This is a genomic window from Streptomyces sp. NPDC104307 (assembly GCF_055584045.1).
Map to the genome: position 1 here is coordinate 343,720 of NZ_JBVJMU010000002.1, position 57,212 is coordinate 400,931.

The 57,212-nt window shown below is 69.4% G+C and carries 48 protein-coding genes, 1 tRNA gene and 3 pseudogenes (2 of these 52 only partly in view); 26 read left to right on the forward strand and 26 right to left on the reverse strand.

All coding sequences use genetic code 11. The annotated features are described in order from the left end of the window. Positions 1–959, reverse strand: the 5' portion of a protein-coding gene (ettA, locus tag ACZ601_RS08160; protein WP_440574239.1) for an energy-dependent translational throttle protein EttA. Its footprint begins 706 nt before the window's first position; only the first 959 of its 1,665 coding nucleotides appear in the window; the start codon lies at positions 957–959; the stop codon falls past the left edge of the window. A gap of 311 nt (positions 960–1,270) precedes the next feature. On the opposite strand from ettA, the gene ACZ601_RS08165 reads away from it, so the two are divergent. Next, positions 1,271–1,744, forward strand: a complete 474-nt coding sequence (locus ACZ601_RS08165; protein WP_469534508.1) for a DUF4240 domain-containing protein — start codon at positions 1,271–1,273, stop codon at positions 1,742–1,744. 25 nt (positions 1,745–1,769) lie between these two features. Here the strand turns inward: ACZ601_RS08165 and ACZ601_RS08170 are convergent, their stop codons facing one another. Continuing rightward, positions 1,770–2,525, reverse strand: a complete 756-nt coding sequence (locus tag ACZ601_RS08170) for a GntR family transcriptional regulator (RefSeq protein ID WP_469534511.1) — start codon at positions 2,523–2,525, stop codon at positions 1,770–1,772. A 77-nt stretch (positions 2,526–2,602) separates the two neighbouring features. On the opposite strand from ACZ601_RS08170, the gene ACZ601_RS08175 reads away from it, so the two are divergent. The 5 genes from ACZ601_RS08175 to ACZ601_RS08195 all read left to right on the forward strand — a co-directional run bounded on the left by ACZ601_RS08175 (position 2,603) and on the right by ACZ601_RS08195 (position 5,518). Then, positions 2,603–2,881 carry a hypothetical protein gene (locus tag ACZ601_RS08175; protein WP_469534514.1) on the forward strand — a complete coding sequence of 93 codons (279 nt, stop codon included), beginning with the start codon at positions 2,603–2,605 and terminating at the stop codon, positions 2,879–2,881. A 12-nt stretch (positions 2,882–2,893) separates the two neighbouring features. Beyond that, the gene (locus ACZ601_RS08180; RefSeq protein WP_469534517.1) at positions 2,894–3,190 is read left to right on the forward strand and encodes a hypothetical protein; all 297 of its coding nucleotides are present in this window, start codon (positions 2,894–2,896) and stop codon (positions 3,188–3,190) included. 420 nt (positions 3,191–3,610) lie between these two features. Next, positions 3,611–4,342, forward strand: coding sequence for a GntR family transcriptional regulator (locus tag ACZ601_RS08185; RefSeq protein WP_469534520.1), 732 nt, complete (start codon positions 3,611–3,613; stop codon positions 4,340–4,342). Continuing rightward, entirely contained in the window at positions 4,339–4,686 is a 348-nt protein-coding gene (locus ACZ601_RS08190; protein ID WP_469534522.1) for a hypothetical protein, read from the forward strand. The genes ACZ601_RS08185 and ACZ601_RS08190 overlap by 4 nt, the downstream gene beginning before the upstream one ends. A 127-nt stretch (positions 4,687–4,813) precedes the next feature. After that, positions 4,814–5,518, forward strand: a complete 705-nt coding sequence (locus ACZ601_RS08195) for a hypothetical protein (RefSeq protein WP_469534525.1) — start codon at positions 4,814–4,816, stop codon at positions 5,516–5,518. A gap of 6 nt (positions 5,519–5,524) precedes the next feature. On the opposite strand, the gene ACZ601_RS08200 is transcribed toward ACZ601_RS08195, so the two are convergent. From ACZ601_RS08200 to ACZ601_RS08210, 3 genes and pseudogenes are all read right to left on the reverse strand, one after another. Further along, positions 5,525–8,980 (reverse strand): glycosyltransferase, encoded by a 3,456-nt coding sequence (locus ACZ601_RS08200; RefSeq protein WP_469534527.1) that lies wholly within the window; start codon positions 8,978–8,980, stop codon positions 5,525–5,527. Between the two features lie 457 nt (positions 8,981–9,437). Continuing rightward, positions 9,438–9,608, reverse strand: coding sequence for an e9imm peptide (locus ACZ601_RS08205; protein ID WP_469534529.1), 171 nt, complete (start codon positions 9,606–9,608; stop codon positions 9,438–9,440). A 62-nt stretch (positions 9,609–9,670) separates the two neighbouring features. Further along, positions 9,671–9,814: pseudogene (locus ACZ601_RS08210) on the reverse strand (NUDIX hydrolase); the annotation flags it as partial. A 210-nt stretch (positions 9,815–10,024) separates the two neighbouring features. Between ACZ601_RS08210 and ACZ601_RS08215 the strand changes: the two are divergent. Beyond that, on the forward strand, positions 10,025–10,525 hold the full coding sequence (locus ACZ601_RS08215) for a hypothetical protein (RefSeq protein WP_469534532.1): 501 nt from the start codon (positions 10,025–10,027) through the stop codon (positions 10,523–10,525). A gap of 238 nt (positions 10,526–10,763) precedes the next feature. Here ACZ601_RS08215 and ACZ601_RS08220 read toward each other — a convergent pair whose 3' ends face one another. The 4 genes and pseudogenes from ACZ601_RS08220 to ACZ601_RS08235 form a co-directional block, all read right to left on the reverse strand. Beyond that, positions 10,764–12,221, reverse strand: coding sequence for an LAETG motif-containing sortase-dependent surface protein (locus ACZ601_RS08220; RefSeq protein ID WP_469534535.1), 1,458 nt, complete (start codon positions 12,219–12,221; stop codon positions 10,764–10,766). A 429-nt stretch (positions 12,222–12,650) separates the two neighbouring features. Beyond that, a pseudogene (locus ACZ601_RS08225) lies at positions 12,651–13,064 on the reverse strand (single-stranded DNA-binding protein); the annotation flags it as partial. Positions 13,065–13,167: 103 nt separating this feature from the next. Next, positions 13,168–15,246 (reverse strand): GTPase, encoded by a 2,079-nt coding sequence (locus ACZ601_RS08230; RefSeq protein ID WP_469534538.1) that lies wholly within the window; start codon positions 15,244–15,246, stop codon positions 13,168–13,170. Beyond that, positions 15,243–16,895, reverse strand: coding sequence for a dynamin family protein (locus tag ACZ601_RS08235; RefSeq protein WP_469535272.1), 1,653 nt, complete (start codon positions 16,893–16,895; stop codon positions 15,243–15,245). Before ACZ601_RS08235 ends, ACZ601_RS08230 begins: the two co-directional genes overlap by 4 nt. A gap of 316 nt (positions 16,896–17,211) precedes the next feature. Here ACZ601_RS08235 and ACZ601_RS08240 point away from each other — a divergent pair. Further along, a tRNA-Arg gene (locus ACZ601_RS08240) sits at positions 17,212–17,284 on the forward strand. Positions 17,285–17,525: 241 nt separating this feature from the next. Here the strand turns inward: ACZ601_RS08240 and ACZ601_RS08245 are convergent. Beyond that, positions 17,526–18,722, reverse strand: coding sequence for a hypothetical protein (locus ACZ601_RS08245; RefSeq protein WP_469534541.1), 1,197 nt, complete (start codon positions 18,720–18,722; stop codon positions 17,526–17,528). 54 nt (positions 18,723–18,776) lie between these two features. On the opposite strand from ACZ601_RS08245, the gene ACZ601_RS08250 reads away from it, so the two are divergent. Then, entirely contained in the window at positions 18,777–19,919 is a 1,143-nt protein-coding gene (locus tag ACZ601_RS08250; RefSeq protein ID WP_469534544.1) for a Fic family protein, read from the forward strand. Between the two features lie 223 nt (positions 19,920–20,142). On the opposite strand, the gene ACZ601_RS08255 is transcribed toward ACZ601_RS08250, so the two are convergent. Together ACZ601_RS08255 and ACZ601_RS08260 are read right to left on the reverse strand one after the other, a co-directional pair. Then, positions 20,143–21,603 carry a hypothetical protein gene (locus ACZ601_RS08255; RefSeq protein ID WP_469534547.1) on the reverse strand — a complete coding sequence of 487 codons (1,461 nt, stop codon included), beginning with the start codon at positions 21,601–21,603 and terminating at the stop codon, positions 20,143–20,145. A 158-nt stretch (positions 21,604–21,761) separates the two neighbouring features. Next, a pseudogene (locus tag ACZ601_RS08260) lies at positions 21,762–22,652 on the reverse strand (IS5 family transposase). 613 nt (positions 22,653–23,265) lie between these two features. Between ACZ601_RS08260 and ACZ601_RS08265 the strand changes: the two are divergent. The 9 genes from ACZ601_RS08265 to ACZ601_RS08305 all read left to right on the forward strand — a co-directional run bounded on the left by ACZ601_RS08265 (position 23,266) and on the right by ACZ601_RS08305 (position 32,236). Then, complete coding sequence (locus tag ACZ601_RS08265) at positions 23,266–23,721, forward strand: MarR family winged helix-turn-helix transcriptional regulator (RefSeq protein ID WP_469534551.1); 456 nt, start codon at positions 23,266–23,268, stop codon at positions 23,719–23,721. After that, a complete protein-coding gene (locus ACZ601_RS08270; protein WP_469534554.1) occupies positions 23,718–24,578 on the forward strand; it encodes an ABC transporter ATP-binding protein in 861 nt (286 codons plus the stop codon). Before ACZ601_RS08265 ends, ACZ601_RS08270 begins: the two co-directional genes overlap by 4 nt. Continuing rightward, positions 24,538–25,392 (forward strand): ABC transporter permease, encoded by an 855-nt coding sequence (locus ACZ601_RS08275; RefSeq protein WP_371629207.1) that lies wholly within the window; start codon positions 24,538–24,540, stop codon positions 25,390–25,392. The genes ACZ601_RS08270 and ACZ601_RS08275 overlap by 41 nt, the downstream gene beginning before the upstream one ends. Before the next feature lie 413 nt (positions 25,393–25,805). Further along, positions 25,806–27,347, forward strand: a complete 1,542-nt coding sequence (locus ACZ601_RS08280; protein WP_469534557.1) for a sugar ABC transporter ATP-binding protein — start codon at positions 25,806–25,808, stop codon at positions 27,345–27,347. Then, positions 27,344–28,399 carry an ABC transporter permease gene (locus tag ACZ601_RS08285; protein WP_469534562.1) on the forward strand — a complete coding sequence of 352 codons (1,056 nt, stop codon included), beginning with the start codon at positions 27,344–27,346 and terminating at the stop codon, positions 28,397–28,399. Before ACZ601_RS08280 ends, ACZ601_RS08285 begins: the two co-directional genes overlap by 4 nt. Continuing rightward, positions 28,383–29,435 (forward strand): ABC transporter permease, encoded by a 1,053-nt coding sequence (locus ACZ601_RS08290; protein WP_440574232.1) that lies wholly within the window; start codon positions 28,383–28,385, stop codon positions 29,433–29,435. The genes ACZ601_RS08285 and ACZ601_RS08290 overlap by 17 nt, the downstream gene beginning before the upstream one ends. A gap of 40 nt (positions 29,436–29,475) precedes the next feature. Beyond that, positions 29,476–30,561, forward strand: a complete 1,086-nt coding sequence (gene rhaS / locus ACZ601_RS08295; protein ID WP_469534564.1) for a rhamnose ABC transporter substrate-binding protein — start codon at positions 29,476–29,478, stop codon at positions 30,559–30,561. Positions 30,562–30,594: 33 nt separating this feature from the next. Continuing rightward, positions 30,595–30,909 carry an L-rhamnose mutarotase gene (locus tag ACZ601_RS08300; RefSeq protein WP_469534567.1) on the forward strand — a complete coding sequence of 105 codons (315 nt, stop codon included), beginning with the start codon at positions 30,595–30,597 and terminating at the stop codon, positions 30,907–30,909. A gap of 205 nt (positions 30,910–31,114) precedes the next feature. Beyond that, complete coding sequence (locus ACZ601_RS08305) at positions 31,115–32,236, forward strand: hypothetical protein (protein ID WP_469534569.1); 1,122 nt, start codon at positions 31,115–31,117, stop codon at positions 32,234–32,236. A gap of 12 nt (positions 32,237–32,248) precedes the next feature. On the opposite strand, the gene ACZ601_RS08310 is transcribed toward ACZ601_RS08305, so the two are convergent. From ACZ601_RS08310 to ACZ601_RS08330, 5 genes are all read right to left on the reverse strand, one after another. Beyond that, positions 32,249–32,806 (reverse strand): anthrone oxygenase family protein, encoded by a 558-nt coding sequence (locus ACZ601_RS08310; protein ID WP_469534572.1) that lies wholly within the window; start codon positions 32,804–32,806, stop codon positions 32,249–32,251. A 126-nt stretch (positions 32,807–32,932) separates the two neighbouring features. Further along, positions 32,933–33,811, reverse strand: a complete 879-nt coding sequence (locus ACZ601_RS08315; RefSeq protein ID WP_469534574.1) for an ABC transporter permease — start codon at positions 33,809–33,811, stop codon at positions 32,933–32,935. Further along, positions 33,808–36,468, reverse strand: a complete 2,661-nt coding sequence (locus ACZ601_RS08320; RefSeq protein WP_469534576.1) for an alpha/beta fold hydrolase — start codon at positions 36,466–36,468, stop codon at positions 33,808–33,810. The genes ACZ601_RS08315 and ACZ601_RS08320 overlap by 4 nt, the downstream gene beginning before the upstream one ends. 132 nt (positions 36,469–36,600) lie before the next feature. Then, positions 36,601–37,377 carry an alpha/beta fold hydrolase gene (locus ACZ601_RS08325; RefSeq protein WP_469534577.1) on the reverse strand — a complete coding sequence of 259 codons (777 nt, stop codon included), beginning with the start codon at positions 37,375–37,377 and terminating at the stop codon, positions 36,601–36,603. A 24-nt stretch (positions 37,378–37,401) separates the two neighbouring features. Next, complete coding sequence (locus ACZ601_RS08330; RefSeq protein WP_469534580.1) at positions 37,402–38,034, reverse strand: DUF4291 domain-containing protein; 633 nt, start codon at positions 38,032–38,034, stop codon at positions 37,402–37,404. A gap of 220 nt (positions 38,035–38,254) precedes the next feature. Here ACZ601_RS08330 and ACZ601_RS08335 point away from each other — a divergent pair, with 220 nt between their 5' ends. After that, positions 38,255–38,986, forward strand: a complete 732-nt coding sequence (locus ACZ601_RS08335) for a VC0807 family protein (RefSeq protein ID WP_469534582.1) — start codon at positions 38,255–38,257, stop codon at positions 38,984–38,986. Positions 38,987–39,085: 99 nt separating this feature from the next. Here the strand turns inward: ACZ601_RS08335 and mmsA are convergent, their stop codons facing one another. The 5 genes from mmsA to iolC are packed head-to-tail and all read right to left on the reverse strand — an operon-like array spanning position 39,086 to position 45,328. Then, entirely contained in the window at positions 39,086–40,585 is a 1,500-nt protein-coding gene (gene mmsA, locus ACZ601_RS08340) for a CoA-acylating methylmalonate-semialdehyde dehydrogenase (protein ID WP_469534586.1), read from the reverse strand. A gap of 12 nt (positions 40,586–40,597) precedes the next feature. After that, positions 40,598–42,475, reverse strand: a complete 1,878-nt coding sequence (gene iolD, locus ACZ601_RS08345) for a 3D-(3,5/4)-trihydroxycyclohexane-1,2-dione acylhydrolase (decyclizing) (RefSeq protein ID WP_469534588.1) — start codon at positions 42,473–42,475, stop codon at positions 40,598–40,600. Next, on the reverse strand, positions 42,472–43,368 hold the full coding sequence (iolB, locus tag ACZ601_RS08350) for a 5-deoxy-glucuronate isomerase (RefSeq protein WP_469534590.1): 897 nt from the start codon (positions 43,366–43,368) through the stop codon (positions 42,472–42,474). The genes iolD and iolB overlap by 4 nt, the downstream gene beginning before the upstream one ends. Beyond that, positions 43,365–44,288: a Cgl0159 family (beta/alpha)8-fold protein gene (locus ACZ601_RS08355; RefSeq protein ID WP_469534593.1), complete on the reverse strand. Its 924-nt coding sequence runs from the start codon at positions 44,286–44,288 to the stop codon at positions 43,365–43,367. Before ACZ601_RS08355 ends, iolB begins: the two co-directional genes overlap by 4 nt. After that, positions 44,285–45,328: a 5-dehydro-2-deoxygluconokinase gene (gene iolC / locus ACZ601_RS08360; protein ID WP_469534597.1), complete on the reverse strand. Its 1,044-nt coding sequence runs from the start codon at positions 45,326–45,328 to the stop codon at positions 44,285–44,287. The genes ACZ601_RS08355 and iolC overlap by 4 nt, the downstream gene beginning before the upstream one ends. A gap of 147 nt (positions 45,329–45,475) precedes the next feature. Here iolC and ACZ601_RS08365 point away from each other — a divergent pair, with 147 nt between their 5' ends. Beyond that, positions 45,476–46,411, forward strand: a complete 936-nt coding sequence (locus ACZ601_RS08365; protein ID WP_469534599.1) for a sugar phosphate isomerase/epimerase family protein — start codon at positions 45,476–45,478, stop codon at positions 46,409–46,411. A 24-nt stretch (positions 46,412–46,435) separates the two neighbouring features. On the opposite strand, the gene ACZ601_RS08370 is transcribed toward ACZ601_RS08365, so the two are convergent. Continuing rightward, complete coding sequence (locus ACZ601_RS08370) at positions 46,436–47,242, reverse strand: DUF3626 domain-containing protein (RefSeq protein ID WP_469534601.1); 807 nt, start codon at positions 47,240–47,242, stop codon at positions 46,436–46,438. 186 nt (positions 47,243–47,428) lie between these two features. Beyond that, the gene (locus tag ACZ601_RS08375) at positions 47,429–47,794 is read right to left on the reverse strand and encodes a hypothetical protein (protein WP_469534603.1); all 366 of its coding nucleotides are present in this window, start codon (positions 47,792–47,794) and stop codon (positions 47,429–47,431) included. A 314-nt stretch (positions 47,795–48,108) separates the two neighbouring features. Here ACZ601_RS08375 and ACZ601_RS08380 point away from each other — a divergent pair, with 314 nt between their 5' ends. The 3 genes from ACZ601_RS08380 (at position 48,109) to ACZ601_RS08390 (ending at position 51,296) form a co-directional block, all read left to right on the forward strand. Beyond that, positions 48,109–48,306, forward strand: a complete 198-nt coding sequence (locus ACZ601_RS08380) for a helix-turn-helix transcriptional regulator (protein ID WP_440578998.1) — start codon at positions 48,109–48,111, stop codon at positions 48,304–48,306. A 139-nt stretch (positions 48,307–48,445) separates the two neighbouring features. Beyond that, positions 48,446–48,766 carry a heavy-metal-associated domain-containing protein gene (locus ACZ601_RS08385; RefSeq protein WP_440578997.1) on the forward strand — a complete coding sequence of 107 codons (321 nt, stop codon included), beginning with the start codon at positions 48,446–48,448 and terminating at the stop codon, positions 48,764–48,766. A 112-nt stretch (positions 48,767–48,878) separates the two neighbouring features. Beyond that, complete coding sequence (locus tag ACZ601_RS08390) at positions 48,879–51,296, forward strand: heavy metal translocating P-type ATPase (RefSeq protein WP_469534606.1); 2,418 nt, start codon at positions 48,879–48,881, stop codon at positions 51,294–51,296. A 534-nt stretch (positions 51,297–51,830) separates the two neighbouring features. Here ACZ601_RS08390 and ACZ601_RS08395 read toward each other — a convergent pair. Then, on the reverse strand, positions 51,831–53,120 hold the full coding sequence (locus tag ACZ601_RS08395; RefSeq protein ID WP_073739591.1) for a citrate synthase: 1,290 nt from the start codon (positions 53,118–53,120) through the stop codon (positions 51,831–51,833). A gap of 129 nt (positions 53,121–53,249) precedes the next feature. Continuing rightward, positions 53,250–55,580, reverse strand: a complete 2,331-nt coding sequence (gene recD2 / locus ACZ601_RS08400) for an SF1B family DNA helicase RecD2 (protein WP_469534610.1) — start codon at positions 55,578–55,580, stop codon at positions 53,250–53,252. Positions 55,581–55,683: 103 nt separating this feature from the next. Here recD2 and ACZ601_RS08405 point away from each other — a divergent pair, with 103 nt between their 5' ends. The 3 genes from ACZ601_RS08405 to ACZ601_RS08415 all read left to right on the forward strand — a co-directional run. Further along, the gene (locus tag ACZ601_RS08405; protein WP_469534613.1) at positions 55,684–55,962 is read left to right on the forward strand and encodes a type II toxin-antitoxin system Phd/YefM family antitoxin; all 279 of its coding nucleotides are present in this window, start codon (positions 55,684–55,686) and stop codon (positions 55,960–55,962) included. Further along, entirely contained in the window at positions 55,959–56,216 is a 258-nt protein-coding gene (locus tag ACZ601_RS08410) for a Txe/YoeB family addiction module toxin (protein WP_469534616.1), read from the forward strand. Before ACZ601_RS08405 ends, ACZ601_RS08410 begins: the two co-directional genes overlap by 4 nt. Before the next feature lie 281 nt (positions 56,217–56,497). After that, positions 56,498–57,212, forward strand: the 5' portion of a protein-coding gene (locus ACZ601_RS08415; protein ID WP_469534618.1) for a tetratricopeptide repeat protein. 116 nt of this gene lie beyond the right edge of the window; only the first 715 of its 831 coding nucleotides appear in the window; it begins with the start codon at positions 56,498–56,500; its stop codon lies beyond the right edge, outside the window.

The following is a 57,212-nucleotide window of genomic DNA, read 5'->3' on the forward strand; positions in this document are numbered from 1 at the left end:
ATGGAACCGAGCCTCGGGCCCGGCGGGATCTGGATCTCCTCGAAGTCCAGCTTCCGCATCTTGTCCGCCTCGGCCGCCATCTCCTCGTACCGGGCGAGACGTGCCTTGGACTTGGTCTGCCGGCCCTTGGCGTTGGAGCGGACCCACTCCAGCTCTTCCTTGAGCCGCTTCTGACGCTTCTCGTCCTTGCGGCCCTCGACCTTGAGGCGGGTGGCCTTCTTCTCCAGGTACGTGGAGTAGTTGCCCTCGTAGGGGATGGCGCGGCCGCGGTCGAGCTCAAGGATCCACTCGGCGACGTTGTTCAGGAAGTACCGGTCGTGGGTCACGGCCACCACGGCGCCCGCGTACTTCGAGAGGTGCTGCTCCAGCCAGTTCACCGACTCGGCGTCGAGGTGGTTGGTGGGCTCGTCGAGCAGCAGCAGGTCCGGCGCCTCGATGAGCAGCTTGCAGAGCGCCACGCGGCGCTTCTCGCCACCGGAGAGCGTGGTGACCGGCCAGTCGCCGGGCGGGCAGCCCAGGGCGTCCATGGCCTGCTCCAGCTGAGCGTCCAGGTCCCACGCGTTGGCGTGGTCCAGGTCCTCCTGGAGCTTGCCCATCTCGTCCATGAGCGCGTCGGTGTAGTCGGTCGCCATTTCCTCCGCGACCTCGTTGAACCGCTTCAGCTTGCCCATGATCTCGGCGGCGCCGTCCTGCACGTTCTGCAGCACGGTCTTCGACTCGTCGAGGTGGGGCTCCTGCATGAGGATGCCGACGCTGAACCCGGGCGACAGGAAGGCGTCACCGTTGGACGGCTGCTCCAGTCCCGCCATGATCTTCAGCACCGTGGACTTACCGGCACCGTTGGGACCCACCACACCGATCTTCGCGCCGGGCAGGAAGCTCAGCGTGACGTCGTCAAGGATGACCTTGTCGCCGTGCGCCTTGCGTGTCTTGCGCATCGTGTAGATGTACTCAGCCAAGAGAAACCGTCCGGCAATCGATGAGTGGGCAGATACACCCCATCTTGCCTGACGGCCACCTCTTGACGGAAACCCGTATCGGGGGGTGGGCCTGACCTGGCCCTACGCCGGTCCGCGCTTGTAGGTGATCTGTCACTGGCTGTCGCCGCCGATCGCTGTTGAGCGCCCTCGCACGGCCCAGGGACGGCCCAGGAACGATCACTGGGAGGAGCGTCAAGATCGCCCGGAGCGGAAAGGCTCAAGACCGTCTTCGACAGACAACTTCTCGGCAGGCCCGGGACAGTCGGCTCCCCACCTGGCATCCTGCGTCCGTGAGAATCATATGGGCCGACTTCTGGGCACTTATAGACACCTTGAACGGTGAGGCCAGCGAGCTGAACTGCCAGCGGCTCGCTGAAGAGCTGGGTCGTCGCCCGGTTGCAGACATCGTGGGCTTCGCTGAACGCCATGCCGAGGCTCTCTACCGTCTGGACCAGGAAAAATTCGGCGTCCTGCCGGTCGTCGACCTGACGGATCGCGACGGGAGTCCGTTCCCTATGTCGGCCGACCATTTCCTGTACACGCGTTGCGCCGTGGTCGCCGCCGGTCGAGCCGTCTGGGAAAGCGTCTTCTTCGACGTCGACAAGTTCGCCCCGTACACCTCCACCAAGTACGACGCCGAGTGGCTGCTCTACGTGCCGGACAAGGCGTACGAGCTGGCCACCGGCCAGGAGTGGCACCGCTCAACTCGGTACTGGGTCGAGACCTTCTCCAACAAGGACGGCTGGCCGGACCTGCAGGACTGAGGTCCGCACAGCCTCAGCCACCCCGCTACCGCCCGGTGGGAATCTCGTAAACGATCTCGCACAAGGCGGCAGGCGCGACGATGTCCGCAGTCTCCACGGGCCGGCCCTCGTCGCTGTAGTACGTCCGCCTGATGTGGGTAACGAGAGCTGCCTTCTGGATGCCGAGGAGAGACGCCTCCTCGGTAGTCGCCTGCCGCGGCTCCGGCTGCTCGACAGCATGGCTGACCGTGACACCGATCGCGGCCATACGGTTCACGACGCCTGCCCCGGCGTGCGGCCCTCCCTCGGGAAGGACGACGAGCGTGCCGGCGGTGAGGTCGTACGGCTCCCAGCTCGTCGACAGCTGCACCGGCTTGCCGTCGGCCAGGAACTCGTACACGGTCCGGACACACAGATCGCCTTCGCCGACACCGAGCCGCGCCGCGATCTCGGCCGGCGCCGGGACTTTGGCCTCGGTCCGGCTCTCCCAATCCCCGCGCCTGCCCACAGCCTGCATGTCCGCACGGAACGGGGAATCGTCACGCTGCTCGCGGGCCGAGGATCGCACCACCCGGACGCGCCGACGGGGCTCGGCAACATAGGTGCCGGACCCCGCACGGCCTTCCAGAACTCCCTGCGAGATCAGCAGCTCCTGCGCGCGACGGACGACGTTCTCGCCGACGCCGCACTCCTCGGCGATCTGGGCACGTGAGGGCAGCCGGTCCCCCGGCGTCCACTCGCGCTCCGCGATCCGTCGTCGGAGAACGTCCGCGATGCGGAGATAAGGCGGCTGCTCAGGCATATGGAAAATCTAGTCCACTAGCTCTAACCTAGTTAACTAGCTTCACGTAACGTGATCACACGGCGACGGAGATACCTGTGCCCGCTTCCGAACTGAGCGCCGAGGACCTCGCCGCCAGGTTGTCCGCCGCCGGACTGACCACGCACGTGGTGCAGCACGCGCACCGCACATCCATCAGAGCGGAGGTTCCGAACGACTTCCCCGCCGACTCATGGCGGGAGGTCCTGGACGCAGTGGCGACAGCCGATCGATTCGGCCTCGTCGCGAGCAACGTGGACGGCCTCGTCTTATGGGCCGCCGTACGCAAAGAGGTCCCCGCGACGGGCGATGTCCGGGGACCTGGCCATCAGCGTTAGGAGCTGATCAGCGTGTTCAACCGTATCCGCGGTGCCGTCTCACGCACCAGTGAGCGGTACTTCCCGATGGGCCGGCACCGCCGCGCCTTAACCGCGCTCTGCCCGCGGGCCGTCCCGCTCGACCTCGCCGACGCCCCCACGCTGCACATGGGGCAGCTTCGGCACGGAATGGACGTCCTCGCCGACGAGGACAGCCAGCTCGTGCGCCCGTACGTGCTAGCCCGCCGCGAAGGCGCGAAGCAGCAACCAACACCCGTAGCTCACACACCGCTCGCGCGAGCCCGGCTCGCACCGAGGGGGACGAACTGATGCCAACTCATAAGCGGCCAGGTGTGACGAACGCGAAAGCCACGCCCTACAGGTCGAGCTCGTGCCTCATTGGAACGCACCGTCAGTGCGCGCATTCCTCCCCCGCCGTGGCACCGATCGGCATCCCCGTGGTCTACGAAGCCTGCGACTGCCCCTGCCACCCCTCCACTTCAGGAGAGGTGCCCCAGTGAACAGATGGACGCCTGGCGGCGCACTTGCCGCAACTGTCGAGATCACCGCAACCAGCGTGCAGAGGGGCGATGTGATCCAGATCGGAGGCCAACCGTGTCGCGTAACCGACCTCCTCCAGCTCGCAGGTGCGGCAAAACGGCTTCGCTTCGAGTCGGGAGAGCTGCTGACCATGCACTCCCAGACTCGATTCGTCGCGCTTCGGGTCCTGAGGCGGAGGTGATTCAAGCCGTGGCTTCACGCCGCCATGTCATCGCCGACGACCTCCGGAGCCAGATCTCATCCGGTCGATTCAAGGCCGGCGAACGTCTCCCTTCCGAGGCACAACTCGCCGCACGCTATGCGGTCAGCACGCCGACCCTGCGGAACGCCCTCGCCGTACTCCAGGGCGAAGGGCTCGTCGAGAAGGTTCACGGCAGAGGGAACTTCGTCCGCCATCCCATCCGAAGAATCACGTACGTCGGCGGCGGCCGCACGCCCGACGCTCAGACCGCGGCCGATGCGGCTCTCCGTATGACGGTCCGCACGACGCATCTCCCGGCGCGAGGGGATCTGACCGCTCTTCTGAGGGTGTCAGCAAGCAGCCCACTGACCGAATTCCTCTGCATCAGCTACGCGGAGAAGTCACCGCACAGCCTGGCCAGGATCTACGTCCCCCGCGACTTGGCGCCGGCCAATGGTCCAGGCGAGTCGGCCCTACGCAAGGGGGTGTGGGCAAGGTTGTCGGAACTGCACCCGCCGCTGGCCGAGGTACAGGAGCGGATCAGCGCACGCTTCCCAACCCCGCGAGAAGCGGCAACCCTGCGCATCAGCTCAGCCCTGCCCGTTCTGGCGGTCATCCGCGTAGCGACCGACACAACCGGACGCGTCGTCGATGCAGCGCGGCTGGTGCTTCCTGGCGATCGCGCCGACGCGCTCTTCACGCACCACACGATGAGCGGAGACAGGAGCACAGAAGGATGACACCCAACAACGAACTGCGGCTCCTCCCATGGCCGGGCCCCGAGGGCAAGCCCTGCTACCTGAGCACCGACGACAACAGCGGCCACCTGTCCCGCCTGGCAGACAGCATCGAGGCGGCACAACTCGGCATGGCAACCGACCTCCTGGAGCGCGCATCCGAAACACTCGACGACGAGGACACCGAGAAGGAAGAGCTGCGCCACCTTGCGACGGCCCTGGCTGAAGCCCTTCACGAGGTGCTCCGCGTGGCCACAAGCCGCGGCCACCGCCTACCAATATCGGATCTCACCGCTCGCGGCGGGGGCAACGAGGGCCCGAGACTGCAGGCAGCGGCCTTCGGGTAGCAGCAATTCAGTTCCAAACAGAGGAGCTCCAGATTCAGCCTGGGGCTCCTCTGCCAGGATCGCCTGGCGAGAGTTCCCCGGCCGTGAAACGATGCCGGCCAGAGAGTGGGGGGACATGATTCAGTCAGTGCTCACGAACATCGCGATCGGGCTGGTGACCAGCTTCCTCGGCGGTGGGTTCGTCTGGTCGTGGGAGCGAGCCAAGCGTGCTCGGACGGTAGCCAGAAGGGCTGCGTTCTTTGGCGTGCGGCCTGGGCAGACCTGTCTGTTCGTGCTGGGCAGTAAATATAACTCGCCTGGTACCGCCCATTACCGCGACGTAAGGGCGGTTGTGGAACTGGGCCTACTCGCAGGCGAGTTGCAATGCCACGTCTCTTTGGAATCGGGTGCATTCCGTGGGGGCAACGACGATCGCACGGAATTCTGTGTCGGTGGGCCCACTGGGAGCGCCAACCTCCGCACTGGCGGTCACCTCGCCGCCCACCTCCCAGGAGTTGTCATTCATCCATACGACGACACCCGACCAGACTCGGTGGCTATTGAAGTTGATGGAGAGAAATTCCTGTTCGATCGGGGAAACCAGGAATACGCGCTCGTTGCAAAGTTCACACCGGCGGAGTCCGTTCGCCCAGTCTTCCTGGTAGCTGGGCAATCATCGGTGGCCAACCTGGCCGCGATCCACTTCCTCCGGCGCGAGTACGCGCAAGTGAGCAGACATCTGTCGTCGGTGGAGCGCTTCTGCGTGCTTATAAAGGTCTCCGGCATCAGGACGTATGAGTTCCACCGCGCGGAAATGGAACGGGAAGTCACCGCGGCCGCGTTCACACAGTGAGCGCGCTCACCGGTCCAAGATCTCACCGAGGACCACTGCAGCAGCACGGCTCCATGTCACCCGTTGGGTCATCTCGTCGCGAAGCTCGGCTGCCTGACGGAAGGCGCCTTCACAGTCCCGCAGCTTCCTGTCGATGGCCCGAGCCCACTTCTCAACGTCAACTTCGTCGTCTCTGGACAGTTCGACGACGAACCGGCTCGCTCGCTCGTGTCCCAAGGTCTCTCGGAGCAAATCAGCCAGTCCGCTCTCTGAGCTGATCAGGACCGGGATGCCCTGAGTGATCGCCTCAAGTCCAACCAGACCAAACCCCTCCCTACGCGAAGGCATGATCACCAGGCTGGCGGTCTTCAGATCTTCGTCAATGCGGGGCTGTGACGACGTGTAGGCACGGACTACGACATCCAGCCCGGGACTCGCCGCCCATGTCACGATTTTCCTCCGCTCCTCATCCACCGCAGATGCTGGGGCACCACGCACCACCAGTCGGACGCTTCTCAGGCCATCCTCGCGTAGCCAAATCGCGACTCGACCGCATGCTGCGGCGGCCAAGTCCACGCCTTTGAGTTCTGCATCCTCTACACGGCCCAAGAGCATGACTCGACATGGGGAACCCTGAGGCGGACCAAGATCCGCACCTTGACCAGCGCCGTCGAACCCCGGATCGAGCCTCAGTGGAGAAAGGCCCTCGGGCTTCCTGAACTCGTCGACGTATTGCTCGTGCAACCGAGGTCCGACCGTGACCACACGGTGCGCGGTCCCGCCGAGGGCCCGCTCGACACTGGTTCGTTCCTCGGCCCGCAGGCCAAGGTCATTGCCGCGATCAGGCTTATACCATTCAATCTCGTCCGGAGCCATGTGAACGAAATGCAGGCGACGGGCGGTGGGGAAGAAGTCGTCGGCTAGTTTCTGCGCTGCGGGCCCCGTGATCCGGCCGTGCCCCAAGACCAAGTGCGGCACAGTTCCACCGAGTTGCTTGGGACGGCTGGTGAGCCGCATATCGTCGGAGGCCCCGGGCATGTCGGGAGCTGGGAGAAGCGTGACGCCTGCCTTGTCCGCAGCGGCGAATTCCGCTGCGGTTGCCTCCAGTACCACACAGAACACCTGCGCACCTGCGGCGGCCAGCGCCTGGCACAGATCCCGGTTGAACGTACTGAGACCGCCATGGGTGGAATTCCATTCGGTAGCCACGGACACAACTACCGGCTTCTGTGAGGAATATGCAGTGAAGGGGGTAGCTGTCTGCGCGTGCACATTGACCGCCCCTTCGTCCGGTGCTTCATCGGACGGCCCTATCGGGACGTCGCCAGGAGGCATACCGAGGGCGGCGCGGGCGCGCTGTACCGCCTCCGCAATGTCTACTTGAGACTCCTGGTTCAAACGCGTGCTGTCGTCCGGGTCCGGGAGCAGCAGGAAGGCCATCTTATTGATCAGCGCCGTGCCCCTTAGCTCTGCCGCGGCCCCCAAGAGGTGCTTGGCGGCGCCGTCCCGGTCTCCGGTCAGGAAATGAGCCATGGCCGCGTTGTAGCGGCTCAAGGCGCGCTGGGAGGCGTCGGAAGAAAGTTCGAGAGCGCGCTGAGACCATGCGAGAGCGTCGCCCTTGAGCCCGTAGGCCAAGCTGAGATATGTCAGGCTGTTGGCCTGCTTCCAGCCCGGGTGCAATGCAAACGACGACTGGAAGTTACTACGGGCAGCGGACACGTTTCCAGTCCCGTATGCATTGAAAGCGGCGTTGTAATGATTGTCCGCCAACTCGGTGCGCAACTCCCCACTGGCCTTTCGGAACCAATCATGAGCCGGCCACGTCCGCAGTGGCACGCGAACCCGATCGGCGGTGAGGTGTCCGCCGAGTCCCGCGACCCGGTCAGCTACCACCTTGAAGGCGGCAGTGTCGGCCAGCGAGATATCGTCATTGTCGGCAGAGTACAGCCAGCGTTCAACTGTGTGGTTGCGGTAAGTGCAAGTAACGGTGGTGAGGTCGAGGGCCAATGGCTCACCCGTGCGCAAGATTGCAGAATGGAGGAAGGCGACCCGCGGGAAGATATCCGGGCCTGCGTCAGGCATGCTCTCCAAGGCGCTGAGCATTTTCTGCACGTGCCGCGCACCCATCTGGGAACAGCATGTCTCGAAGATATGCAGAGAGTCTTGGGCAAACTCATGCAGTACGGAGAAGAGCCGATTAATAAGCATGGCTCGAACGTCACCTCGGCTGGTGACCTGGGCGTGGGGCTGCAATCGGATGGTGCGGGCCGTCCAGAGCCGGGCGTAGACCTCGTCGAAGAGCTCCGTCTGCACTGCGAAACGGACAATGTCCTCGGCGGCGAGGATACCTTGCGCAGCTAGTTTCTCCCTAAATTTGTCGTACTGCTCGCGTGTGATTTCCGGCTGTCCAGCCAAGCAGTAGGCAAACCATGCCTCGTCCGGTGTCGCGTGCCCCAAACCCGAGGTTAGAACGTTGAAGGCAACGAGCTCCTGTCGTTTCATCCCGCGCACGGCATGAACTAGTGGTCGTTCCAAGACATCACGGCCCGATTCCATTCGAGATCGGATGCCTTCGACTACCTCAGGAGTGAGCTTCATTCGATCAGTGACGCCACTCTGCCAGCGAGTGAACATCTCGTGACAATAGAGCTGCACTTCATAAGGGTTGCCATCAGTGAGCTGCCGCAAGGAGGAGGCCAAGCCTTGCGGGATCCCGCCATAGATTCCCGCACTGCGGAGTGGTCGCACTATACAGCTCGCGACATCCCCGTGTTCTACAAATGCTCGGACTTCAATTTCCTTGAATTGCCTCAAAATGGGCGAGTGCACGTCCATGATCCGGTCGATCAGTCCGGACGTGCCCGATAGCACCAGGACCAGGCCGTCAACACGGGTGGTGAGGAAGCGCATAACCGACAGGGCCCTGGCGTCACCGGCGATCAGTTGGGCCTCGTCCACGAGGAGAACTACTGGATGCCCAAGAAGGCGCACAATATGGGACAGATCGGCACGCAACGCCGCCTCTGGCACCCTACCCTCGGGCCCAGCGAGGGCCGCCGCCTCTGGGAACTGGAGCGGGGCTACGGACGCCGCTTCATTGACCCCGGCCATCACCCGACGCACGGCTGAGACATCGAAGGGGACGTTCGCCCCGGCTTGTACGGCCTCGTCCGCAATCGTCGAGATCAACTCGTCGTACAACTTACGGAAGAAGGCAATGGGCTCGCCGTCCCCCTCGACCAGCTCCACGCGCACGGTTGTAAGGCCGCGAGCCGCAGCTATCCGTTCTGTGGCGTAGAGCAAGCTCGTCTTCCCGACAGCCCGCGGGCCGTGCAGGACGATACAGACGGACGCTCGATCGACAGCTGTCTGATCGATCTCATATGCGATGGTGGCGACTTCCCAGTCTCGTCCAGCAAAGGCTGCGGCCTCACGCACCGGGTTCCGGTAGTCGTACGGATTACGAAATTTAGAGATGTTCATGAGCCCCCTCGTTCATGCAGATCGTACGATCCGAGGGCCATCGGCGTCAGTGTTCTGACGCGAACCCAAAAGTGCTGAGCGTGAGGGCCGCTACCTACGGCGGCAGCGGGGCTACGCGAAGGCCGGCGGAGCGGCTCTGGGCTGGAGCTGCTTTGGGGCGAGTGATCATGACCCCTTAAGCTTCCGGCGAGTCGGGCAGTCTGTGGACCTGCCCGTTAAAGCACGACGTTGGGGCCATGATCTTAGAGGCTCGCCCCAAAGTGGCTGCCTAAAGCCGTGGAGCCGGCCGCCCCAGCCACAGAGCGTTTCTCCCGCTTCATGTCCGCAGCTCGTAGCGCGCCGCCGGGCGCGGCCAGCCGGGGCGGAGACAGAGGCAGACCGCGCTGCTGAGGCGGCGCGCGCCCGCGCCGTGCGCGGGTCTTGATGAAGTAGAGAAACTCTTACCGCGCTGCCTGAGTCAGAGTGCGATCGACTTGTAGGCCAAAGCCCGTTCGACAATCTTGTCCGCGCTCAGGTCGGGACCGACATCCCAGTAGATGTAGTCGCTGATGTGGGGGCACCCAAGCCCGCGCTGCAAAGCGTCCAGGATCTCGTCGCTTTCAGCCTCGCTGGCAATGCTGCCGTCCATGAGACGCTGGACTAGGGGCAGAGCTTCGTCGCGGCTCATCCTCTGGTGAGGGCCTGGAGTCGTCACGGTGTCTTGTTAAGTCGACGGCCGTCGTGGCTTCGCACGTGGGGGCCGGCTCCGTCGACTGCGTCTAGCAGGCGGATCGCGTAGACCTCGGACATGCGCTCGGTGATCTGCTCCTGGGTGAGCCAACAGGGCGATGCTGACGCCAAGGCCCGAAAGAGATCCGCCGCCACCACGCCGCGGGCAGAATGCCAGTGACGTGGTTCTCTCAGTCAGTCGGGGGTCAAATGGGAAGCGCTCTCATCGGGTTAGCTGCTGCGGTGGTTGGTGTCACAGGCACGCTAGTTGCCTCTGTCCTGTCGCAACGCCTACTGGGTCGCGTTCAGTCTGAACAGTTCGAGCGTCAGCAGCTGTTGGCCGAAGCGCAGTGGCGCCGCGAGCAGGAGGTGGTTGAGCTGAGCCGTCGCCGCGACAGCTACATGCAGGTCAACGCGTCCTTCCGACGCTACCGAACGCATCTCGTGAACTTCCTCTGGATCGTGCACAAGGAAGCTGTCACGCCTGATTCGCGAGAGCTGGTCGAGGAGGCCCGACGCGATCACCACTCAGTCTTCGCGGAGGCTCAGCTGATCGCATCCGCAGCGGTTCTTGCCGAGCTGGATGAAATGTCTGCGGCGCTGTCTGAGGTCTATCGGCGCACCATGTGCCTGGAGGAAGGGAACCCTGACCCGGATGGATCCTTCGATGACATAAGGGAAGATTTCGCCCGCCTTTGGGGGCAATGGGAAAGGATGCGTGGCGTGATGCGCACCGATATCGGCGCCGGGGCCGTCACGGGCCCGCAATCGGCGATCGGCCCCCGACAACTACCCCCTCTCCCGGCTGGCGGCCCACAGACGGCCCAAGCCGCCTGACACGGCCCCTCATCGGCAGGAAAACTGCTGGTGAGGGGCTTTTTCGCGCCCTCCCCCGGAAAGAAACACCCCATCTTGCCTGACGGCCACCCCCGGATGGAAACCAGTACTGCCCGCGGTCCGGGCCCTCCCGCTCCCCGGAAGGGCCCGGACCGGACCCCGGGTACGCGGCAGCCCCGGTACGCGGCCGCGTACCGGGGCTGCCATCAGCACATCGTCACCGTGTGCCTACGGCTCATCACTGGCCGGAGGTCTGGCCCTTGCGCCGGCGGAGGAAGAAGACCGCGCCGCCGCCGATGACGACGAGGGCGATCGCGATCCCCGCGATGATCGGGGTGGCGTTGGAGCTTCCGGTCTCGGCGAGGTCGCCCTCGGCGCCCGTGGAGCTGCCGCCCGCGGTGGCGGTGGTCGTACTGGGCTGCTCGGCGGTCTGGGTGTCGAGGCCGCCGGTGGTGGTGGCGGCGGGGGCGCTGGTCTTGCAGTCCAGCACGCCGCTGAACGTCTTCGTGAACCCGCCGGGACCGGTGATCGTGAAGTCGTACGCCTGGTCCTCCGCGACCGGCACGGTCACGGTCGCGGACTTGCCCGCCGCGACGGTGTGCTTCGCCCCGGCCAGCTCGAAGGTGAACGGCTCGTCGCCCTTGTTGCTCGCGGTGACGTCCACACCACCCTTGGCGCAGTTCTTCTTGGCGGAGAGCGCGGGCATCGCGCCCTTCTTGGCCCAGTTCGCCGTGGCGCTCGCGGCGACCGTGGACTCGCTGGAGCCGGCCAGGATCTGGGTCTGACTCCTGGTCACACCGGCGAAGGCCCGGCCGACCGGTACCGAGGTGGTGGCCTGGACGGTCAGCGACGCCGAGCCGTCGGCGGCGGCGGACGGAACGTCGAAGTAGAGGTCGGTGCCGTTGGCCGCAGTGGTGACGGCCTTGCCCTTCTTGTCGGTGACCTTGATGCCGCTGGCGGCGTCGGCGGGCGGGGCCACCGAGACCTGACCGGCGTTGGTGCGGACGGTGACCGGGCCCAGCAGCTCACCGGACCGGCCGGACACGGCGGCGTTGTCCAGGGAGAGGGACGGCTTGGGCTCCGCCGTGTCGGTGGCGGACTTCTGCAGCCAGTCGGCGAGCTTCTCCGCCTGGCCGTCGGACGCGTCGACGTCGGCGTTGTCCGAGAAGCGCCAGATGGCCACCTGGGTGCCCGCGGCCGCGGTCTTCTCGGTGAGCGGGCCGGTGCCCGCCGCCTCCGCGAGTGCCGAGAGGTCGTCGACCTGCGGGTAGGAGTGCTCAAGGATCCAGCGGATCCGGCCGGCGTTCTTGTTGCCGCCCAGCGAGGTCTGGGCCCAGGGGGTCTCCAGGTACTTCGCCTGGTCCTGGGTGGGGTTGTGGATGTCGATGCAGTACGTCTTGAGCTTGCCGCCGCCGTCGACGGTCATCTCGAAGAGCCCGGCCGGCAGGCGCTTGTCCTTGCCGTCCGCGTGCAGCACCGCGACGTCGTACGTCTTCAACCCGTCCAGTACCGCGCTCGCGCCGCCCTGGTGCTGCGGCGCCTCATCGGCAGCCGCGCCGCCCGCACCGGCGAGGGTGCCGGCGATGACCAGACCGGATGTCACCACCGACGCCGCCAGGCGGGATATGCCCCGGAACCGTCGGGAATTGACCGTCGCCCTGGATGACGAAACGGTCGCTGAAGAAGCAAAAAACACAGAATTCCCCTCCGGGCGAGACCCTGGCGCCTGGTGCGCGTGTGGGGAATGTCCCGCCTGTCGACTCAAGTGCCCTGTGAGTACTGGGGAATCCTAAGTACGAAGCGAAGCACAGTCCCCCGTCATACCTTCGGATAACCATTCCGACTCAGAATCGTTATCCCCGCCAACGCCTGGGCCGGCGGCGGTTGGTGCGGCCGGTCAGGGCGCGGACACGAGCTCGGGACCGCTCTTCCGGCGAACCACCCGGCGCCTGGCCGCCGGCCGTTCCACCCGTTCCACCCCGTCCGGCCGACCGGCCCGCCCGCCCTGCCGGTCCTCCTGATCCGGCCGACTCACCTGGTCCTCTTGATCCAGCTGCTCCGGCTGCTCCTCCTGATTCAGCTGCTGCTCCAGTCGCTCCGGCTGCTCCCGCGGTGTCGTCGACCACTGGTCCGGCTCGGCCGCAGCCGCACCGCCGGGGCGCGGTACCAGCCCCGGGTCTGCCCTGAGCACCCGTCGGAACGCCGACGTGCCCCTGGTCAGATCGTGGCCCACCGCCGTCGCCTCGATGTCCACGAACGTCCTGCGCTGCCCCTCCCGTTCCTCCTCACGCACCTTCAGCCTGCCGTGCACCACCAGGGGTTCCCCGACGGAGACGGAACCCGTCAGATTGGACGCCAGGGTCCGCCACGCCCACACGGTGTAGAAGCTGGTGTGCCCATCCGCCCAGAGCTGTTTCTCCCGGTCCCACCGCCGCGGCGTCACCGCGAAGCGGAATCGCGCCATCCCGCCGCTCCGGGTCTCCCGGAACTCCACACCGGTGGCCGCATTGCCCACCAGCGTCACCAAGGTCTCGTTCATGACTCCGCCTCCCCCTCGCACTGGATTCAGCGGCCCGCGCCCTTGCGGCCGGTCGCTGATCCCATGCTGAGGGGAAGGCGGAATTCCTGCTGGCGCCTGTGGACTAACGGCCCGTTGTGGAAAACTCCGTCACCGCCACAAACCGTTCCCGCACCTCCCGATAGCGCACCAGTTCCGCCGCCACCGGATCGAGCACCCGGGCCCGCCCGCAGGCGGCCGCCGCCTCGCGCAGCCTGCGTTCGGCCTCCTGGCCGTACCGCCGTGCGGGCCCCCGGGCCGCTGCCGCGCACGACCACTCCACCAGCGGTCCGCCGACGATCCCCGCCAGCATCACCAGAGCGGGCGTCAGCAGCCCCGGTTCGAGTACGCCGACGATCTGGCCGAGCAGCCACAGGCCGCCGAAGATCTGCAGCAGCGTCATCGCCACCTGGGCCAGTACGGCCGCAGGCCACCAGGCCGGGCGCGGGGGCCTGTTGCCGGCCCGCCCCCGGTGTGCCCCGGCCCGCGCGCCGGGTTCCGCCGGCTCATCGGCGTCGTTCTCCGCACCCCGCCCCAGCGCCGCGCCGGCGCGCTCGGCCAGTTCGTCGAGCGCCTCCGGCAGCCCCAGCGCCCCGTGCACCGCGGCCTCGCGCACCGCTTGCGCCCACGGTCCCGGCAGCCCGTCGACGGCTTCGTCCGCGACCGTGCGTACCGCCTGCTCGACCCGCTGACGTGCGGTGAGCTGCTCCTCCGGCGGGGCGGTGAGTGCCGTCCGGTCCAGCAGCCGAGGCTGCCGGGTGGACTCGTACCAGCGCCACAGCCGCAGCCACGGCGTCCCGCACGCCCGGCCCGCGTTGCGGCGCCATTCGCGCTCCGCCGCCTGACCGGCCGCGGCGGCGCCGACGGCCTCCGCGAGCCGGCCGGCGAACTCCTCACGGGCCCGCTCCCCCAGCCCGGTCCGCCCCTCGGCCACGTACACCGGGCGGAGCCTGGCGGCGGCGGCGTCCACATCGGCCGAGAGCCGGCGCGTCGCGGCCGTACGCTCCTGGACGAACCTGCCCAGGAGTTCGCGCAGTTCGCCCACCCCGTCGCCGGTCAGCGCGGACAGGGACAGCACGGTGGCGCCCGGTTCGCCGTGCTCGCCGAGGGCCATGCCGTCCTCGTCGAGCAGTCGGCGCAGATCGTCCAGGACCTGGTCGGCCGCCTCGCCGGGCAGCCGGTCGATCTGGTTGAGGACGACGAAGGTGACCTCCGCGTGCCCGGCGAGCGGCCGCAGGTAGCGCTCGTGCAGTGCGGCGTCCGCGTACTTCTCCGGGTCCACGACCCAGACCACCGCGTCGACCAGCGCCAGCACCCGGTCCACCTGCTCGCGGTGTCCGGCCGCCGCCGAGTCGTGGTCCGGCAGGTCGACCAGGACGAGCCCCTGGAGCGCCTCGTCGGCCCCCGCGCCACCCGGCTGCGGCCGGCGCCTGAGCCTTCCCGGGATCGCCAGCCGGTCCAGCAGCCCCGCGGCGCCGTCCGTCCACGAGCAGGCGATGGGCGAGGCGGTGGTCGGCCTGCGCAGCCCGGCCTCGGAGATCTGGGCGCCCGCCAGGGAGTTGAAGAGCGTCGACTTGCCACTGCCGCTCGCTCCGGCGATGGCGACGACGGTGTGCCGGGAGGAGAGCCGCTGCCGGGCGGCGGCCTCGTCGAGCACCCGGCCCGCCTCCGCGAGGTCGGCCCGGTCGAGCCGTGCCCTGGAGAGCCCGACGAGCTCACGCAGTGCGTCCAGGCGGGGGCTGAGCGGGCTACCGGAGGGGACGTACGCCTCGACCTGGGGGCGGCTGTCGTCCTCCGGGGCGGCCGCCGGCGTCTCCCGGGGGACGGCCCCGGCGGCGGCGCGGCGGGCGATGAGACCGTCGTCCCAGCCACTGCCCGTCCCGCCCGGGTCCTTACCCCGGCCCTTCCCCCGGCCTGGCGCCCCGTGCTCCGCGCCGTCCTGCGCCCGGCCCTTCTCCCGGCCTGGCGCCCCGTGCTCGGCGCCGTGCTCCGCGCCGTGCTCCGCGCCGTCCTGCGCTACGTCCTCCGCCGAGCCCTTCGACCGGTCCTTCGGGCGGTCCCCGCCGGGGGCCGAACCCCCGTCCGGGCCGCGTCCCGGCTCGGACCGCGGCTCCGGCCGCGGTCCTTGTCCCCGGCCCGGACCCTCGTCAGTGACGGCAGTCATCGCTGCCACCTCTCCTTCTGCAGTAGGGACAGCGCGGCGATCAGTTCTGCTTGCGGCTCGGGGGCCACGTCGAGTGCGTCCAGCGGGGCGAGGCGCCGGTCGCGCTCGCCCCCGAGCACCTGGTCGAGATAGCCGGTGAGCAGCGCCCCGCCCTTGTCACGCAGCCTCAGGGCGCCCTGAGCGCCGATGCGTTCGGCCAGCTGTTCGCCGGCGGTACGGGCCCGTCGGCCGCCGAGCAGAGCGGCGGCCAGCAGGGCGACAACGGTCTCCGCGTCGGGCGCCGCGTTGCGTTCCATGAGCCGCACCTCTTCCTCGGCCAGCTCCTCCAGGACCCTGCGCCAGCGCCGTACGGTCATGGCGATCCGGCCCCGGATGTCCTCCGCCGGCCCCCAACCGCCCTCTTCCCGGCCCACCTCCTCGAAGCCGAAGACCGCGGCTGCGGGCTCCTGCCGCCAGTTCGTCCGGATCTGTTCGTCGGCGGCCGCCACCGCGCACTCCAGGAGCGCGGCGAGGCTCTCCACCAGGGCTTCGAGGACTTCCTCCGTGGTGCTGTACAGCGGGTATCCGCGCCACCTGGTGCGGGCGTCCCCGGCGAGCGCGCCGCCGTTCCGCAGCCGCCGCCGCACCCGTGCGCCCTCCTTCCGGTACGCGTCCTCGACCACGCCGGTCAGCCGTACGGCGGCCGCGTACTGGGCCGCGACGGCTCCGGCGAGCGCGGGCAGCCGGACGTCGAGCGAGTCGATGACCCCGGCCGCCGTACGCCCGACCGCCTGCTGACGGGCCGCCGGATCCTGCGCGCGGTGGCTGAGCCAGGCGCGCAGCGGGGCGACCGCCGTGGTCGGAAGCAGTCCGCTGCCGCCGCCCGCCGACTCGGGCAGTTCGGGGATGGTGAAGCGGGGGACCTCGCCGAGACCGGCCTTGGTGAGGAGCGCCCCGTACTGCCGGGACACCTCGGCGATCACCTGGTGCGGCACCCGGTCCAGGACGGTGACGAGCGAGGCGTCGTACTCCTTGGCGGTGCGCAGCAGGTGCCAGGGCACGGCGTCGGCGTACCGGGCGGCGGTGGTCACCATCACCCAGATGTCCGCCGCGCAGACGAGTTCGGCGGCCAGTACCCGGTTGCGCACGACGAGCGAGTCGATGTCGGGGGCGTCCAGCAGGGCGAGCCCGCGCGGCAGCCCGGCGGCGGTCTCGACGCGGAGCGCGGTCCCTTCCTCCGCGGCCTTCCCGCCGGCCCCGTCGAGGTGGTCGCACTGGCCGGGGTTGGCGGACTCCTCGGGCGAGAGCCAGACCCGGGTCAGCTGCGGGAGCACCCGGATGTCCGCGAACCAGTGGTGATCATCCGGATGGCAGACCAGCACCGGGGTCCGCGTGGTCGGCCGCAGCACCCCGGCCTCGCTGACCCGGCGCCCCACCAGGGAGTTGACGAGCGTCGACTTGCCCGCGCCGGTGGACCCTCCGATGACCGCGAGCAGGGGCGCCTCCGGGTCCTTGAGGCGGGGCAGCAGGTAGTCGTCGAGCTGGGCGAGCAGCTCGATCCTGGTCTGCCTGGCGCGTGGAGCGCCCGGCAGCGGGAGTGGAAGACGCACGGCGGCGACACGGTCGCGCAGGGCGGAGAGTGCGTCGATGAGCTGAGGCCGTACGTCCAAGGTCACCACATGCGAAGAATGCCCAATTTTGGCGCCTTTTTGAAGCGTATAGCCCCCTCTGCGCGGCGGTTCCTCCTCAGGACAGAGGGGACGAGTGGGGCGCAGGCATAACGAGTGCACAACGCCCGGGGCGTGAGGCGCCAAAAGCTATGCATGAATCGCACCTACCTGCGATTATCGTTTCGCTTCACCGAACCTCCACATCGTGCCACGCAGGTGAAGCAACCGGGTCCAGGCGTTCGGAGCCCTATCCTTGTCCCGGCAGGTCGCGGACCGCCCGGGTCCCAGGGCTCCAGGTCACCGAGTCCACCACCCGGCCCCCGTAGCTCAGTGGATAGAGCAGGCGCCTTCTAAGCGCTTGGCCGCAGGTTCGAGTCCTGCCGGGGGCGCTTCAGCCCAGCCGATGCCGTCTGACCTGCACTCCCAGGTCAGACGGAGGGGAGAAGTCGATGCGGCTCACCTACTCGATGTCGCACGGTGAGGTGCCCGGAGGACTGGCCCTTACCTAACCCCCGAAGTCTGGTGCGGAGGTCGGCGAAGCTGCGGGCGCCGGCCACCTCGACACCAGCACGGGGCTGTCGGACCACCTGACCTCAACCGACAGGCTCCTGATTGGCTGGTCAGGCCACGCTATTGGGGCCATCGCGCCCGTGGCAGCATCACGGCAACAATCCCGCCGAGTACGACCAGAACCGGAGAGACAAGCTCTCCGGGCACCCTCGCCCAGGTGAACAACGCCGCCAACGCAGCGAGCACAAGCATCGCGACACTGCTGTGCACGACGGTCCGGCGCCCTGCATGGAGAGGCGAACCATTCCGTCTGTCCTCGGGAAGGTCGTCCCACACAAGAGTTGGAAGGATCAGGCGCTCTCGGCAGAGGTGCACCAGCACTTGGGCAATGAGATCTGTAACGCGGCGCCGTGCTGCACGTACCTCGTCATCAGAGGCCTCGCCGGTAGCGTACGCATCAGCCGCTTCGCAATAGCCGCCGAGCGCTTCCTGTACGTGTGCAGTGAATACCCGGATTCTGCGCTCCCGTCTCGCTCGCCCCACCGAGTCGCCGCTGCGAACCGCGTAACGCGCCAGGTGCTCCATCGACAGACAGAACCCCTCTACCGAGCGGAACGTCCAGTCGACCGAGAAGTAAGCCGTGGGCCGACGATCGCGACTGCGAAGCGTCTGCCAAGCGCCCTTGAGATGGCTCTCAGCACTGTCCTCATACACGAGAGCCTCCAGCGCCAACATGCCGGAGCGAGCGGCGTTGCCGTAGGGATCTGCGCGGCGCCGTGACCACGCCTCCATCCCTGCAGCGGCTCCACTCAGAGCCAGGAAGACAAGGGCCGAAATCACAGGCCACGGGCGAATCCGTCCGCCCCACGCACCGAGGGCTCCGTACAACATCGCTAGCGATGCAAGGAGGCTTGGCCCGTACAACCAGAGTCGAGCGACTTCCCAGCGTCGTTGCTCCGTCATACGAATGGCGAGCATCCGCTTGTCCCGCACCGACCATCCCGCAGCTTCCTCAAGCACCGAGGAGAGGGCCGCCACCCGGCGACGCATAAACTTGACGCGGCCGAGAATGCCAACCGTGAACAGCCGGCCCGGACGACGGCGACCAACGGTCAGCGCGATAGTCACCATGAGCAGAACCGGGATGCAGACCGCGTTGCAATTGAAGAGCGCCATGAAGACGCTGACTTCATTCTCGCTCCACGCCGGCGCCGGGATACTGGCGAGCGCACCGCCAGCGGTTGATATGTACGTGGACGTCACGATCATGAGCCGCAGTTTGACAGTCGCCACTGACAGCGCGGCCAGAATCGGCACCCCACTTAGCCGTCCTCGCTTGACTTGATAACACAATCATAGTGTCATTGCCTCATGATGTACGCGACTCCGCGACTGGACTCCGACGACCACCGGGCCCTCGACGAAATCGAGGCCATGCGCCGCTCCCTGCGCCACATGCTCCGCGCCACCCCACGCTGGACCCGACAACTGCGCCGCAACCTCACCGCCCGCGCGATCGCCGGATCAAACACCATCGAGGGATACGCCGCGACGGTCGACGACGTGGAAGCCCTCATGTCCGGCGAGGAACCGCTGGAGACCGGAGAAAAGACGCGTGCCGAGCTGGAGGGCTACCAGCGCGGCATGACCTACATCCAGGCCCTCGCCGACGCCGGAGACGACTTCCGGTACGACGCCGGCCTGCTCAACGGCCTGCACTTCATGCTCCAGGGCCACCACCTCGACAAGCGCCCCGGTCGCTGGCGTGACGGACCTGTCTACGTCACGAGCCCCGACGACCCACTGGTCCCGGCCTACACCGCACCGGACCAGGGGGACGTTCCCGCTCTGATGGCGGAGTTCATCGACTGGCTCAACGAGGGCGACCTAGACACCCCCGTCCACGTCCGTGCCTCCATGGCACACCTCAACCTCGTCAAGATCCATCCGTGGAAGGACGGCAACGGACGCATGTCCCGCGCTCTGTCCACTTTGGTGTTCTCCCGCGAGGCTCTGATGCCCCCTGAGTTCTCCTCCATTGAGGAATGGCTCGGCCGGGGACAGAACACGTACGCCTACTACCAGATCCTGGAGGACGTGGGCGGCCCGCACTGGAGTCCGGAGCGGGACACCCGGCCCTGGATTCGGTTCTGCCTGACCGCCCACCACCGCCAGGCCCAGCAGGCCCAGCGCCGCTTCGACGTCATGTCGCGGGCCTGGACCCGCCTGGTGGAAGGCGTCGAAGCAGCTGGCCTGGACGAGCGAGTCGTCTACGCCCTGCTGCCCGCGTTCTCGGACGCGAAGGTGCGCCGCACCGTCTACCAGCAGGACGCCGACCTCAGCGACCAGCAAGCCATCCGCGACATCCGGGAGCTCGTCGCCCGCGGCTGGCTCGTCCCCCACGGCAAGGCCCGCGCCCGCTACTACGCCCCCGGCCCTCTCATGAACCCGGTACGGGAAGAGGTCCGCCAGTCCATGGAGCCGTACACGGATCCCTACCGACGCGATCGATGACCTCGCGTGCACCTGACTCCACCGAGTCGCACCACGCCGCCGGGGCTTCCAGCACCGAAATGCCCTGCGCTGGCTCGATCAAGCAGAACGACGGCTCCCCGTGGGTGCGGGCCGATGCAGGAGAGCACTGGCGAAGTTGGCGCGGCGGACGAAGAGCCGCGCGCCGACGCCAGGGGGCCGTCCGAGATCGCCGTAGTTGTGATCATGAGTGGCCAGGCGGTGTTCATACGGTTGATCCGCCAAACAGCGGCTGCTGACCGGGGCCGGGGCCACGAGACTGACTGCGGCGTGTCTTCTTGGCAAGGGCCTTGTCGTATCCCCGAGAGTGGTTCCGCTTGTGCCGTTCCCTGACCACCTCACTTGTCGGCGCGGTGGCCCGGTCCACAACAATGGATACGGACATGCCTTCCTCTGCCCGCTCCCTGCCGAGCGTCGTCAGATCATCGAGTGTGGTTCCCACCGTGCCAACGAGTCCGTTCTTCACGAGCTGAGTGAACTCCGTGTTCCCCAAATATCGTTCAACGTATCCGTACCCAAGGCGGGTGCCCTCGTTCGGGCCACTCGTCGAATCGTCACCCATCAGCAGCCGCACATATGGCACCGGCAGATACATTCCTGGCGCCGGCCCTGGGTCGGCCGTTTCCGTCAGCGGCCAGTAGGCGAGTTTAACGAAGCAAGGGTCCGAACCAAGTCGCCATTCGTGAGGCGTCCATGCTTCTCTGCTCATCGCGGCAACCTGGTCCAACCGATCAAGTTGCCCAAGAAGTTGCTTATCCGCATACATCCACCGGTGGCCCGCCTCCGAGGGGAGCCGCTTGGCCTGCACAAGAATAAAACTCCGGGTGGCCTCGTGGTAGTAGATCAGATCCGCCCCGAGCCGAGCTTCCACTGGCGATGCGTTGATGTTCGCTACCTCGATACGACTACCGAGATGCTCGAACACATGGATGTCGCAGCGAAACGACGCCCCGGTGGCACGGCTTCCAGAAGGCCATCCCGCCTCAGTGAACACGTCTGTATCGAAACCGATGTGCCGCGCATCATTTTCAATCAGGCCCTGTTCGAACGGTTCCGGAATGAGCCCGGCCAAGTGTGGGGCATGAGGGTCACTCGGCCGCCGCCAAGCTGCGAGCCGCGCTGGGGGGATGTTACCGATGGCCAGACCCAGCCGGGTCATGTCGTACTGCTCCTGCCAAGCGCAATCCGCTGCACGCCGAGGGTCGAACGAGTCGGGCTCAGCTGCCTCGCCCAGGAAGTCGAGCGTCCTACGCAGCATGTCGTTCTGCCGCGCGAGAACATCCAGCAGGTCATTGGATTCCTCACCCCCGAGGACTGTGACCTCACCCATCAAGGCCCTAATCAGAGCACGTCGCAGCCGAAGCGGCATCTCGCCAAGGAGTGATCCCATAAGGACTGATACAGGGCTCTCGCGCACCAATTCGACGGTGATCCGGGAATCAACGGCCGCAACCTTGTCACCACGTGGCTGCCGCACAACCCCCAACCAGCGCAACGGACACCGACCGGTCTCGCTGGAGGACCGCATGACGAGCAGGGCGATACGGGGCGTTCGATCATCAGGGAGAGAGGCCGTAGCAACCGTCTTCGTGAACGATTGCTTGACCAGCAACTCCTCTTCGATACGGTCCAGTTCCTCGGCGCTGAGAGCTACAACGTAAACCATGCACGGAGCGTACGGGGGGCAACACCAGGCCGTCACTCAGTGCTTGGAAGGGAGGCGCATACCCAAGGCTACGTCGGGTTGCGCAAGCTTCAATGGGCTTGCCCTCGTGGCTCTGACCAGAGACTCCGATCCGGTGCTAGGGCGTATCTGGCAAATGATCACGGTCTGGTTTCGCGGAGCCAGAGGATCAGCGAGGCCAGAACGACTCCGGCACGGTATGGGTCGGCGAGCTTGTCGAATCTGGTCGCGATCGCGCGGAACTGCTTGAGGCGTGCGAAGCATCGTTCGACTACGTTGCGTTCGCGGTAGACCTCCTCGTCGAAGGTGGGTGGCCGACCGCCAAGGCGCCCTCGACGCCGGCGGTCGGCCGCTTGGTCGCGGCGCTCGGGGATCGTGACGGCGATGCCGCGGCGCCGCAGCAGGCGCCGGATTGCCCGGCCGGAGTAGGCCTTGTCGCCCAGGACTCGGGTCGGCTTCCTGCGCGGGCGGCCGGTGCCGACTCTCGGGACGCGGATTCCGTCGACGACATAGCCGAAGGCGGTGGCGTCGTTGACGTTGCCGGGCGTGAGCACGATGGACAAGAGGCAGGCCCCGGCCGTCGACAGCGAGGTGGACCTTGGCGGTCAGCCCGCCTCGGGACCGGCCGAGGGCCTGGCGCGTCTGCGAGCGGCCCGGATCTTCCAGTTCGTCCCTGTTTGCGGCCCCTTTTTGCGGGCGCCGGCGGCGTGCTGATGGGCACGGTTGACCGTGGAGTCGATGGCGACGGTCCACTCCACCCGGCCCACCGCGTCGTCGGGGACCTGGACGTATTCCAGCAGCTTCGCCCAGGTCCCGTCCGCTTCCCAGCGGGCGAACCGCTCGTCGACGGTCTGCCAGGGTCCGTACCGCTCGGGCAGATCGGGCAACGGGGACCCGGTCCGCAGCCGCCACAGCACCCCGTTGACCACCTGCCGGTGATCACGCCACGGACGCCCACGTCCATCCACTCGCGGCAACAGGGGTTCTATCCGCTCCCATGCCGCGTCCGTCAACTCACCTCGACCTGCCACAAGATCAATGATCAGAGTGCCCGCGCTCGGAGTCTCGCGCGGGGTCCGTCAGGAAACAGCTCAGCCGGTAGGTGGTCGGCACCGCCAGGCGTCCGCACAGCGTGTCGATCCGGACCATCGACCCGTCGACTCCTGCTTCCCGAAGACGGCGCAACCTCAAACGCATCTCCGCCTGGTCCGGAGTCTCAACGACCACTTCCCACTGTGCCGCGTCCGGCGAGGTGCGAGCAGCAAGCCGCTGCCGCGCCTCCTCTTGCCGCCGCCTTCTTTTCCCCTGTCCTGGCACCTGCCCAGAATCACTGGTCGGCGTCAGGGCGGCAAGGCAATTGGACCGAACACGCACACGCCCGGTGATCATTTGTCAGACAATCCCTAGGGCAGGGGAAGAGAAAGCGGCGACAAGAGGCCGAGAGACAGCGGCTTGCCGCTCGCACAGCGCCGGGTAAGGGTCGATGGGAAGTGATCTTCGAGACTGCGGACAGTGCGGACCTGCGCGTCCACGTGCGCCGCCTGCAGGAAGCAGGAATCGGCGCGTCGACGATCCGGATCGATACGTCGGGGACGGGGGACGCAGCCGCTGACATTAGTTCGTATGCAGAGCTAAAATGGAGCGGTGAAGGCGAGTGAACTCTCCGACGAGCTCGCCGGACTCCTGCCCCGTATCCAGCGGCTCGCCCGGCGCAGGCTGTGGAGCGGCTCTTCCGCTCCCCGGATGCGCGGGGCGCACGCTGAGCTGTTGCGGCTGGTGGTCACCGAGCCCGGCGTGCGCGTCTCGTCGGCCGCACGGAGCCTCTCGCTGGCGGCCAACTCGGTGAGCACACTGGTGAACCACCTGGCCGCGGAAGGGCTGCTGCGGCGGGAGAAGGACCCCGGGGACGGGCGCGCTGCGCTGCTGTACCCCACACCCGCCGGGGTGGAGAGGCTGCACGAGTGGCACGCCCGCCGTGCGGCGCTCTTCCGCCGGCACCTGGCCGGGCTCGACGCCGATGACCGCGCGGCGCTCGCCGCCGCCCTCCCGGCCCTGCACAGACTCGCCGCGTCCATGCGTGAGGGGGATGAGACCGCGTGACCACACACACCGCACCCGCTGTCCGCTGCAAAGGCCTGACCTACAGTTTCGGCGGCTCGAAGGCCGTCGACGGGCTGGACCTGCTGGTCCGGCCCGGGGAGGTGTTCGGGCTCCTCGGGCCGAACGGCGCGGGCAAAACCACCACCATGCGCGCCATCACCACCCTGCTGCCCGTCCCGGCCGGGGCCGTCGAGGTGTTCGGCCATGACGCCGCCCGGGAGCGGATGGCGGTGCGGCGCCTGCTCGGCTACGTGCCGCAGCAGTTGTCGGCCGACGCCGGGCTCACCGGTCTGGAGAACGTCCAGCTCTTCGCCCGGGTGTACGACGTGCCCCGCCGCGAGCGCGCGGCCCGGGTCGCCCAGGCACTGGACGCGGTCGGCCTCCGCGATGTCGCGGGGCGGCTCGCCGGCACGTACTCCGGCGGCATGGTGCGCCGCCTCGAACTGGCCCAGGCCCTGGTCAGCGCCCCCCGACTGCTGATCCTGGACGAGCCGACGATCGGCCTGGACCCGATCGCCCGGGACAGCGTCTGGGACCGGATCAACGAGATCCGGACCGGCACCGGGATGACCGTGCTGGTGACCACGCACTCCATGGACGAGGCCGACCGCCGCTGCGACCGGCTCGCCCTGATGCACCTCGGCAGGCTCCGCGCGCTCGGCACCCCCGTCGAGCTGAAGGGCGAACTGGTCGCCCACCGCCGGGAATCCGGCGAACCCGCCACCCCGCCGCCGTCCCTGGAGGACGTCTTCCGGTACCACTCCGGAAGCGGACTGGACGACCCCGGGTCAGAGGCGGAGAAGGGAGCGTTCAACGATGTCCGCCGTACCCGCCGCACCGCGACCCGGCGCGGCTGAGCCCGATCCGCGCTTCGCCCTGCTGCTCACCCCGCCACCGCCACGCACCGGCTGGCGGGTCGTACCGGCCCGGGTCGGCGCGATGTGCGCCGTCGAACTGCAGAAGCTGATGCACGACCGGACGGAGATCTACACCCGTGCCGTCCAGCCCGCCCTGTGGCTGCTGATCTTCGGTACGACGTTCTCCCGCATCCACGCCATTCCCACCGGCGGCGTCCCCTATCTGGACTTCCTCGCGCCCGGGATCATCGCCCAGTCGGCCATGTTCATCGCGATCTTCTACGGCATCATGATCATCTGGGAGCGCGACTCCGGCGTCCTCACCAAACTCATGGTCACGCCGACCCCCCGCTCCGCCCTCGTGACCGGCAAGGCGTTCGCCGCCGGGGTGAAGGCCGTGATCCAGGCCGTCGTCGTCATCGTGATCGCCGCCCTGCTCGGGGTCGGCATGAGCTGGAACCCGCTGCATCTGCTCGGCGTGGCCGTGGTCGTCGTGCTCGCCTCTGCGTTCTTCTCGTGCCTGTCGATGACGATCGCCGGGATCGTGCTCACCCGTGACCGGCTGATGGGCATCGGCCAGGCGATCACGATGCCGCTGTTCTTCGCCTCCAACGCGCTCTACCCCGTCGCCCTGATGCCCGGCTGGCTCCAGGCGGTCAGCAAGGTGAACCCACTGAGCTACCAGGTCGACGCCCTGCGCGGCCTGCTCATCGGCACGCCGTCCCATCTCGGCCTGGACTTCGGGGTGCTGGCCTTCGCCGCCGCCGTCGGCATCGTGGCCGCCGGTTCCCTGCTCGGCCGGCTCGCCCGCTGACGCCGGCGCCCGCACATCCCGTATCCCACAGAGGGACCCGTGATCCCGTGCCCCACGCAGGGGCCCGACCCCGTACCCCACACAGGGACCCGTGACCCCGTACTTCACAAGACCCCGCGCGTGCCCCTGTGTTCGCGCCGCAGCGGCCTGGCATCGACTGCATACGTGAATCGATTCACCACTGGGCCGGATGTCCACACCCTCGCAACGTCACCGCGTATCCGCGATCAGGCGGGCCACCGGCAGCCAATCCCCCTTCACACTTCCCTCCAACCTCAGGAAATTACCGCTGCCCACCCATTGACTACGCCCGCGAACCCCGTCTAGCTTCCGAGGAGCCCGATTGAAACCTTTCACGACGTGTGGGTCCTTACGGCCTCCCGCCGGTTCGGTCCACCGCTCAGGAGCCCCTCATGAACAAGTCCGCCAAGGGCCCGGACTCGGCCCCGGAGCCGGCCCCGGTGCTGGCGCTGAAGGCGGTGCGCAAATCCTTCGGCGCCGTACGGGCCCTGCAAGACGTGTCGCTCGAACTCTTCCCCGGTGAGGCGCACGCACTCGCCGGGGAGAACGGCGCGGGGAAGTCCACCCTCATCAAGACGCTCGCCGGGGTGCACCGCCCTGACAACGGTGTCGTACTGCTCGACGGGAAGCCCGTCGTCTTCAACGGCCCCGCCGCCGCCCGCGATGCCGGTATCGCCGTCATCTACCAGGAGCCGACGCTCTTCCCCGATCTGTCGATCGCGGAGAACATCTTCATGGGCCGCCAGCCCCGGCGTTCCCTCGGCCGGATCGACCGCAGAGCCGTGCACGACACGACCGCCGGACTGATGCGCAGGCTCGGCGTCGATCTGGACCCCGGCCGGCCGGCCCGCGGGCTGTCCATCGCCGACCAGCAGATCGTCGAGATCGCCAAGGCGCTCTCCTTCGAGGCCCGCGTCCTGATCATGGACGAGCCGACCGCCGCGCTCACCGGCAGCGAGACCGCCCGGCTGTTCTCGGTCGTACGGGCGCTGCGCGCCGAGGGTGCGGCCGTGCTGTTCATCTCGCACCGGCTGGACGAGATCTTCGAGCTGTGCCAGCGCGTCACCACCCTCAGGGACGGCCGGTGGATCTCCACGGAGCCGCTGGACGGGCTCACCCAGGACGGGCTCGTACGGCTCATGGTCGGCCGCGACCTCGACGACCTCTACCCGAAGCAGGACGCCGCCGTAGGGGAAGTCGCCCTCTCCGTGCGGCGCCTGACCCGGGAGGGCGTCTTCCACGACGTGTCGTTCGAGGTGCGCCGGGGCGAGATCGTCGCACTGGCCGGGCTCGTCGGGGCCGGCCGTACCGAGGTGGCGCAGGCCGTCTTCGGCGTCGACCGCGCCGACGCGGGCGAGGTACGGGTGAACGGCACGGTGCTTCGCGCCGGTTCGCCCACCGCCGCGATGGCCGCCGGGCTCGCCCTCGTCCCCGAGGACCGCCGGCAGCGCGGGCTCGTCATGGAGATGTCGATCGAGCGCAACATCGGCCTCACCGGACTCGGCAGGGTCCGCCGCCGCGGGCTGGTCAGCCGGGCCCTGGAGCACGACCGGGCCGCCGACTGGGCGCTGCGCCTCCAGCTCAAGTACAACCGGCTGGCCGACTCCGCCGGAGTCCTGTCCGGCGGCAACCAGCAGAAGGTCGTGCTGGCCAAGTGGCTGGCGACCGAACCCAGCGTACTCATCGTCGACGAGCCGACCCGAGGCATCGACGTCGGCACCAAGGCCGAGGTCCACCGGCTGCTGTCCGCACTGGCCGCCGAGGGGCTCGCGGTGCTGATGATCTCCTCCGACCTGCCCGAGGTGATCGGCATGGCCGACCGGGTGCTCGTCATGCACGAGGGCCGGCTCGCCGCCGAACTCCCGCGCGCGGACGCCACAGAGGAGACCGTCATGGCGGCGGCGACCGGACTCGGCGAAAGGACAGCGGCATGACCACCACCGTCGCAAGCCCGCCGGACAGCGGTCCCGAGGCGCCGGCCCGCAGCGCGGCCTCGCTCGTGGACACCGTCTTCCGGGCCCGCGAGATCTCCATCGCCGGGGCACTGATCCTGCTCATCCTCGGCACCTACCTGGCCAACCCGCGCTTCCTGTCCGACCAGGGCATCAAGGACCTGCTGCTCAACTCCTCGATCCTGGTGCTGCTCGCGGTCGGCCAGTCGGCCGTCGTGATCACCCGCAACATCGACCTCTCGGTCGGCTCCGTCGTCGGGCTCTCCGCCTTCGCCTGCGGCAAGTTCGTCGCCGGTACCGATCACGGGGTGCTCACCGTGATGCTGCTGGGCATCGCCATCGGGGTGGTCTGCGGGCTGGTCTCCGGCGCGCTCGTCAGCTTCGGCAAGGTGCCCGCGCTCGTCGTGACGCTCGGCATGCTCTACATCATCCAGGGCGTCGACTACTGGTGGGCCAAGGGCGACCAGATCGGCGCCGCGGAGGTCCCCGACCAGATCCTCGGCCTCGGCAGCGGATCCCTGCTGGGCGTGCCGTACCTGCCGCTGATCACCGTGGTGCTGCTCGCGGCGACGGCGTACTTCCTGCGCAGTTACCGCTCGGGGCGCGAGCTGTACGCGATCGGGTCGAGCCCGGAGGCCGCGGTGCTCGCCGGGGTGCCGATCCGGCGCCGGATCCTGGCCGCGTACGCCTTCTCCGGGGCCGTCGCCGGTTTCGCCGGGACGCTGTGGCTGGCCAGGTTCGGCACGGTCGTCGCGGACAACGCGCACGGCTGGGAGCTGACCGTCGTGAGCGCCGTCGTCGTCGGCGGCGTCGCCATCACCGGCGGCACGGGCACGGTCTGGGGCGCCGCGCTCGGCGCCCTGCTGCTCACCACCATCGGCAGCGTGCTGGTGGTCCTGAAGGTCGACTCGTTCTGGCAGGGCGCCATCACCGGCGCGCTGCTGCTCCTGGCCATCAGCATCGACCGAATCGTGAACCTGCGGATGACCACCGCACTGAGGAAGAGGAGCGCCCGGCATGGCAATGGCGCCTGAGACCGAGAAGGCGGTGCCCGCCGCCCCGAAGGGGTCCGCCAGGACGAAGGGTTCGCTGCGCGGCCTGGCGCTGCGCTGGGACAGTGCGGTCGGGGCGCTGCTGGTGGCGGTCGTCGTCGCCGGACTCGCCACCACGGACGGCTTCGGCTCCGGCGAGAACCTCGCGTTCGCGTTCAACGACATCGTGGAAGTCGCCCTCATCGCGCTGCCGATGACCCTGCTGGTGGTCGCCGGGCAGGTCGACCTGTCGGTCGCCTCGATGCTGGGCCTGGGCAGCGCGCTGACCGGCGCGCTGTGGAACGCGGGGTGGGCGTTCGAGACGATCGTGCCGGTGGTGCTGCTCGTGGGCGTCGCCGGAGGGCTGCTCAACGGCTGGCTGGTCACCAAGGTCGGGCTGCCGTCGCTGGCCGTCACGATCGGCACGCTCGCGCTCTACCGGGGACTGGCCTCCGTGGCGCTCGGCAGCGACGCGGTGACGGACTTCCCGCAGACGTACGCGGACTGGGCCGTCGACACCACCACGGTGCCCGGCACCTTCCTCACGTACCCCGTCCTGCTGTTCATCGTGCTCGCCGTTGTCACCGCGATCGTGCTGCACGCGACCGGCCTGGGGCGTTCGCTGTTCGCGATCGGGGCGCAGGAGGAGGCCGCGTACTTCGCGGGCATCCGGGTCAAGCGGATCAAGCTGCTGCTCTTCGTCGTCACCGGGCTGTTCTCCGCCTTCGCCGGGATCGTCTTCACCCTCCGCTACGGAAGTGCCCGCGCCGACAACGGGCTCGGCTTCGAGATGCTCGTCATCGCCTCCGTGCTGCTCGGCGGCATCGACTTCGACGGCGGAAAGGGCACGCTGTTCGGCGCGGTCGCCGGGGTGCTGCTCATCGGTGTCCTGAAGAACCTGCTGACCCTCAACGACATCGCCAACGAGGTGCAGGTCATCGTGACCGGTCTGCTGCTCGTGGCCTCCGTCCTCACCCCACGCGTCATCGCGGCCGTGGTCGAACGAAGGCACCGGCGCGCCGCCGGCGCCCGCCCGTAACCCTTCCCGTCCCGCACTCCTCGAAAGGCACCCCGCCGCCATGATGCTCCGCACCGCCGCCGGTCGTCGCGCCGTCGCCACCGCCACCGGCGCGCTCTCGCTCGCCCTCGCCCTCAGCGCCTGTTCCGGCACCACGAAGGACAGTTCCGACAAGGAGTCCACGAAGACCGGGGCCACGGCGAAGGCCGATCCCGGCGCCGCGCTGAAGAAGGGGCTGAAGCTCGCCTTCCTGCCCAAGCAGATCAACAACCCGTACGAGAAGATCGTCGACGACGCGGGGATCGAGGCGGCCAAGGAGTACGGCGGCACGGGCAAGGAGGTCGGCCCGTCCGACGCCAGCGCCTCCTCGCAGGTCAGCTACATCAACACGCTGATCCAGCAGCGCCAGGACGCGATCCTGGTCGCCGCCAACGACCCGAACGCGGTGTGCGGCCCGCTGAAGCAGGCCATGAAGAAGAACATCAAGGTCGTGGCGTACGACTCCGACACCGCGAAGGAGTGCCGCCAGCTCTTCATCAACCAGGCCAGCTCCGAGGAGATCGGCCGCAGCCTGGTGCAGCACCTCGGTGAGCAGATCGGCTACAAGGGCAAGATCGCGATCCTCTCGGCCACCCAGAACGCGACCAACCAGAACACCTGGATCGAGTTCATGAAGGACGAGCTGAAACTGCCCAAGTACAAGGACATGAAGCTGGTGAAGGTGGCGTACGGGGACGACGCGGACCAGAAGTCGTTCCAGCAGACCCAGGGCCTGATGCAGGCCTACCCCGACCTGAAGGGCATCATCTCGCCCACCACGGTCGGCATCGCGGCCGCCGCCCGCTACCTGAGCGACTCCTCGTACAAGGGCAAGGTCGTGCTGAACGGCCTGGGCACGCCGAACCAGATGCGCAAGTACGTCAAAGACGACACCGTCGAGCAGTTCTCGCTGTGGAACCCGGAGGAGCTCGGGTACCTCGGTTCGTACGCGGCGGCGGCGCTGGCGTCCGGTCAGATCACCGGCGCGGAGGGCGAGAAGTTCAAGGCGGGCAAGCTCGGTGAGTACACGGTCGGCAAGGACGGCGAGGTCATCCTCGGCAAGCCGACCGTCTTCGACAAGAAGAACATCGACAAGTTCGACTTCTGAGCGTCGGCTCAACCGGCACGGGGAGGCCTTCTCATGCAGCGTGTCTGCTTTCTGCTGAACGTACGCGAGGACCGCGTCGAGGAGTACCGCGCACGCCATGCCGCGGTCTGGCCGGACATGCTCGCCGCGCTGTCAGAGGCGGGCTGGCACAACTACTCGCTCTTCCTGCGCGAGGACGGGCTGCTCGTCGGCTATCTGGAGACGGAGGACTTCGACGCGGCGCGCGAGGCCATGGCCGCCACCGGGGTGAACGAGCGGTGGCAGCGGGACATGGCGGACTTCTTCGTACAGCCGGAGTCGGCGGACGACGCGATGGTGCCGCTCGTCGAGGTCTTCCACCTGGCGTGAGACACCGCGGCGGGCCCGGATTCCCCCAGGGGATCCGGGCCCGCCGGCTGTCCGGACAAGCCCGGTCACCGATGTCCGTACCATCACCCTTCGGAATTTTGTTCACCCATGACGGAACTCGGCATAGGATCCGGGCGAATCGATTCCGGGAACGCCGCCACGGGGCGGTACGCATCACCGGGCCCAAGGGCCCGAAGGGGGAACCGTGGCACGCGGAGACAAGCCGGTACGGCTGGGACGAGCGACCTGGTGGTGCCGCGTCACCGGCACCGCGGCCCTGGTGACGGGGACCGTCATGGCACTGAACCTGCTCTTCCCGGCCCCGGACGACCCGCTGCTGGGCGACAGTTCGGTCGTCTACGCGGTCCTGACCGCCCTGCTGACCGTCCTGTGGTGGGCCGGCGCGGCGCTTGCCCCGCCCCTGACCGCCCCGTCGCCGCCGCACGGCACCGGCTTCGTCCCGGTCCCCGCGCGGCTGCCCCGCCGCCGGGCGACCCGGGCGACGCTCATGCCCTCGCTGTTCATGGCCGTGCTCCCACTCGTCGTGGTGCGCACGATCGGCGCCCACGCCGGGCCGCTGAAGCCGGTGATGCCGCTGCTGATCGCCGTCGCCGCGCTGATCTCGCTGTTCCTGCTGCGCGGTTGGCTGAGCGGCCTCCTCGGCGGCTCAGCCCACTCCGGCCCGGCCGAGCTGCGCCGGGACGCCGCCGCCGGGGAAGTCGCGGCCCGCCGGGTGCGGGTGGGGCCGGCCGTGTGGGTCGGTGAGGGCGACGGACGCTGGAGTGCGTCGCGCCGGCTGATGGTGGTGGCGGAGGACCGGCAGATCGCGCTGCGGACCGCGCAGGAGGAGAGCGCGCACTTCCCGTGGCTGGACCTGGAGTCGGCCGCTGTGCTGGAGGGCCGGGAGGGCTGGCTGTGCTGGGCGGCGGCCGGTGGCTCCTGGGGCGATCCGGTGGAGCAGATGGGCGCCGCGCTGGTCACCGATGACGGCTACGTGGTCTGGGGGTCCACCGACCGCCACGTCGCGGAAGCGGCGTATGCGCCGGAGCACTCCCACCCCACGGCACCCCGAAGCGTGCGCCGTGCTCCGCGCGCCTCCCTCTACCGCCCCGACGTGCACGGATACGCGCTGGCCATGGCCGCGGCGACCCTCCTCGCCCTGGTCCTGGCCGAACGCGGCGTGGGGCCGGACGTGTTGTCCTGGTGCCTGGCCCTGGTCGGCGCCTTCACCGGCGTCCGCGGGGTGTACGGCTACACCCGGCGGCTCGCCGACCGGCCGGGTCCGGGCTGGGCTCCCCGGAGCCGGCCCCTCTCGCGAAGGGCCTAAGAGCTGTAGACGCTAGTTCGCCGCGAAGATCAGCAGGACGAAGGCGGCGAGCGAGAGCGCCGTCCGGATCTGGTGGAGGGTGTTCCAGCGGGTCTCGAAGGCGGTACGGGCCGCGCTGTCACCGCCGTCCGGGGCCCCGCTCCTGCCGCCGCTCTCCCCGCCGTCCCCGGCCGGTACCGCCGGGGACGGGGCGGGGACCGGCACGGCCGTCGGTTCCGAAACCGGGCCGGATACCGATTCCGCCTCGGCGAGCGCCTTGTTGAGCGGGATGTTGCCCGCGATCGTCACCACGTGGGAGACCACGGAGCAGCCCAGCGCCGCGGCCACCAGCGGCCATTCCCAGTCGTGGGTACCGGCGACGAGCACGACGGCGGGAAAGACGATCACGCCGAGGAAGACGATCAGGAACCCGGGTCCGGGGACCTTCTCGTTGAAGCGGCGCATCGCGGCCGTGAACCCGTCGTCCGGCAGGACCGCGAGGCCGGGCATGACGACGACCAGGAACGTCAGCAGGAATCCCGCGTACAGGCCGGTCGTGGTCACGGCGAGGGCGAGGAACAAGGAGGCCATGGCTCATCATGGCGCAGCGACCCCGGCCGCACAGCTGGAATTCGCATGCCCGTGCGACCGGGCTGCTCCGCCGGGTCCGGCCCCGATGCGGCTACGTCGAAAGGGAGTTCAGCGGAGCCCCGGGGTTCAGGACACGATGTCCTTACGGCTGAACCCGCGGAAGGCGAGCGCGAACAGGACCAGGGCGTACGCCACCGAGACCGAGGCGCCCTTCACCATGCCGCCCCACTCCAGCTCGGGCTGGAGCGCGTCCGCCCAGGCGAACTGCCAGTGCGCGGGCAGGAAGTCGCGCCAGGAGCCGAGCGCGGTGACGGCGTCCAGCACATTGCCGACGATGGTCAGCCCGACCGCGCCGCCGACCGCGCCCAGCGGGGCGTCCGTCCTGGTCGACAGCCAGAACGCCAGCCCGGCGGTGACGAGTTGGGAGACGAAGATGAACGCGACGACGAGCGCGAGCCGGGGCACGGTGTCCCCGGTCGCGAGCGCGCCCCCGGTGGGCAGTTCGAGCGGCCCCCAGCCGTACGCGGCGGCTCCGGCGGCCAGCGCGACGAGCGGCAGCAGCACCATCGCGGCCAGGCTGAAGCCGAGCGCCACGACGAGCTTGCTCCACAGCAGCCTGGCCCGGGGCACGGGCGCCGCCAGCAGATAGCGCAGCGAGGACCAACTGGCTTCCGAGGCAACGGTGTCGCCGCAGAACAGCGCGACCGGGACCACGAGCAGGAAGCCGGCCGAGACGAACAGGCAGGTCGCGGCGAAGTTCGCGGCGGACTGGGTCGCGGTGTCCATCAGGGTGAGCCGGCTGCCGCCGCCGGGCCCGCCGTCCGGGGTGCCGCCGATCGCGAACGCGATGATCAGGATGAACGGCAGGGCGGCCAGCACTCCGCCCATCAGCAGGGTGCGCCGCCTGCGCAGCTGCCGGGCGGCCTCCACCCGCAGCGGGAGGGTGTGCCGGGCGCGGTATCCGGGCGCTTCCGGTGCTTCGGTGACTTCGGCTGCGGTACTCATGCGGAGCCTCCGGAGATCAGGGTGAGGAACGCGTCCTCCAGGCGGCGGTGCGGGCCGACACCGGTCAACGGGACGTCGAGGCGGACCAGTTCCGCGATCAGCTGCGAGGACGTCGCCCCGTCGAGCCGGACCAGGAGCCCGTGTCCGTCGTCCGTGCGGACGGCGGAGCCGAGGCCCGGGAGGGCGGCGATCTTCTCCACCAGGGGTTCGGTGAGCCGGTCCGCCGTGCTGACGAGCAGCATGTCGCCGGAGCCGGTGATCTCGGCGACCGGGCCCGCCTGGACGAGCCGGCCCCGGTCCATGACCACCAGGTGGGTGCAGGACTGTTCGACCTCGGACAGCAGGTGGCTGGAGACGATGACGGTCCGGCCGCCGGCCGCGTACCGGATCATCACGTCCCGCATCTCGCGGATCTGGGGCGGGTCGAGCCCGTTGGTCGGCTCGTCCAGGATGAGGAGGTCCGGCATGCCCAGCATGGCCTGGGCGATGGCGAGCCGCTGCCGCATGCCCTGCGAGTACGTGCGGACCGCGCGGGCCAGTGCGTCACCGAGCCCGGCGATCTCCAGGGCCTCTTCGATGCGGGAGTCGGCGGCGGGGCGTCCGGTGGCCTGCCAGTACAGCTCCAGGTTGGCGCGCCCGGACAGGTGCGGCAGGAATCCGGCCCCCTCCACGAAGGCCCCGACCCGGGACAGGACGGGAGCCCCGGGCCTGATGGCCCGCCCGAAGACCCGGATCTCTCCGTCGTCGGGGGTGATGAGCCCCATCAGCATGCGCAGCGTGGTGGTCTTGCCCGCGCCGTTGGGGCCGAGGAGCCCGAGCACCTGGCCCTTCTCGACGCGGAAGGACAGCTCGCGGACGGCGTACCGGTCGGCGGACCTGGCGTACTTCTTCGACAGGCCGGTGATCTGGAGCGGTACGTCGGTGAGCGCGGGGTCCGGGGCGGGGGTGCTGGTCCGGCGCCGCGTGGTGAGCAGCAGGGCGGCGGCGATCAGTACGGCGGCGGCCGGGAGCGCCCAGGTCCACCGGGGCAGCCCGGCGGCGGCGGTCGTGAGGCCGGGCACGGTGGGGATGGTGAGCGGGCTGTCGAGGGAGACGGTGTACGTGGTCGGCGTGGCCGGGGAGGCGTAGCCGAGGTCGGTGGCGGCCAGTACGAGCCGCAGCCGGTGTCCGGAGTCGAATTCGTGGTCGACGGCGGGCAGGTTCAGCGTGAGGGGCTTGCCCTGCTGGTCCGGGGTGATCCGGTAGGGGGTGACGAGCTGGGAGGGCAGCGACTGCTGCTTGCCGTCCGGCGATACGTCATACACCTTGCCGAACAGCACCGCGTCGCCCTTGCCCGCCTTCACGTTCACGCGGACGGTCGGTGAGCCGGTGACGCGGCGCGCGGTCTTCAGCGGGGCGGATTCGAAGCGGGCGTTCTGTCCGGGGAAGTCGACGGAGAGCCCCCCGCCGAAGTTGGACAGCTGGGCGAGGCCGCCGCCGAGGCCGGGAACGGCGGAGATGGCGGGCGGGGAGGCTCCGGCCGGGTTGTTGAACGTCTGGGTCCCGCCGTGCAGTTCGACGGGTTCGCCGCCGTTGTGCAGCCCGGGGTAGCTGTCGCCGCTCGCGCCCCGGGTGAGGGCGGCGCCGTCGGTGGAGTCGATGCCCCCGGTCCGGGTGACGCGGAACGCCGGTCCGGTGTCGGTGCCCTTGTCGTCCTTGAGGTAGCGGTCGAACCAGCTGGTGACCCGTTGCCGTACCCGGTGGGACTCCTTGTCGCCGCCGTCGTGGCCGCCGGCCACCCAGTCGACGGAGACGGGCGCGCCGTTCGCCTTGATGGCCTTCGCCATGGCGTCGGCCTCGCCGAGCGGGAAGAGCGAGTCGGCCTGTCCCTGCATGATCAGCGCGGGCACCTTGATGCGGTCGGCCACGGCGCTCGGTGACCGCTCGGTGAGCAGCGCGCGGGCGGCGGCGTCCGGCTTCCCGCTGACGGCGACCCGCTGGTACATCTCGCAGAGCTGCTTGTCGAGGTTGTCGCAGCCGCCGCCGGTGGTCAGGAAGATCCCGGCCCAGAGCTTCTTGAAGACCCCGTCGGGGAACAGCGCGTCCGCGAGGTTCCAGTACGTCATCTCCGGGGCGATGGCATCGACCCGCCGGTCGTACCCGGCGGCCATCAGCGAGATCGCCCCGCCGTAGGAGGCGCCCGTGACCCCGACCCTGGGGTCGCCGGAGGCGTCGAGCCGTACCTCTGGCTGTTGGGCCAGCCAGTCGATCAGCCGGGAGACGTCCTTCACCTCCGCGTCGGGTGCGTTGAGGGAGGTCTTCCCGCCGGACTTGCCGAAGCCCCGGGCGGACCAGGTCAGCACGGCGTATCCGTCGCGGGCCAGCTGCTGCGCCTGGGACCGGGAGTTGTCCTTGGTGCGGCCGTAGCCGTGGCCGATGAGCACGGCGGGCCTGCGCTCCGAGCCCCCGGTGGTGAAGTACGAGGTGTCGAGGGACACCCCGTCGACGCTCATCATCCGGTCCTGGCGGTGCACGGCGGGCGCGCTGTCGTCGGCCACGGCGGTCCAGGTGCCCGCACCGGCCAGCACGACGAGTGCGGCGATGCCGGCCGCCCACCGGCCTCTGGCACGGGGCAGCAGGCGTCGCCACCGGGACGTACGGGCGTGAGGGATCTCCATGCGTCGAGCCTATGCGGGCCGCGACCGCGTCCGGGCAGCCACCAGGGGGAGGCGCCCGGCCTCCTCAGGGCGTACGGCGCTCCCCCGGCGTACTGCGCTCGCGGTACGGGCGGCGAACGCGCCCGCCCCCGGTCAGACCCGGCCCCGGTCCGTGAGCGCCTCTGCGGTGGCGCTCGCGAAGGCCTCCGGGTTGTCGAGCATGATGTTGTGTCCGCAGTCCGGGATCGCGACCACGGACACCCCGGCGGCGGTGAGCGCGTCGGCGCCCGGGAGCGGGTCGCCGGCCGGCAGCAGGAAGGTACGGGGAATCGTCAGCCCCACCAGGAGCTCACGCATCGTGGGGACCGTGCCCCGGGCGAGGTGGACCGCGCTGCGGTACAGGGCCTCGCGGCCGGCCAGCCGCATCGTGGACCACCAGTGGGCGCCGGCCCGGTCGCGGATCTCCTCCCATCCGCCCGCCAGGAACTCCTGCTCGGAGTAGGAGGCGATGTCACCGCTGCCTCCGGAGAGACGGGTGGGCGGGGTCGGGTCGAGATTGGCGTCGACCAGGACCAGCCGGGAGACCAGCCGCGGGTGCCGGACGGCCAGGACGATGGCCACGGAGCCGCCCATGCTGTGCGCGATCAGCTCCGCGCCGGTGACACCCGCGTCGGTCAGGGCCCCGGCCAGCGCGTCGGCATGTGATTCCAGCGTGTAGTCGAAGCCGGTCGGCCGGTCGCTGATGCCGTGGCCCAGCAGGTCGATCAGCAGGGAACGGCGGCCGGCCAGCAGCGGATGGACGGCTGTCTCCGTGAAGTAGGCGGGGGAACTGGCACCCAGCCCGTGCACATAGACGCGGACCGGTTCCCGCCCCGGCAGCTCGACCCAGCGAATCCGGTCACCTTCGGGCGTCACAACGGCGTTGCGCACTGTCTGCCCCCGTTCACATCGAGATCAGTGGATGGTCTGGATCGGAGCGGCCACCGTAGCCGGGGGCACTCGCCCGGCAGCGGTGTACGGCGTCTCCGCCGGCAGCAGCCGGGCCGCCTCGTCGTCCCGGCCCGCCCGCACCAGCGCATGGATCTCACGGGCCAGCGGGGTCACATCGCGGACGGACACCGCCCACTCGTCCGCGTATCGCCGCGCCGCCTCACCCGAGAGACCGAGCTGGAGGGAGCGGTACGGGAGCCGGTTCAGGTGCAGATCGCGCTCCGGGTCCCACTGGACGCGTGCCGGTGCGCGGCGCAGGGTGCGCTGCCAGCTCGCGCGATCGGGGTGCACGCCCCGTTCGTAGTGGGAGAGTTCGGCGTTCGCGAGCGCCCAGTCGAAGCCCTCGCGGGTGATCTCGAGCGCGAGTACCGTCTCCTGACCCTCCTTCAAGGCCCAGCCGCAGCGGTACATCATCCACAGGAAGCTGGGCTTTATCCACGTCATGCGGTCCCGTTTCCAGGCCGGCGGGAAGCGGCCGTCGCGGGCGGCGGGGAGGCCGAGGGACGGGGCGTACGCCTGGTAGACGGTGAGGGTGGTCTTGGTGTGGAGCGCGCGTATCTCGTGCTGCTGCGGGGTCGGTTCGGCCGGTCGGGTCATCCGGACATCCCAACACGGTGGCGCGAGCGGGGCGAACGGATTTTCCGGTGACCGGAGGCGTCGCCGGACCGCCCTCCCGCGACCGTGTCATCCACGGACACTGACATTCGTCATACGGAGGTCAGTACTCCCGGCTCTGCCGCGTACCCGGTCCCGGACGCCAGTCTGTACGTATCGGAGCGGAGGCCGCGAGGGCGCCGCCGATACGGGAGGAACCCCCATGAGCAGCCCGGCCGTCATCGTCGCCGCACCCGCTGCCGACGTCCGCTCCGGCGCTGTCGCGTTCTCGCCGCGCAAGGCGATGCTGGAGAGCCTGGCGCCGCTGCTCGTGGATGTGGCGGTGCCGCTCGTCTCGTACTACGTGCTGAAGGCGGCGGGCCTGGGCACGTTCGGGGCGCTGGCCTGGAGCAGTGTGGTGCCGGCGGTGCGGACGGTGTGGGGGGTGGCGCGGGAGCGGCGGCTCAACGCCCTCGCGGCGCTGATGGTGGCGGTCAACGCGGTCGGGCTGCTGCTGAGCCTGGTGGCGGGTGACCCCCGGCTGATGCTGCTCAAGGACAGCGGGGTGAGCAGCACGATCGGTCTGGTGGTCCTGGTGTCCGCGCTGCGGGGGCGGCCGATGATGTCGGCCGGGCTGCGGCCGTGGCTGACCCGGGGCGAGGCGGCCAAGTCCGCTGCCTGGGAGCGGCTTTCCACCGGCTCGGACGACGCGTTCCGGCGGGCGGAGGCGCGGTTCTCCGTGGTGTGGGGTGTGGCGCTGCTGGGCGAGTGCGCGGTGCGGGCCGTGGGGGCGTACACCGTGCCGGTCGAGACGATGGTGTGGGGCGGCCAGGTGGTCCTGATCGCCGCGATGCTGGTCGCGTTCGTCGTCTCGGGGCGGACGGCGGTCGTTCCGATGGAGCGACTGATCGAAGAGGCCGAGGAGGCCGGGAAGGCGGTCGGCGCGGGGCGCTGAGGGCCGCTCAGGAACCACCGCAGGGCCGCCTCCCGGGGGAGCGGCCCTGCGGTTGCGTGCGGGTTGCGGGTCAGGTGGGTGCGGGTCGGGCGGGCGCCGTCAGTGGTTGCTGGGGAAGCCCAGGTCGACGCCGGCCGGGGCGTCGGCCGGGTCCGGCCAGCGGGTGGTGGTGACCTTGCCCCGGGTGTAGAAGTGCACGCCGTCGTTGCCGTAGATGTGGTGGTCGCCGAAGAGCGAGTCCTTCCAGCCACCGAAGGAGTGGTAGCCCACCGGGACCGGGATCGGGACGTTGATGCCGACCATGCCCGCCTCGATCTCCAGCTGGAAGCGGCGGGCGGCGCCGCCGTCGCGGGTGAAGATCGCGGTGCCGTTGCCGTACGGCGAGGCGTTCATCAGCGCGACGCCCTCCTCGTACGTGTCGACGCGCAGCACGCACAGGACCGGGCCGAAGATCTCGTCCCGGTAGGCGTCCGAGTCGGTGGAGACGTTGTCGAGGAGGGAGAGGCCGATCCAGTGGCCGTCCTCGAAGCCCTCGACCGTGTGGCCGGTGCCGTCCAGGACGACATCGGCGCCCTGGGCGGCCGCGCCGGTCACGTAGGAGGCGACCTTGTCGCGGTGGGCGGCGGTGATCAGCGGGCCCATCTCGGACGCCGGGTCGTTGCCGGGGCCGATCTTGATCTTCTCTGCGCGGTCCTTGATCCGGGCGACGAGGTCGTCCGCGACCGCGCCGACGGCGACGACGGCGGAGATCGCCATGCAGCGCTCACCGGCCGAGCCGTACGCGGCGGAGACGGCGGCGTCGGCGGCGGCGTCGAGGTCCGCGTCGGGCAGCACCAGCATGTGGTTCTTCGCACCGCCGAGCGCCTGGACGCGCTTGCCGTTGGCGGAGGCCGTGGCGTGGATGTAGCGGGCGATCGGGGTGGACCCGACGAACGAGACGACGGAGACGTCCGGGTGGTTCAGCAGGCCGTCGACGGCGACCTTGTCACCGTGCAGGACGTTCAGGACGCCGTCCGGCAGACCGGCCTCCGAGGCCAGCTCGGCGAGGAGGTTGGCGGCCGACGGGTCCTTCTCGCTGGGCTTGAGCACGAAGGTGTTGCCGCAGGCGATGGCGAGCGGGAACATCCACATCGGCACCATGGCCGGGAAGTTGAACGGCGTGATGCCCGCGACGACACCGATCGACTGGCGGATCGAGGAGACGTCGACCCGGGTGGACACCTGCGTCGACAGCTCGCCCTTGAGCTGCGTGGTGATACCGCAGGCCAGCTCGACGATCTCCAGTCCGCGGGCCACCTCGCCCAGCGCGTCGGAGTGCACCTTGCCGTGCTCCGCGGTGATCAGCGCGGCGATCTCGTCCCGGTGGGCGTCCAGCAGCGCGCGGTAGCGGAACAGGACCGCGGTGCGGGCGGACAGCGAGGACGTGCCCCACGTGGCGTACGCGTCCTTCGCGGCGGCCACCGCGGCATCGACCTCGTCCGGGGAGGCCAGCGCGACCTGGGTGGTGACGGCTCCGGTGGCCGGGTCGGTGACCGGTCCGTAGTTGCCCGACGCGCCCTCGACGGTCTTGCCACCGATCCAGTGGTTGACGGTCTTCATTCTGTGACTCCTTCAGAGGTGGCTGCGTCGGTCGGTGACGTGACGTTCGTACTCTTCCCGGGCTCTTGCCGCCGACGGGCGAGTGGCCGTCCCGGCCACGGGAACATCCCACCACGCCTGTGCCGGAGGGGGCCCCGACACTGTGTCTGCCGTTTCGGTCTCGACGTAGACACAAGTGGGACGGTCCTGCGCCCGCGCCACCGCGAGGGCTTCCCGCAGTTCACCGACGGTGCCGGCCCGCAGCACCCGCATCCCGAGCGAGGCCGCGTTCGCCGCGAGGTCGACGGGGAGCGGCGGGCCGGTGAAGCCGCCGTCGGCGGCGCGGTGGCGGTAGGCGGTGCCGAAGCGTTCGGCGCCGACGGACTCGGAGAGGCCGCCGATCGACGCGTACCCGTGGTTCTGGAGTACGACCAGCTTGACGGGCAGCTCCTGCTGGACGGCGGTGACGATCTCGGTGGGGTTCATGAGGTACGTGCCGTCCCCGACGAGCGCCCAGACCGGGGAGCCGGGGGCGGCCAGCTGGACGCCGATCGCCGCGGGGATCTCGTAGCCCATGCAGGAGTAGCCGTACTCGACGTGGTACTGGTGCGGTGACCTGGTCCGCCAGAGTTTGTGCAGGTCACCGGGGAGCGAACCGGCCGCGTTGATCAGGATGTCGTCGTCGGTGACCAGTTCGTCCAGGAGGCCGAGGACCTGGGCCTGGGTGGGGCGGGCGGACGGGTCGGGGGTGGCGTAGGCGGCGTCGACGCGCTTCTCCCAGGCCGCCTTGGCTTCGGCGTACTCGTGCTCGTACGCGGGGTCCACGCGGTGCTCGTCCGCCAGCATCCCGGTGAGTGCTTCGAGTGCGGTGCGGGCGTCGGCGACGAGCGGGAGCGCGCCGAGCTTGTGGGCGTCGAAGCCGGTGATGTTGAGGTTGAGGAAGCGGACGTCCGGGTGGGCGAAGAGGGTCGCGGACGCGGTGGTGAAGTCGGAGTAGCGGGTGCCTACCCCGATCACCAGGTCGGCGGTGCGCGCCAGTTCGTCGGCGGTCGCGGTGCCGGTGTGGCCGATGCCGCCGACGTCCGCGGGGTGGTCGTGGCGCAGGGAGCCCTTGCCCGCCTGGGTGGTGGCGACGGGGATCGCGGTGGCGGCTGCGAACGCGGCCAGGGCCTCCTCCGCAGCGCTGTGGTGGACCCCGCCGCCCGCCACGACCAGTGGCCGGCGGGCGGCCCGCACCGCCGCTGCCGCCCGGTCGAGCTCCTGCGGGTCGGGAGCCGGTCTGCGTACGTGCCAGACGCGGGCCGCGAAGAACTCCTCCGGCCAGTCGTACGCCTCGGCCTGGACGTCCTGCGGCAGCGCGAGGGTGACGGCGCCGGTCTCCGCCGGGTCCGTGAGGACCCGCACGGCCCGGAGCGCGGCCGGGATCAGCGCCTCGGGGCGGTTGATCCGGTCGAAGTAGCGGGAGACGGGGCGCAGGCAGTCGTTGACCGAGATGTCGCCCTGGCCGGGGACCTCCAGCTGCTGGAGCACGGGCTCCGCAGGGCGGGTCGCGAAGGTGTCGCCGGGCAGCAGCAGGACCGGGAGGTGGTTGATGGTGGCGAGGGCCGCCCCGGTGACGAGGTTGGTGGCGCCCGGACCGATGGAGGTGGTGACGGCGTGCGCGGAGAGCCGGCCGGACCGCCGGGCGTATCCGACGGCGGCGTGCACCATGGCCTGCTCGTTGCGGCCCTGGAGGTAGGGCATGGCGTCCCCGGCCTCCAGGAGCGCCTGGCCGACGCCCGCGACGTTGCCGTGGCCGAAGATCCCCCAGGTGGCGCCGATCAGCCGGTGGTGCACGCCGTCGCGTTCGGTGTACTGCACGGCGAGGAAGTCCACCAGCGCCTGGGCGGTGGTGAGGCGACGGGTGCTCATGTGTGGTCCTCCGGTGTGTGGTCCTCCGGTCCGTAGAACGGGAGCCTGGGGTCCATGGACTCGGACGGCCAGGTGTCGCGGATCCAGCCGTGCTCCGGGTGGTCGCGGATCAGCCACTGCCGCTCGTCGCCGGGGCCCGCCATCACGTTCAGGTAGTACAGCGTGCGGCCGGGCGCGGCGATGGACGGGCCGTGCCAGCCGTCCGGGATCAGGACCGCGTCGCCGCTGCGGACCTCGGCCAGCACGTCCGTACCGCCGGGCCGGGACGGGGACACCCGGTGGTAGCCGAGGCCGTCGTCCGCCACCTCGAAGTAGTAGATCTCTTCGAGCACGCACTCCTCGCCGGGGCGGTCCTCGTCGTGCTTGTGCGGCGGGTAGGAGGACCAGTTGCCGCCCGGGGTGAGGACCTCGACCGCGATCAGCCGGTCGCAGTCGAAGGTGTCGGCGGCGGCGAAGTTGTTGACCTGCCGGGAGCAGGTGCCGGAGCCGCGCAGCTCGACGGGTACCTCCGGCGCGGGACCGTAGCGAGCGGGGAGTCGTCGCTCGCACTTCGCTCCTGCCAGGGCGAAGCGGCCCCCTGCGCCGGAGGCGATCTGTGCGTGGGCGTCACGCGGTACGTACGCGAAGTCGGATACCCCGCTGAACACGCTTTTCCGGCCCAGCAGTTCAAAGATCTCATCTGAGACGTGCACCGTACAGGCACCCGTCAACGGCAGCACGATCCACTCACTCTCTCCGGTGACAAGTGTGTGAACACCTCCCGGTTCGAGCTCCACCACGCGCAGGCTCGACCACTCCCAGCCGGCCTGCTCGGGGCTGATGTCCAGGGCGTAGGGTCCGTGCGCCGCGCTCCCGGCGGGCAGGTGGTGCCTCGGTGCTCCGTGCTTGGTCATTCCCTTTCCCTACCCGTTTCCGTCGTGCCTGGTCGGAGCAGCGATACGGCCGTGTCGACCGCGGCGCCCACGTCCCCGTCCGACGGGTAGAGCAGCGACCGTCCCACCACCAGACCCCGGACGGTCGGCAGCCGCAGCGCGGTGCGCCACCTCTCGTACGCGCCGTCCTGGTCCTCGCCCACCTCGCCGCCGAGCAGCACGGCGGGCAGCGTGGAGCTCTCCATGACCCGCGCCATGTCCTCGGGCTTCTCGGTGACCGGGACCTTGAGCCAGGTGTATGCGGAGGTGCCGGCGAGCCCGGAGGCGATGGCGATGGAGGTGCTCACGGCGGCGGCGCTCAGGTCGTTGCGGACCTTGCCGCCGGTGCGGCGGCAGAGGAACGGTTCGACGAAGACCGGCAGCCGGTACGCGGCCATGGCGTCGATCGCGCGGGCGGTGGTGTGCATCGTGTCGAGGGAGCCGGGGTCGTCGTAGTCGATCCGCAGCAGGAGCTTGCCCGCGTCGAAGCCGAGCCGGGCGAGGTCTTCCGGGCGGTGCCCGGTGAACCGGTCGTCCAGCTCGAAGGTGGCACCGGCCAGGCCGCCCCGGTTCATCGAGCCGATGACGACCTTGTCCTCCAGCGCGCCCAGGAGCAGCAGGTCATCGAGGATGTCGGCGGTGGCGAGGACGCCGTCGACGCCGGGTCTGGAGAGCGCCAGGCAGAGCCGGTCCAGCAGTTCGAACCGGTTGGCCATGGCGAGTTCCCGCTCTCCGACGGCGAGCGAGCCTCTGGCCGGATGGTCGGCGGCGATGATCATCAGCCGCCCGTCGCTGCCGACGAGCGGCCGCCTGCGCCGCCGCGCGGCGGCCTCCGCGACGGCCTCCGGGTGGTGCATGCGCAGGTGGACGAGGTCGGAGACGGAGGCGGCCGGGGCGGTCATGACGCCGCTCCGGATCCGGTGGGGGCGGGGCTCGGGTTCGCCGCCGTCACGGAACCTGCGGCGAGGGCCGCCTCGACCTCGTGCGGGAACGGCATCGCGGAGGAGCAGGCGAGTCTGGAGGCGACGATGGCGCCCGCCGCGTTGGCGTACCGCATGATGCGGGCGGTGTCCCAGCCGGCGAGCAGGCCGTGGCCGAGCGCGCCGCCGAACGCGTCCCCGGCGCCCAGGCCGTTGACCACCTCGACCGGAAGCGGCGGCACGTCGGCCACCGTGCCGTCGCGGTGGACCGCGAGGACGCCGCCGGGGCCCTGCTTCACGACGGCCAGCTCGACCCCGGCGGCGAGCAGGGCGCTCGCGGCGGCGTACGGTTCGCGCTCGCCGGTCGCGATCTCGCACTCGTCGAGGTTGCCCACGGCGACGGTCGCGTGGGCGAGGGCCTCGCGGTAGCGGGCGGAGGCGGCGGGGTGGGGTGAGCCGCTGGGCGGGGCGCCGGGCGCGGGGTCCTGTGGGGTGTCCCAGAACATGGGGCGCCAGTCGAGGTCGAAGACCGTGATGCCGGAGCGGTTCCTGGCCCGCAGCGCGGCGAGCGTCGCGGAGCAGCTGGGTTCGGCGCAGAGTCCGGTGCCGGTCATCCAGAAGACCCGGGCGGACGCGACGGCCTCCAGGTCCAGTTCCGAGGGGTGGATCTCCAGGTCCGGGGCCTTGGGCAGGCGGTAGAAGTAGAGCGGGAAGTCGTCGGGCGGGAAGATCTCGCAGAAGGTGACCGGGGTCGGGTACGCGTCGACGGGCGTCACCCATCGGTCGTCCACCCCGAACTCCCTGAGCTGCTGGTGGAGGTACTCCCCGAACGCGTCCCGCCCCGTCCGGGTCACCACCGCACTGCGCCTGCCCAGTCGGGCCGCCGCGACGGCGACGTTGGTGGGCGAACCGCCGAGGAACTTCCCGAAGGCGTCCACCTCGGCCAGCGGCAGGCCCGTCTGGAGGGGGTAGAGGTCCACTCCGATCCGGCCCATCGTGATCACGTCGTACGGCTCAGGCATCTGTGTCCCTTCGACGACCCGTGCGGCAGCTGGCGGACGCAACTGTCGCCCCCGGTCTAACTCCTCCCCCGAATGCTGTCAATGATTGGTCCGGACATACGGACTAATGCTTGACACCCGTCTCCCCGGGCGCCGAGGCTGGAGCGCATGACCACCTCCGCACCCCCTCCGGCCCGCATCCGTATCGGCTCCGCGCCCGACTCCTGGGGGGTGTGGTTCCCCGACGATCCGCAGCAGGTGCCCTGGCAGCGCTTCCTCGACGAGGTCTCCACCGCCGGTTACGAGTGGATCGAGCTGGGCCCGTACGGCTATCTCCCGACCGATCCGGCCCGGCTGACCGACGAGACCCGCAGCCGGGGGCTCAGCGTTTCCGCAGGCACCGTTTTCACCGGATTGCACCACGGTCCGGGCGTCTGGGAACGGACCTGGGCGCATGTCGCGGACATCGCGGAGCTCACCCGGGCGATGGGCGCAGACCATCTCGTGGTCATCCCGTCGTTCTGGCGCGACGACAAGACGGGCGAGGTGCTGGAGGACCGCACCCTCACGGCGGAGCAGTGGCGTGACCTCACCACCCAGACGGAGCGGCTGGGGCGCGAGGTGCGGGACCGATTCGGTCTGCGGATCGTCGTCCACCCGCACGCCGACACCCATATCGACAGCGAGGAGAACGTCAGCCGCTTCCTCGACGCCACAGATCCCTCGCTGGTCTCGCTCTGCCTCGACACCGGGCACTACGCCTACTGCGGCGGCGACAGCGTCAAGCTGATCGAGACCTACGGTGAACGGATCGGCTATCTCCACCTCAAGCAGGTCGACCCGGAGATCCTGGCCGAAGTGGTGGCGGACGAGGTGCCGTTCGGTCCCGCCGTGGCGCGCGGGGTGATGTGCGAGCCGCCGGGCGGGGTGCCCGCCCTGGCGCCGGTGCTGGACGCCGCCCGCCGGCTGGACGTCGACCTGTTCGCGATCGTCGAGCAGGACATGTACCCGTGCCCGCCCGACGCGCCGTTCCCGATCGCCCGCCGCACCCGGGAGTTCCTGCGCTCCTGCGGCGGCCCGGGGCAGGCCGTCCGCCACGCCTGACGGTGCGCTTCGGACGTCAGGCGGTCAGGCTGATTCGGTGCGGGCCGGGGCGCCGAATCGGGCCAGGCAGTGCCAGACCTTCTTCAGCGATTGTGCGGCGTAGCGGCCGGTGCGGGCGGCCTCCCCGATGATCCGGGGATCGAGCAGCCCGCCCCGGGAGATCTCCACGCCGAGATCGACGAACTCCTGCCCCCGGTAGTCCGGGTGGCGGCGCAGCTCCGCCGCCGTGAGGCGGAACCCGCCGTGCCATTCCGTACGGCAGGGCAGCCGTCGCGCGGCCTCCTCGACGGCGGTGCCCCGGAAGCTCGGGTCGAGGACCAGCGCCTCCGGATGGCGGTCGAGCAGGACCGGGCCGTGCACCTGCGCCTCGATGTAGTCGTCGAGCGCGTCCCGGCTGTCGGACTCCGCGAGTGCGATGAGGCTCATCCGGCCTGCGACGCCGAAGTCCGAGGGCTCGGCGGCGCTGTCCGGGTAACAGAAGGTGGCCCGCTCCAGCGCCTGCGCGGTCAGCCTGAAGTGCGCCGAGCCGAACCGTGGCGCCGCCCCGGTCTCCTGGCGCCGGAAGTTCAATGCCCCGTACACCGGCCGCTGCTCGCCCGGCACCCTGTCGTACGCGCCGCCGAAGATCCGGCTCTCCCAGCGCCACCGGTCACCGCCCGGATGGGCCGTCAGCCCGCCGTTGCTGGTGCCGGTGACGAACTGCGAGCAGTAGACGCCGTCCTGGGCGAGCGCGGCCAGGACGGGGCGGCCGCCCGCCATCCGGTCCGGGTGGAAGTTCAGCGTGAGCGGTACGGAGCGGTCCAGCGGCTGCCCGGAGGACAGGGAAGCCACATGACTCAGGGCACGCGCCTGCGCCGGGCCCGGCGGAGAGGAGCCGAGGGGGAGGGAGGGGGCTGAGTACGAGGGCGGGGAGTCGGCGGTCACGGGCGCAGTCTCGCGCAGCACGGCCGGCCTCTGCCTCCGGTTTACGCGGCCGACCTCCGCCTTCGCTCTACGCGGCCCGCCCCTGCCTCCGGTTCATGTGGCGTCCGGCTCCGCGGCCCGGACGTCCTGCGCCTCCGTCGCGACGGCCTCCGCGTCCTTCGACAGGTTCACCGCCTGGAGCAGGCTCAGGCTCCGCTCGGCCGTGCGCAAGGCCTTGATCGCGGCCACGGTGCGGGGCGGGCCCTCGTACCCGGTCGATGCCATCCTGCGCAGCGCCCAGCGGCCGCGCAGCTCCGCGTCCGGAACCGCACCGGCCTCGGCGGCGAGGGCCATGGCCCTTTCCAGGCCAGGGCGTTCCTCGGCGGGTGCGGTGTCCAGAGCCCGTCGGAGCACGGTGGTGATGTCGTCCGCCTCGCGCAGCACGAGTACGGCCATGTTCTGCTTCCCAAAACCAGTCATGGAACGATCGTGCCCGGAGTCGGTCTCGGTATCACCGCAGTTGAGGCACATCTGAGCTGCGGAGGCCGGGGCGCGCGGTCCCACAGACGCGCAGGGCACTTTTGTCCCACTACGCTCCTTCCGTCATGGAGATCACTCCCTCGTCACACATATCTCCATTACGCGGGTCTTTCGTCACAGGCGCTCGACAGCCCCTCCCCGCTCCCGATCGCGCTCGTTCACCCGGACACAGCCCGAGTGACCGTCGGCGTCGGCGCCGCAGCTCCCCCCGACGGCTCCCGGGCTGCCGCTGCGGCAGAGAGAGGTGTCACCGAATGACGGACAGAGGGCTCTGGTCCTACAAGGACATCGCCGCCCACATCCGGGTGCAGCCGGACACCGTCCGCTCCTACCGGAAACGCGGTCTCCTTCCGCCACCGGATCACGTGGAGGACGGCAAGCCGTACTGGTACGCGGACACCATCCGCACCTGGGTCACCACCCGCCCCGGCGCCCGGAGCCGCCGCGACTGACCTGCCCGGCACTCGCGCCGCTCGCATTAATACCCCCTAGGGGTATAGTCTGGTGAGTGTGGAGGCGCACCGGCCTTCCCGGAACCCTCCCGGGCGACTGTCTCCACACCCACATGTGCCCCCCGAAGAGGAGAAAACGATGACCGCCGAGACCCAGCTCCCCCAGGCGAACGGCCAGGCGACCGGCTCCTGCTGCTCCCCCAGTGGTTCCTGCCACGACGGCGCGAGCGCCGACGCGAAGCAGGGCGGCGTGACCACGGTCTACCAGGTCACCGGCATGACCTGCGGACACTGCGAGGGCGCCGTCTCGGAGGAGATCTCCGGAATCGAGGGCGTCACCTCGGTGAAGGCGGTGGCGTCCACCGGCCAGGTGACCGTGACCTCCCGGGCCCCGCTGGACGAGGAGGCCGTACGCGCCGCCGTCGACGAGGCCGGTTACGAGCTCACCGGCCAGGCCTGACCGCCGGAGCCCCCGGGATCCACGCCACCCGCATCACCCCTTCGCCGCCGGGCCGGACCGACCAGCAGATACTGGTGGGGTACGGCCCGGTCGGCGTTTCAGGAGTTCGGACATGCACAGCGCGACAGAGACCGAAGCCCCGGCAGCGGAGAGCTCGGAGGCCGAGTTCATGATCGGCGGGATGACCTGCGCCTCCTGCGCGGCCCGCGTCGAGAAGAAGCTGAACCGGATGGACGGGGTCACCGCCACCGTCAACTACGCCACCGAGAAGGCCAGGGTCCTCTACGGTCCGGAGACCGGCGTCGCGGATCTGATCGCGACCGTCCGGAAGACGGGCTACACGGCGGAGCCGCTCCACCGCCCCGCTCCGGCCACGACCCCGCCGAGCCGAGAGACAACGCCGACGCCGGCTGAAACGAAGGCACCGACGAAGGCACCGACAGAGGCACCTGCGGCAGCCACGACACCTGCGGCACCCACGCCCCCCTCGGCCACAGCAGCCACAGAGGCCCCGCACCCCACAGACGCCCCCGCCGACTCCCCCAACCCCGACCCCGGCTCCGTCCTCGCCTCGCTGCGTCAGCGGCTCGTCGTGTCGGCCGTCCTCGCCGTCCCCGTCATCCTGCTCGCGATGATCCCGGCCCTCCAGTTCGACAACTGGCAGTGGCTCTCGCTCACCCTGGCCGCCCCCGTCGTCGTCTGGGGCGGGCTGCCCTTCCACCGGGCGACCTGGACCAACCTCCGGCACGGCGCGGCCACCATGGACACCCTCGTCTCGGTCGGCACCCTCGCCGCCTTCGGCTGGTCGCTCTGGGCACTGTTCCTCGGTGACGCCGGAATGCCCGGCATGCGGCACGGCTTCGACTTCACGGTCTCGCGCACGGCGGGCTCCTCCACGATCTATCTGGAGGTGGCCGCCGGAGTCGTCACGTTCATCCTGCTGGGCCGCTACCTGGAGGCGAAGTCCAAGCGGAAGGCCGGTTCCGCCCTGCGGGCCCTGATGCACCTGGGTGCCAAGGACGTCGCGGTGCTGCGCGACGGCACCGAGGTGCGCGTCCCGGTCGCCCGGCTCGCGGTCGGGGACCGCTTCGTGGTCCGGCCCGGCGAGAAGGTCGCCACCGACGGCACGGTCGTCGAGGGCACCTCCGCGGTGGACGCTTCCATGCTCACCGGTGAGTCCGTCCCGGTCGACGTGGTGGCCGGGGACTCCGTCACCGGCGCCACCGTGAACGTCTCCGGCCGGCTCGTCGTCGAGGCCACCAGGGTCGGCGCCGACACCCAGCTGGCCCGGATGGCCCGGCTCGTCGAGGACGCGCAGAACGGCAAGGCCGAGGTGCAGCGGCTCGCGGACCGGATCTCGGCGGTGTTCGTCCCCGTGGTCCTGCTGATCGCCCTGGCCACCCTGGTCGCCTGGCTGCTGGTGACGGACGACGTGACGGCCGCGTTCACGGCCGCCGTCGCCGTACTGATCATCGCCTGCCCCTGCGCCCTCGGCCTCGCGACCCCCACCGCCCTCATGGTCGGCACCGGACGCGGCGCCCAACTCGGCATCCTCATCAAGGGCCCGGAGGTCTTGGAGACCACCCGCCGCGTCGACACCATCGTCCTCGACAAGACCGGCACCGTCACCACCGGCAAAATGACCCTCCAGAACGTCCACACCGCCCCCGGCACCGCGGAAACCGACGTCCTGCGCCTCGCCGGAGCACTGGAACACACCTCCGAACACCCCATCGCCCAGGCCGTCGCCACTGGAGCCACCGAACGCACCACCAGCCCCCTCCCCACCCCTGAGAACTTCAGCAACATCCCCGGCCTCGGCGTCCAGGGCGCCGTCGAGGGCTACAAGGTGCTCGTCGGCCGCCCCCGGCTGCTCACCGAAGCCGGAATCGACCTTCCGGATGTGTTGATCGCGGCTCTGACGGAAGCGGCCGCGCAGGGGCGTACGGCGGTCGCGGTCGCCTGGGACGGTGAGGCGCGGGGCGTCCTCGAAGTCGCCGACGCGGTCAAGGAATCCAGCGCGGCGGCCGTCGCGGACCTCCGCGCACTCGGCCTGACACCGATCCTGCTGACCGGCGACAACCGCGCGGTGGCCCAGTCCGTGGCCCGCGCGGTCGGCATCGACGAGGTGCGGGCCGAGGTGCTCCCCGAGGAAAAGGCGCACGTCATCGAGCGTTTGCAGGCCGAGGGACGTGCGGTCGCGATGGTCGGGGACGGGGTCAACGACGCCGCCGCACTGGCCACCGCCGATCTCGGGCTGGCGATGGGAACCGGCACGGACGCGGCGATCGAGGCGAGCGATCTGACGCTGGTTCGTGGAGATCTCAAGGTGGCCGCCGATGCCATCCGGCTCTCCCGGCGTACTCTGGCCACCATCAGGGGCAACCTTTTCTGGGCATTCGGTTACAACGTTGCTGCTCTACCCCTTGCGGCATTTGGCCTGCTCAACCCTATGATTGCAGGAGCGGCGATGGCGTTCTCATCGGTCTTCGTCGTAACGAACAGCCTGCGCTTGAGGTCCTTCACGTAACTCACACAAAGAGACTTAGATCACACTGGTTCAGGGGTAACCATTCGGTGGGTTCGCGAGTCTAAGAGTGCGATGCCAAAGGATGTCTTGGGGGACGTCCGACGGAGGGTCTTGGGGGACGCTCCGGGCAAGCGTTGGCCGGGGCACGTGCACCGGGGAGCTTTGAGCGGCCCTCCCGTCGGTACGTACCCCGGCAGACCGCCGGCAGGCAGGCTGTACAAGAGGTAGGCGACAAGAGGTAAGCGCAGGACACGCAGTACCCGAGGAACCCAGGAGCTTCGGCTCCCACTGAACGCCCGGCCGGATCCCGTGGGGGGAATCCGCTCCGGGATATGGGAAGCGCCTCGCTGTCGGCCCGTGGGGGGATCGACGGCGAGGCGCTTCTCGCATGTCCGGCCACCGGCCACGCACCTCCCCCGGGAAAGCAAATCGCCCCGGACACCGCGCTCTGTGCGAAAGCGCGGCAGTCGGGGCGAAGGCAACCGGCCGGGAGGGCCGGGGGTGAGGCAGGGGTCAGTCGGGGTGGTCCGGGGCTCAGCGGCCCTCGACCGGGACGAAGTCGCGCAGGACCTCGCCGGTGTAGATCTGGCGCGGGCGGCCGATGCGGGAACCCGGCTCCTTGATCATCTCGTGCCACTGGGCGATCCAGCCCGGAAGCCGGCCGATCGCGAAGAGCACGGTGAACATCTCGCTCGGGAAGCCCATGGCCCGGTAGATGAGACCGGTGTAGAAGTCCACGTTGGGGTAGAGGTTGCGCGAGACGAAGTACTCGTCGGAGAGCGCGTGCTCCTCCAGCTTGAGCGCGATGTCGAGCAGCTCGTCGGACTTGCCGAGCGAGGAGAGCACATCGTGGGCCGCGGCCTTGATGATCTTGGCGCGCGGGTCGAAGGACTTGTACACCCGGTGGCCGAAGCCCATCAGGCGGACGCCGTCCTCCTTGTTCTTCACCTTGCTGATGAAGGAGTCGACGTCGCCACCGTTGGCCTGGATGCCCTCAAGCATCTCCAGCACCGACTGGTTGGCGCCACCGTGCAGGGGGCCCCACAGCGCCGAGATACCGGCGGAGATCGAGGCGAACATGTTCGCCTGCGAGGAGCCGACCAGACGCACGGTGGAGGTCGAACAGTTCTGCTCGTGGTCCGCGTGCAGGATGAGCAGCTTCTCCAGCGCCGAGACGACGACCGGGTCCGGCACGTACTCCTGGGCCGGGACCGAGAAGGTCATGCGCAGGAAGTTCTCGACGTAACCGAGGTCGTTGCGCGGGTAGACGAACGGGTGACCGATCGACTTCTTGTACGCGTACGCCGCGATGGTCGGCAGCTTGGCCAGCAGCCGGATCGTCGAGAGGTGGCGCTGCTCCTCGTCGAACGGGTTGTGGCTGTCCTGGTAGAACGTGGACAGCGCGCTGACGACCGAGGACAGCATGGCCATCGGGTGGGCGTCGCGCGGGAAGCCGTCGAAGAACCGCTTGACGTCCTCGTGCAGCAGCGTGTGCTGGGTGATCTCGTTCTTGAAGGTCGACAGCTCGTCGACCTTCGGAAGCTCACCGTTGATGAGCGTGTACGCGACTTCGAGGAACGTCGATTGCTCGGCGAGCTGCTCGATCGGGAAGCCGCGGTACCGCAGGATGCCCTGCTCGCCATCGAGGTAGGTGATGGCGGATTTATACGCAGCGGTGTTGCCGTATCCGCTGTCCAGCGTCACCAGACCGGTGTTCGCCCGGAGCTTCCCGATGTCGAAGCCCTTGTCGCCGACGGTGCTGTCGATCACCGGGTAGGTGTACTCGTCATCGCCGTACCGCAGTACTACAGAGTTGTCGCTCACGTCATCCCTCACCGACGTAGTGCCTCTTCTTCGAGGTTCCCTGACTGTCTCTACCCTCCCCCATTTGGCTCAGGAGAGTGCACTCGGGGTCGTCCATTGGACCTACTCGCGGCACTGAGTGCCGCGAACTTATTCATCCTGCCCCCTTGACTGCGGTTCCGGAAGACCTCCGTGATGTTTCCCACCGATTTGATCGATCATTTTTTCGGCAGATCCTCCTTCCGTACCTCCCCGCAGCCGGTAATCCAGCGCTGTGCAACGCCTGCCTGCGGAAACCGTGCGGACCGCCTGCCCGATCGCCTGCCGCGAGCCGACCAGGACGACGAGCTTCTTCGCCCTCGTCACAGCCGTGTAGAGCAGGTTCCGCTGGAGCATCATCCAGGCGCTCTTCGTCACGGGGATGACGACGGCCGGGTACTCGCTGCCCTGGGAGCGGTGGATCGTCATGGCGTACGCGTGGGACAGCTCGTCCAGCTCGTCGAAGTCGTAGACGATCTCCTCGTCCTCGTCCGTGAGGACGGTCAGCTTCTGCTCGTCGGCGTCGAGGGCGGTGACCACGCCGACGGTGCCGTTGAAGACGCCGTTCTCGCCCTTGTCGTAGTTGTTGCGGATCTGGGTGACCTTGTCACCCACCCGGAACACCCGGCCGCCGAACCGCTTCTCGGGCAGATCGGGGCGGGCGGGCGTGATGGCCTGCTGGAGCAGCCCGTTGAGATGGCCCGCACCGGCCGGGCCGCGGTGCATCGGAGCGAGTACCTGCACGTCACGGCGGGGGTTCAGACCGAATTTCGCGGGGATGCGGCGGGCCGCGACATCGACCGCGAGCACGCCCGCGTCCTCCGTCTCGTCCTCCACGAAGAGGAAGAAGTCGCTGAGCCCCTGGGTGAGCGGCGGGATTCCGGAGTTGATCCGGTGGGCGTTGGTGACGACGCCGGACTGCTGGGCCTGGCGGAAGATGGTGGTCAGCCGGACCGCCGGGACGGGTCCGCCGTCGGCCAGCAGATCCCGCAGCACCTCCCCCGCGCCGACCGACGGCAGCTGGTCCACGTCCCCGACGAGCAGCAGATGGGCACCGGGTGCCACGGCCTTGACGAGCTTGTTGGCGAGCAGCAGATCGAGCATCGACGCCTCGTCCACGACGACCAGATCGGCGTCCAGCGGACGGTCCCGGTCGTACGCGGCATCCCCGCCCGGCTTGAGCTCCAGCAGCCGGTGCACGGTCGACGCCTCGGCCCCCGTCAGCTCGGAGAGCCGCTTGGCCGCCCGCCCGGTCGGTGCGGCCAGCACCACCTTGGCCTTCTTGGCGCGCGCCAGCTCCACGATGGACCGGACGGTGAACGACTTCCCGCAGCCCGGCCCGCCCGTCAGCACGGCCACCTTCCGGCTGAGCGCGAGCCGCACGGCGGCCTCCTGCTCGGGCGCCAGGGTCGCGCCGGTGCGGCCCGCGAGCCACTTGAGGGCCTTGTCCCAGTCCACGTCCCCGAAGGCCGGCATCCGCTCCTCCGGCGTCCGCAGCAGCCGCCGCACCTGGGCGGCGAGCGCGATCTCGGCCCGGTGGAAGGGCACCAGGTAGACGGCGGTGACCGGCTCGCCGCCCTCGGGCGAGGGCACCTTCTCCCGTACGACGCCCTCCGGGTCCTCGGCCAGTTCCGCGAGGCACTCGATGACCAGGCCGGTGTCCACCTGGAGCAGCTTCACCGCGTCCGCGATCAGCCGCTCCTCGGGCAGGAAGCAGTGGCCCTGGTCGGTGGACTGCGACAGTGCGTACTGGAGCCCGGCCTTGACCCGTTCCGGGCTGTCGTGCGGGATGCCGACCGCCTGGGCGATCTTGTCGGCGGTGAGGAAGCCGATGCCCCAGACGTCGGCGGCCAGCCGGTAGGGCTCGTTCTTCACGACGGAGATCGAGGCATCCTCGTACTTCTTGTAGATGCGGACGGCGATCGATGTCGAGACGCCGACGCCCTGGAGGAAGACCATGACCTCCTTGATCGCCTTCTGCTCCTCCCAGGCGGCGGCGATCATCTTCGTCCGCTTCGGCCCGAGCCCGGGGACCTCCACGAGCCGTTTCGGCTGCTGCTCGATGATGTCGAGGGTGTCGACGCCGAAGTGGGTGGTGATCCGGTCGGCCATGACGGGGCCGATGCCCTTGATCAGGCCGGAGCCGAGGTAGCGGCGGATGCCCTGGATGGTGGCGGGGAGGATCGTCGTGTAGTTCTCGACGGTGAACTGCTTGCCGTACTGCGAGTGCGAGCCCCAACGTCCCTCCATCCGCAGTGACTCGCCGGGCTGCGCGCCCAGCAGCGAGCCGACCACGGTGAGCAGATCGTTGGCGCCGCGCCCGGTGTCGACGCGGGCGACCGTGTACCCGTTCTCCTCGTTGGCGTACGTGATGCGTTCGAGTACGCCTTCCAGGACGGCCATGTTGGGCGTGGACGATGCCGAGGAGGACGTGGTGGACATGGGTGCGACGGTACCGGGCGGGACCGACAGCGCGAGAGCCGCACATGCAGAGTCACCGGTACCATGAGTGGTACCAGTGACTCGCAGCGGGAAGAGGTTCGCCATGTCGATAACGGCCAGTGAAGCCCGGAGGCATCTCTTCCCGCTGATCGAGAAGGTCAATGAGGACCACGCCCCCGTGCACATCACTTCCCGCAAGGGAAACGCGGTCCTGATGTCCGAGGAGGACTTCGCCTCCTGGCAGGAGACGATCTACCTGATGCGCTCCCCCGCCAACGCCCGTCGGCTCCTGGAGTCCATCGCAGAGGTCGAAGCAGGCCGGACGGAGCACCACGAGCTCGTGGACCTTCCGGATGACGAGGACGTCGAGGACGGCGAATGAAGCTCACGTTCAGCTTGCGTGGGTGGGCCGACTACACCTTCTGGGCCGAGAGCGACCGTCGCATGACACGTCGCATCAACCGGCTCATCACCGACGCCCTGCGCGATCCCTTCGCCGGCATCGGAAAGCCCGAACCCCTGCGAGGCGATCTCAGCGGCTACTGGTCGAGGCGCATCGATGACGAGCACCGCCTGGTGTACAGAGCCACCGAGTCCGAACTCGTCATCGTGCAAGCCCGATACGACTACAACTGACCGGCACAGGTACCTGGGCGGGTGACGAGATCGAGTTGACCAAGGAAGAGCGGGCGGACACCGGCCGATCGTCCCTGGCCCAGCCCTCTCGCAGGCCGGGCGAACCAGTCCCAAGACCGCCTACGCGTGGAAGCGTCTTCTCGCCGACGTCGTCGTGTATCCCGGAGCCAGGACCCGCGTCACCACGGATCAGGTGCCTCGCTCGCCCCGTTACCGCAGTGGCCTCGACGCCTGCCTCAGGACCGCCGAGCAGTCTGCGCGGCACCCGTATGCTCCCGGCCATGAGATTCTTCCGGCCGCGCGGCCGAAGCGACGCCGAACGCATGGCGGGAACGCCTGTGGGCGAGGCCCAAGCCCTGTACGAAGCAGGGCGTTACGCCGAGGCGGAGGCCGCTTCCCTCGCCGTGGCCCGGTCGCGGCCCCGCGACGACGAGTACGCGGCGGTGGCGCTGAACTTCGCCGCGCTCGCGGCGGGCGCCCAAGGTCGCCACTCCGAGTCACTCGCCACTTACGACGAAGCGCTGGCCGCCTTCAGCCGGACGTTCGGAGCCGACCACTGGCTGACCCTGAAGCTGCGCTCGGACCGCGCCCAGCAAAGGATCTCGCTTGGACAGCACGCCGAATGCGAGGCAGAATGCAGGGCCATCATCGAGGCCGCGAGCCGCGGTGCCGGCCCGGAATGGTCAGTGCTGACAGCAGCGGCCCGCAATGGGCTGGTCTTTGCCCTCAATGCACAGGGACGTCACCAGGAGGCAGAGGCACTCGCCCGCGAGTCCCTGGCCGACTATCCCGAACGTAACCGGGGGGCTCTCGTCCTGCGACTCGGCCTGGCTCGCAGCCTCAATGGCCAAGCCCGCCACGAAGAGGCCCTCACCGAGGCACGCCGTTCCGGCAAGCTGTACCGCTCTCTGCCCGAGCACCAGCGCACCCCGGATGTGGGGGCCGTTGAACTGGTCTCTGCTGCCGCCTTGCTGGGATTGCGCCGTACTCCCGACG

Bases quoted from the DNA above. Each gene is read 5' to 3' on its own strand.
- ACZ601_RS08170 (WP_469534511.1), bottom strand. From the start codon at position 2,525: ATGCCTGAGCAGCCGCCTTATCTCCGCATCGCGGACGTTCTCCGACGA.
- ACZ601_RS08190 (WP_469534522.1), top strand. From the start codon at position 4,339: ATGACACCCAACAACGAACTGCGGCTCCTCCCATGGCCGGGCCCCGAG.
- ACZ601_RS08200 (WP_469534527.1), bottom strand. From the start codon at position 8,980: ATGAACATCTCTAAATTTCGTAATCCGTACGACTACCGGAACCCGGTG.
- ACZ601_RS08205 (WP_469534529.1), bottom strand. From the start codon at position 9,608: ATGGACGGCAGCATTGCCAGCGAGGCTGAAAGCGACGAGATCCTGGAC.
- ACZ601_RS08230 (WP_469534538.1), bottom strand. From the start codon at position 15,246: ATGACTGCCGTCACTGACGAGGGTCCGGGCCGGGGACAAGGACCGCGG.
- ACZ601_RS08250 (WP_469534544.1), top strand. From the start codon at position 18,777: ATGATGTACGCGACTCCGCGACTGGACTCCGACGACCACCGGGCCCTC.
- ACZ601_RS08255 (WP_469534547.1), bottom strand. From the start codon at position 21,603: ATGGTTTACGTTGTAGCTCTCAGCGCCGAGGAACTGGACCGTATCGAA.
- ACZ601_RS08275 (WP_371629207.1), top strand. From the start codon at position 24,538: ATGTCCGCCGTACCCGCCGCACCGCGACCCGGCGCGGCTGAGCCCGAT.
- ACZ601_RS08280 (WP_469534557.1), top strand. From the start codon at position 25,806: ATGAACAAGTCCGCCAAGGGCCCGGACTCGGCCCCGGAGCCGGCCCCG.
- ACZ601_RS08285 (WP_469534562.1), top strand. From the start codon at position 27,344: ATGACCACCACCGTCGCAAGCCCGCCGGACAGCGGTCCCGAGGCGCCG.
- ACZ601_RS08290 (WP_440574232.1), top strand. From the start codon at position 28,383: ATGGCAATGGCGCCTGAGACCGAGAAGGCGGTGCCCGCCGCCCCGAAG.
- rhaS (WP_469534564.1), top strand. From the start codon at position 29,476: ATGATGCTCCGCACCGCCGCCGGTCGTCGCGCCGTCGCCACCGCCACC.
- ACZ601_RS08300 (WP_469534567.1), top strand. From the start codon at position 30,595: ATGCAGCGTGTCTGCTTTCTGCTGAACGTACGCGAGGACCGCGTCGAG.
- ACZ601_RS08310 (WP_469534572.1), bottom strand. From the start codon at position 32,806: ATGGCCTCCTTGTTCCTCGCCCTCGCCGTGACCACGACCGGCCTGTAC.
- ACZ601_RS08315 (WP_469534574.1), bottom strand. From the start codon at position 33,811: ATGAGTACCGCAGCCGAAGTCACCGAAGCACCGGAAGCGCCCGGATAC.
- ACZ601_RS08320 (WP_469534576.1), bottom strand. From the start codon at position 36,468: ATGGAGATCCCTCACGCCCGTACGTCCCGGTGGCGACGCCTGCTGCCC.
- ACZ601_RS08330 (WP_469534580.1), bottom strand. From the start codon at position 38,034: ATGACCCGACCGGCCGAACCGACCCCGCAGCAGCACGAGATACGCGCG.
- ACZ601_RS08335 (WP_469534582.1), top strand. From the start codon at position 38,255: ATGAGCAGCCCGGCCGTCATCGTCGCCGCACCCGCTGCCGACGTCCGC.
- mmsA (WP_469534586.1), bottom strand. From the start codon at position 40,585: ATGAAGACCGTCAACCACTGGATCGGTGGCAAGACCGTCGAGGGCGCG.
- iolD (WP_469534588.1), bottom strand. From the start codon at position 42,475: ATGAGCACCCGTCGCCTCACCACCGCCCAGGCGCTGGTGGACTTCCTC.
- iolB (WP_469534590.1), bottom strand. From the start codon at position 43,368: ATGACCAAGCACGGAGCACCGAGGCACCACCTGCCCGCCGGGAGCGCG.
- ACZ601_RS08355 (WP_469534593.1), bottom strand. From the start codon at position 44,288: ATGACCGCCCCGGCCGCCTCCGTCTCCGACCTCGTCCACCTGCGCATG.
- iolC (WP_469534597.1), bottom strand. From the start codon at position 45,328: ATGCCTGAGCCGTACGACGTGATCACGATGGGCCGGATCGGAGTGGAC.
- ACZ601_RS08365 (WP_469534599.1), top strand. From the start codon at position 45,476: ATGACCACCTCCGCACCCCCTCCGGCCCGCATCCGTATCGGCTCCGCG.
- ACZ601_RS08375 (WP_469534603.1), bottom strand. From the start codon at position 47,794: ATGACTGGTTTTGGGAAGCAGAACATGGCCGTACTCGTGCTGCGCGAG.
- ACZ601_RS08380 (WP_440578998.1), top strand. From the start codon at position 48,109: ATGACGGACAGAGGGCTCTGGTCCTACAAGGACATCGCCGCCCACATC.
- ACZ601_RS08385 (WP_440578997.1), top strand. From the start codon at position 48,446: ATGACCGCCGAGACCCAGCTCCCCCAGGCGAACGGCCAGGCGACCGGC.
- ACZ601_RS08390 (WP_469534606.1), top strand. From the start codon at position 48,879: ATGCACAGCGCGACAGAGACCGAAGCCCCGGCAGCGGAGAGCTCGGAG.
- recD2 (WP_469534610.1), bottom strand. From the start codon at position 55,580: ATGTCCACCACGTCCTCCTCGGCATCGTCCACGCCCAACATGGCCGTC.
- ACZ601_RS08405 (WP_469534613.1), top strand. From the start codon at position 55,684: ATGTCGATAACGGCCAGTGAAGCCCGGAGGCATCTCTTCCCGCTGATC.
- ACZ601_RS08410 (WP_469534616.1), top strand. From the start codon at position 55,959: ATGAAGCTCACGTTCAGCTTGCGTGGGTGGGCCGACTACACCTTCTGG.